The following is a 57,671-nucleotide window of genomic DNA, read 5'->3' on the forward strand; positions in this document are numbered from 1 at the left end:
AACCGAACCCGCGGGCGTGCAGGCGCGCGAGCGCTGGGAATCGTTGATGGCGCTGGTGCGCCTGACCGAAGAGTTGGTCGACCACGACGACGCTCTCGACCTGATCGGCCTGCTGCGCGAGTTGGCCGCGCGTGCCGAAGCCAGGCACCCACCGACCGTCCAGGGCGTAACCCTCGCCTCGTTGCACGCGGCCAAGGGGCTGGAGTGGGACGCGGTATTTCTCGTCGGTGTCGCCGACGGCACCCTGCCGATCGCGCATGTCCTCGGCGACGACGGTTCGGTCGCCGATCAGGCCGCGCTCGAAGAGGAACGGCGACTGCTCTATGTCGGGGTGACCAGGGCGCGCGAATATCTGCAGCTGTCCTGGGCGCTTTCGCGCGGCGAGCGCAGTCGACGTACCCGGCGGCGCTCGCGATTCCTCAACGGCCTGGTGCCCGACGACTCGCCCGCCTCGCGAATCGCCGCACCGGTCACCGATAGCGCGTCGAATGGTGTGCGCCCGACCTGCCGGGTATGTGCCAAACCGTTGATCGGCACCTACGCAACCATGCTCGGTCGCTGCCGCCGCTGTCCGGCCGAACTCGACGCCGAGCTACTTGCGGCGCTACAGGCGTGGCGCGAAGAGAAAGCGCAGGATCTGCGGGTGCGCGAGTTCGTCATCTTCACCGACACCACACTCACCGCGATCGCCGAGCAACTGCCCGCCGATGACAACGCCCTGGCCGCGATCCCGGGAATCGGGGCGAAGAAGCTCGAGCAATACGGTGCCGATGTGTTGTCGATAGTGGCATCACGGCTGCGGTCAAGCCCACAAAACCGCAGGTAGAAAATAGGTTGTCGCAATGAGCGGCAACACATATGGTGGGATTCACGCACCGGGAGGTCATCTCGGCGCGCAGAGTTACCGACACGAGTACAGGAGGGAGGCAGACCGATGAATGGCAATACGAACTTCAGCGCCAATGGCGTTGCGGTGAATGCTGCACCCGTCATGTCCGTCTCCCGGGGGATCCTCGCTGCTTTGCAGGGGATCGGTCTGTCCGGTGTCGGCGTATCCGGGGATCACGGCAAAGCCATGAGCATGCATTCCCCGATTTGCGTCGTCATTCAGGACAAGCCCAGCGCGGGCTGGCACCCGGCATTTGCCCACACGGCAGAAGTCGGCGTCTTCGCAGTTGAGGCCGGATATGCACCGGCAGATCTGCGGGCAGCACGCCTCCGCCGCACCGCACACCCAGCGACCGTGATCAGGATTCGACGCAGATGTCGAACTAGGTAGGGAACACTCCCCGACCTCCTGGCCACGGATCGCCCGAAGCGAAACCGTGGCCAGTATTTTTTACCGGCCCTTCAGCCACCACCGGCCTCGGTTTCGCGGAACGAACGAAACGTACCGCTGCAAACGAGCTGAAGGAGAACGACGTGTTCACCGCAGAGAGGCCACAAGCCGCTACTGACGTGACATGCCGAACCGTGGCACGGCCCACCCGCCCCCGGGAGGTCACAAAGGTCCTGCCTTGTCGAGCCGGAGATCCCGATCTGTGGTTCGCCGAGAGCCCGGTCCAGTTGGAGCAGGCCAAGGCGCTGTGCGCGTCTTGCCCCATCCGAAAGGGCTGCTTGACCGCGGCCATGGATCGGCGCGAGCCGTGGGGTGTCTGGGGCGGTGAGATCTTCGACCAGGGTGTCGTGATCGCCCGCAAGCGCCCGCGTGGACGTCCACGCAAGGTCGCGATCTCGGCATGAGATCAGTGATTCCCCTCCCTCCGGTCGCTGAGGCCTATCCGGATACGGCCGAAGCCGTTCCGTGCGGGGCCCAGGAACGAGAAAGCAAACAAGCCGCTCACCGTGAGATCCGGTGGGCGGCTCGTTTGCGTTCTGGGCCAATCGCTTTCGGCTTTTCAGCTCGCGGAGCGCTCCTCGCGGAAGCCCGGCATCCAGGCCCGCACCAATTGCATGAACGGCAGTTCCGCATCGAGCTGGGCCAGGATGCCGACCGAACCGCCGAGCACGCGGAAGATCATCACGTACTGCGCGGGCAGTTGCAGTGCCCGCGCGGTCTTCATATCCGGACTGCCGATATCGGAGGCCTTACCGGCCACCCGCTGCATCCACTTGCGGGTGAAGTGGAACGAATCGGTCTGGATCGGGTCGGTGAACGGCCGCAGGTAGTCGGCGATCTCCTTATCGGTAATGGTCCGGCCCGGAATCACCCAGCCGTTGTCGTACATGAGCTCGACCAGTTCATCGAAGCGTTCGTCGAGTTCGAGGGCCAGCATCCGGCCGAGGACCTCCGGGAAGCCGTCCGGCATGGGCGCGCAGGCGCCGAAATCGATGACGGCAAGTTTGCCGTCGGGCAGCATCATGAAGTTGCCGGGATGCGGATCGGCATGCAGCAGGCCGACGGTCTCCGGTGAGGAGAAGTGGAATTTGCCCATCAATCCGGCGACCCGATTGCGCAGCGCACGGGTGCCCTCCGGATCCTCGGCCCCCTGCTTGATGATCTGTGAGACCGGGGTGCCGTCCAGCCATTCGGTCACGATCACCTTCGGGGCGCTGGCCACCACCTTCGGCACCACGATCTCCGGATGTCCGTCGAAGGCCTTGGCGAAGGCGCGCTGATTGGCGGCCTCATTGCGGTAGTCGAGTTCCTCCTCGGTGCGCTCGGTGATCTCGGCGAGCAGCGGCTTCACATCCGCGCCCGGAATCACCGAGCTGATCAGACCGGTCATCCGCGACAGTGTCTTGAGGTCGGCGCGCAGCGCTTCGTCGGCGCCCGGATACTGCACCTTCACCGCCACGGCCCGGCCGTCCGACCACACCGCCCTGTGCACCTGGCCGATGCTCGCTGACGCGGCGGGGGTGTCCTCGAAGGATTTGAAACGCTGCCGCCACTGGGTGCCGAGCTGCTGGTCCAGGACCCGGTGCACGGTCGCGGCGGGCATCGGCGGCGCGGCCGCCTGCAATTTGGTGAGTGCCTCGCGATAGTGCTCGCCGAATTCCTCGGGTACCGCGGCCTCCATGACGCTCAGCGCCTGACCGAACTTCATCGCACCGCCCTTGAGCTCCCCGAGCACAGTGAACAACTGCTCGGCGGCCTTTTGATTCAACTGGGCGTTGATCTCCCCCTTATCGCCACCGGCGAGCTTCTTACCGAACCCGACGGCGGCTCGTCCGGCGATACCCAGCGGAATCTTGGCTAACTTGGCATTGCGGGACGAGCGACGGCGCACGATCTCAGACACGTAACCCATCATGGCGGACAGACCCGTGCGATCGCCACGACAATCTTGATGTCTTTGCTTGGTGAACTGTAAGAATCGACACTCTCATTGACCGGTACCAGCGAAAATACGGCGGCATCCGCACCCATCGTGCGGTGGCCACTCGCGGCGCGAGATCCGGTGCGTATCGAGTTCGAGTTCGATCGTGGTGTTCATGGTGTCGAGCTGACGCTCGGCGGAACAGTGCATGATCGCTTCGAGTTCGCCGAGCAGCAAAGCCGCCGTGGCCAGGATCCCGGCCGGTGAGGCGTGCCCGACCCGGCCGAGCAATTGGCTCGCCAGCTGCGGCCACTCCGGGTCGTACTCGCAGCGGGTCAGATCGAGGCAGCGCAGACAGCTTGTCAGACCGGGGAAGACCAGCGGCCCGACGATGCCCTTGTTGCCATCGCGAATCCGGACCTGCAGATGTGGGATCCCGTGCAGCACCAGTTCATTGGCCAGGCGCGGTTCGATGACGAGCGAATCGGCCAGTACCACGAGTTCACCGTGCCAATCCAGCACTGAACTGTCGGCGCGGTAGCCACGTGACCGGATCGGCCGCAGCCCGAGCCGCCGCAACCCGGCCGCGACCGCATCCGAGAGCGGCCCGAGTCCGTGCACCCGCACCGAACGCACCCGCCCAAGGCGTGGATCCGGGTGCAGCAGCAGCCCCGCTTCGTCGACGCGATTCAGCAGTTCGGCCGCGTCCTCGGGATCGATGCCACATTCCCCGGCCCGCCAGATGACCTGCGGGCGACTGTGCATGCCGTCCAGCAGTCGCAGGAATGCCAGCACGGTATCGGTATCCAACGCGGTCCGATCCAGTAGCAGCGCCCGCTCCGGATCCCACCCCAACTGCACGACCCCGGACGACCGCACCAATACCGTCACCCGCGGCGCCAGCATCGGCCCGCACATCCGCCTCGTCGTCATGGCAGCAGTATGCGGATCGGGTCATCGGCGAATCAGTGCGAAACCCGCGGTAGTCCACAGGAATTCGCGCTTATCAACAGGACACGTCTCAGGACGCGTCGGTGTCCTTGCCGAGATCCGGACCAGATTCGCCGTCGCCCTTGGCGGCCTCACGTTCGGCCTTTTCGCGTGCCTCGGTTTCGGCCAATTGGGCCAGCGGATCGTCGAAGGCATCCACGCCGCCGCCGATCACAGAATCGATGAAGCCCGCAGGGGAGTCCAGATCATTCGAGTGCGGCAGCAGGTCCGGATGCGCCCAGATAGCGTCGCGGGCGTCGATGCCCGCATCGGCGGTGAGCCGCCGCCACAGCGCCGCCGCCTCGCGCAGCTTGCGGGGCCGCAGCTCGAGTCCGACCAGCGTGGCGAAGGTCTGCTCCGCCGGACCGCCGGTAGCACGGCGGCGGATCAGCGTTTCGGCGAGCGCACCGGCACCAGGCAGTCGATCACCGATCGCCTCGGTGACCACGACCTGCACCCAGCCCTCGATCAGTGCCAGCAGCGTCTCCAGCCGCTCCAGGGCCTGCTTCTGTTCCGGGGTGGTCTGCGGTTCGAATGCGCCCTGGGACAGGATCTCCTCGAGTTTCGAGGGATCGGTCAGCGACATCGGGTCGATATTCTGGGCCGCCGACTCGAGTGCGGAGAAGTCCATCTTGATGCCGCGCGCATAGTCCTCGACCGCGCCGAGCACCTGCTGACGCAGCCACGGCACATGTCCGAACAGGCGCTGGTGGGCGGCCTCGCGGGCCGCGAGGAAGACCAGGATCTCACTCTCCGACTGCTCGAGTCCGGCGCTGAACTCCGAGATGGCCGCGGGCAACAGCGCGGCGGTGCCGGTCGGGCCGAGCGGCAGGCCGATATCGGTGGAGGTCAGCACCTCCTTGGCGAGTTGGCCGAGCGCCTGCCCGAGCTGTGAGCCGAAGGCGAGTCCGCCCATTTGCCCGAGCATGCCGACCATGGGACCGGCGAACTCGCGCGCCTCCTCCGGCAACTGTGCGGTCCACATGCCGGAGATCTGTTCGGCCACCGGATCACACAGCCGCTTCCAGGTCGGAAGTGTCTCCTCGATCCAATCGTTGGCGGTCCAGGCCGCGGTTCTGGTGGCGCCCGCGGGCAGCGTGGTCGCGCCGTCCAGCCACAGTTCGGCCAGATGCGCGGCATCGGCAATGGCCTTGACCGTGCTATCGGAGACCGGCGTCACACTCGCGCCGAGCTGCTGGCGGGCCAATCGCTTGGCCACGTCGTAGTTGACCGGACCGGATTGCGCCGTACCGGGCTGACCCATCCCACTGAGCATCTGGCCGAGCGAGGTGAGCATCTGACCGAGCTGGGCCGGATCGAAACCGCCCGCGCCTGCCCCGCCGAAGCCGAACGGATCGTTCGCCCCGGCACCGCTCGGCTCGTCGCCGCGCTTGCGGTCGTCGTCATCGCGGTTCGAGAATCCGAAGGGGAGGTCACTCATACTCCAAACCTTACGCGCGCGGTGTAGGGGGTCGATGTTCGCGCGGCGCGAAATCCGCCGCGCGCGTACGCCGGAAAATATGCGCCTCGCACGACCCGGCGCGGCGGCGATCATTACTGTGGTCCAGGTGAATCGTCGGATCCTGACCCTGGTGGCCGCCCTGATCCCGGTGCTCGTCCTCGGTGTGGTGGGCAGTCTGCTCACTGTGCCCTTCGTCGCACTCGGGCCGGGACCCACGTTCAATACCCTCGGCTCGGTGGATGGCAAGCAGGTCGTCGACGTTCGCGGCGCCGAACTGGACCCGGTGACCGGGCATCTGAATATGACGACCGTCTCGGTCCGCGACGGACTCAATATCTTCGAGGCGTTCGGGTTCTGGGTCAGCGGTGAGCACGGACTTGTCCCACGTGCCGAGGTATACCCACCCGGCGTCCCGCGCGAGGAGATCGATAAGTCCAATCAGCAGGACTTCAAGGATTCCGAGGGCAATGCCGAGGTGGCGGCGCTGCACCTGCTGAACCTGCCGACGGTGGTGCTGGTGCGCAAGATCTCCGACGACGGCCCGGCCAAGGAGACGCTGAAGGCGGGCGACGAACTGGTCAGCATCAACGGCGCACCGATGACCGCCCCCAAGGATGTCGTCGCCGCGGTGTCTTCGCAGGCGCCCGGCGCTCAGATCACCGTGACCTACCGGCGCGAGAACACCGAGAACACCGCGACCATCACCCTGGCCGCCCGCCCCGACGATGCGAACAAGGGGTATCTCGGCCTGACCCCGACCGAGGGTGCGCGCCCGCCCATGGAGGTCTCGTTCAATCTCGCCGATATCGGTGGGCCGTCGGCCGGTCTCATGTTCAGTCTCGCGCTGATCGACAAGCTCACGCCGGGTGAACTGGACGGTGGCAAATTCGTCGCGGGTACCGGAACCATCGATCAGGACGGCAAGGTCGGCCCGATCGGCGGCATCCAGTACAAGATGATGGCCGCACGCGACGCCGGTGCGGAGACCTTCCTGGTCCCGGCCGCGAATTGCAATGAGGCCAAACAGCGCACCCCGGAGGGCCTGCGCCTGGTGAAGGTCGAAAACCTCAGCGGCGCAGTGCAATCCCTCAACGACATCAACGCCGGTCGGGAGACCGTCTCCTGCGGCTGATCACTCCATCGTGTGGTGCAGTGCCTCGATGAGGTTCGGCGCCAGATTCGGATAGGTGCGCAGGTCGAGATCGCCGAAGTCGTCGACATCGTCCTCGGGCTTGACCTGCAGCAGGCACAGATCCGCGCCGGTGCGCAGTACCGCGGCGAACAGCCGAGCCGTGCGCCGTCCCGGATGCGTCTCGGCCGCGGCGCGTGCGGCGGCGTCGGCGGCCTCGTGATCGGCGAGCAGCGGGGTGAGCGCATCGTCGAGGGTGCTCTCGGCATCCGGCGGCAGCACGACGATCTCCTGGACGAGCACGCAGCCGCTCACCGCATCGGGCCAACTGGTGGTCGCGAGGAATTCGTCGAGCGCCATCGATCCGCCGGTGATGTCCTCCGGGAAAGACTCCTGCGCAATGGGAGTCAGCTCGCTGCCCTGATCGAGCTGATCGAGCAATCCGGGCTCGGCCGCGACCAGATCGACGGTCGGCACCAGCGCGAACATCTGCGGCGGTCTGCCCCAACCCTCGGCATCGACGAATTCCGCCACTTCACGGACGGAACGGGCGAGGACGAGTTCGGCGTGCAGGTCTGGGGTCACATCGATATCCAATCAAACACTCGGAATCGACAGGTCGCGGCGTGCGCAATCGCAGACCGATCGCAACCCACCGGTCTGTACCCTCTCAGATTCCGTAGAGTGGGCCGAAACGGTCCGCTTTGGACCACCTGCAACATCGGACTGCGGTGTCACGGCCGAGAACATCGGTCGTGCGCCGCCGGACCTTGGAGAGTGGCATCGTGGGCATGCGGCCCCCCACCGGCTTACCTTCGTTGTCCCGACGCAGCCGAGTGCTGCTGGTGGCGGCCATCATCCTGGCGGCGCTGCTGCTGCTGGGACCGCGGCTGACCGACACCTATACGAACTGGTTGTGGTTCGGCGAGGTCGGTTTCCGCAGCGTCTATCTCACCGTATTGCGCACGCGGATCCTGTTGTTCATCGTTGTCGCGCTGTTCGTCGGTCTCGTCGTGTGGTTGGCATTGCTGCTGGCTTACCGGACCAGGCCGGTATTCGTGCCGGTGGCGGGGCCGAACGATCCGATCGCGCGCTACCGCACCACCGTGATGAGTCGGCTCAAGCTGTTCGGCATCGGTATTCCGCTGGTGCTCGGCGTGCTCTCCGGTCTGGTGGCGCAGTCGAATTGGGTCACCGTGCAGCTGTTCCTCAATGGCGACTCGTTCGGCCAGAAGGATCCGCAGTTCGGTCTCGACGTCGGGTTCTACGCCTTCGACCTGCCGTTCTACCGGATGGTGCTGAACTGGCTGTTCGTCGCGGTGGTTATCGCATTCTTCGCCAGCCTGGTGACCCACTACGTCTTCGGCGGCCTGCGCCTGACCGGCAGGGAGGGCACGCTGACCAGGCCCGCGCGCATCCAGCTCGCGGTGATCGCCGGAATCTTCGTGTTGCTCAAGGCGGTTGCCTACTGGTTCGACCGCTACGAGCTGCTGTCGAGCAGTCGTAAGGAGCCGACCTTCACCGGTGGTTCCTACACCGATATCAACGCCGTACTGCCCGCGAAGCTGATCCTGCTGTCCATCGCGGTGATCTGCGCGATCGCCTTCTTCGCCGGTATCGTGCTGCGCGATCTGCGGGTGCCCGCGATGGCGGCCGCACTGCTCGTGCTCTCCTCGGTCCTGGTCGGCGCGGTATGGCCGCTGGTGGTCGAGCAGTTCTCGGTGCGCCCGAACGCCGCCGACAAAGAGAGCGAATACATCGAACGCAATATCGCCGCGACCAGGCAGGCGTTCGGCATCACCTCGGACAAGATCGAGTACAAGGACTACAAGGGCGACAGTTCGAAGAGCCCGCTGGAAGTTCCGGTCGATGCGGCGACGATCGGCAATGCCCGTCTGCTGGACCCGAATATCTTGTCGCCCACCTTCACTCAGCTCAAGCAGCTGAAGAACTTCTACGGCTTCCCGGAGTCGCTGGATATCGACCGCTACACGCTCAACGGCGATACCCAGGACTACATCGTGGCCGCCCGCGAACTGCACCCCTCGGCACTGAGCGGTAACCAGACCGACTGGATCAACAAGCACACCGTCTACACCCACGGCAACGGCTTCGTCGCGGCGCCCGCCAACCGGGTCAACCGGCCGCAGTACGAGGACCCCAACGCCAATACCGGCGGCAGCAGCGACAGCGGCTACCCCATCTTCCTGGTCAGCGACCTGTTCAACTCGACCGACCAGCAGCAGATCAAGGTAGAGCAGCCGCGCATCTACTACGGCGAGCTGATCTCGCAGTCCAATCCGGACTACGCGATCGTCGGTGCCGTGAACGGTTCGCAGCCGCGCGAATACGATTCCGACACAGCGCAATTCACCTATAGCGGCAAGGGTGGCGTGTCGATCGGGAACTGGTTCAACCGGTTGGCCTTCGCGGCCAAGTACACCGAGCGCAATCTGTTGTTCTCCTCGGCCATCGGGGACAACTCCAAGATCATCTTCAACCGCAGCCCGCGCGAGCGGGTGCAGAAGGTGGCACCCTGGCTGACCACCGATGGCAACGCCTATCCGGCGGTCGTCAACGGCCGGATCCAGTGGATCGTCGACGCGTACACCACGCTGGACGACTACCCGTACGCGCAGACCACCTCGTTGGAGGGCGCCGTCGAGGACAGCATCGATAAGAAGACCGGAAGGCTGTTGCCGCGCAAGGAGGTCAGCTACATCCGCAACTCGGTGAAGGCCACCGTCGACGCCTACGACGGCACGGTGACCCTCTATGAGGTGGACCCGACCGACCCGGTGCTGAAGGCCTGGCGCGGTGTGTTCCCGGGCGCGGTCAAGCCGCAGAGCGAGATCTCACCGGAACTGCGCGCGCACTTCCGCTATCCCGAGGATCTGTTCAAGGTGCAGCGCGAAATGCTGACCAAGTACCACGTGGACAATCCGCGAGAGTTCTTCACCAACAACGCTTTCTGGTCGGTGCCGAGCGATCCGACCACCGAGGGCGGCACCTTCAATCAGCCGCCGTACTACGTGCTGCTGGGCGATGCGTCGGCGAACAATAAGCCGGTATTCAATCTGACCAGTGCGATGGTCGGCTATAACCGGCAGTTCCTGTCCGCCTATATTTCGGTGCGCTCGGATCCGGACGGCTACGGCAAATTCACGATCTTGCAATTGCCGACCGATACGCAGACCCAGGGTCCGCAGCAAACGCAGAACAGTATGACGACGGCACCGGAAGTCTCCAGTCAGAAAACATTGCTGTCGAACTCGAACAAGATCAGATATGGCAATCTGCTGACCTTGCCGATCGCCGACGGCGGAATCCTTTATGTGGAGCCGTTTTACAACGAGCGAAATACCGGGGCGGGCAGCTCCACCTTCCCGCAGCTGCTGCGGGTGCTGGTGAGCTATCGCGATGTGGCGGGCAGTGTGAAGGTCGGCTTCGCCTCCACCCTTGCCGATGCGCTGAATCAGGTGCTGCCCGGAACGGGCTCGCTGGCCACGCCGTTCGGCGGTGATCCGGCGAGCAGGCCGAAACCGGGTACCACGCCACCGACCGATCACGGCGCCACGCCGCCGACGCAGGGCACGACACCGCCGACACAGGGCACCACACCGCCGCCCGCGACCGGGTCCGGCGCCAAGGATGCCGCGGCCGCCGAGCTGAGCAAGAAGATCGAGAATGTGCGAAATGCCATGAAGTCCGGCAACTTCCAGGACTTCGGCAAGGCGCTGGAGGAACTGGACGCCGCGGTGAAGGCGTATCAGGACGCCGGTCGCTGATCCGACGAGAACGGCCCCGTCACCCGGTTTCGGGTGGCGGGGCCGTTCTCGTCGACGTCGAACCGACATCGACCTCGGCGCCGTTGCCGAGGGACGTCGGATTCCTACGTCAGCGACCGAACGAGTCGATCAGTGCACCGTTCTGGTCCAGCAGCTGCTGGTACTGGCCCTCCAGGCCGTTCTGCTTGGCCAGCTGGTAGCCCGCGGACTTGGCCTGCTCGATGGCGGACTTGACACTGGAGACCGGGGCGGGGGCAGCCTCGGGGGCGGCGGGCTCCGGCTCGACAACGGCCGGGGCAGGGCTCGGCTCGGACTCACCGGCGCGCAGGTACTGACCGCAGACCGGCCAGGCGCCCGCACCCTGGGTGGCGAGCACATTCTCGGCCACCCGGATCTGCTCTTCCTTGCTGGCGCTATTGGCGGAACCGTGGCCACCGTTGGCCGCCCAGGTGCTCTGCGAGAACTGCAGACCGCCGTAGTAGCCATTGCCGGTGTTGATACCCCAGTTGCCACCGCTTTCGCACTGCGCGACGCCGTCCCAATTGTGGGCCGGGGCGGCGGCCGCGGTGCCGGTGGAAAGACCGAACGGGACGGCAACGATTGCGCCGGTGACAGCGGCATAGCCGAGGGCGCGGGTGCTGAGCTTTCGGTGCTTCGACATGTTGTATTCCCTCCCTGCGCCCACCGCCCCCGGTAATGCAAAATGCCGAGTCCCTGCCCCCAGGTGTGTCGGGGATCCTCGAACCGCGGGACAGGGTCGCCGGTGTTCGGCGGTTCGAGTTCGAGCCCATCACGTTTGATCCGGGCCGTGGCTCGACGGTAACGAAGAAATCTCGGCAGATCACATCTTGATAACTTCGCCATTGCGTGATGCGAATAACCTGTATATCGGTATTTGCGCAGGTCGCCAATGCCCCGAGAATGGATTCCGGACGGTCGGTTATAGCATCGTTATGTGTTCGGGATCACTATGAAATAGTGGCTCAGGTCACGTTTGAAGCCATTGAATGACCGGCCTGTTGCGTTCTGAACGGCTTTCGTCACTGGATTCGCTCGGGTGCGGTCGAGTGGCTTCGGTGCATGCCCGCCACCGTCTCCGAAGGCGTCTGTGTGCCAACTCACCCCACCTGGCGTCTCCCGGCGTCCGGCGCGCTGACCAGTGCAAACCACCTGGAAGATAAGCGATTTGCCTTCCGTGCGTAGACGTGTGTAATGTTGTGTTTACCGACGCGGGGTGGAGCAGCTCGGTAGCTCGCTGGGCTCATAACCCAGAGGTCGCAGGTTCAAATCCTGTCCCCGCTACTAGGGAAACGGCCCGGAACACAAATGTTCCGGGCCGTTTTTCATTGATGCTCGAAGCGCGCATCCGGTACTTCGGTGCCTCCCGATCTGGTGCCGCTAACTGGCGCAAGCGCCGACCCCGGCGGCGTCGAGGAGCGTGCGGGCGGTCGCGACAGCCAACCCGTGGAGATCTCGCGCTTGCACGACCAACCGCGCGCTGGCCCCGTCGAATACGAGGGTCAGCTCTCGGGCGAGCAGCTCCGGCGCGTTCGGCCTCGTACCGGAAGAACGAGGTCAGCCCGTCCTTTTGGCGGCGGGCAACCAGGCTCGCCGAGTACCGCGCGCTGCGGCGAACTTGTCGCACCGCAGCTTTCCCTTCTCAACGTATAACGCACCAGGGGACTTGCGACAAGACCCGGGTCGTGCCGCAGAATCGCTGGCCGAGGCCAGACCTGCGGAGATGGGAAGTAACCGAATGCATGTGACCGACACCGATGTGATCATCGTGGGTGCGGGCCCGACCGGGCTGATGCTGGCCGCCGAGTTGCGACTGGCCGGGATGTGGCCGCTGGTATTGGAGCGCAAGCCGCAGCCCCGAAATATCCCGAAAGCCGGTGGTATCGGCGGGCAGATCCTGGAAATTCTGCGCTATCGCGGCCTGCTGGAACGCTGCGAAGCGGCCACCACCGATCCGATTCCGGCTCCCCGCTTTCCGTTCGGCGGTGTGCACGTGGACTTGACGCAGCTGCCGGATCCGCCGCTGCACGCGCTGCCACTGGCACAGCATCGACTCGAGCGTGTGCTCGACGAACGGGTCCGCGAACTCGGGGCGGACATCCGTCGCGGACATGAGGTGGTCGGGGTGAGCCAGGACGACGCCACGGTGACCGCGCAGGTGCGCGGGCCGGACGGGTCGTACCAGGTGAGCGCCCGGTACCTGGTGGGCTGCGACGGCGGACGCAGCAGGATCCGCGATATGGCGGGCATCGCATTTCCCGGTACCACATATCCGGAGGTCAACCGGCTGGTTCAGGTCGCCGTGCACGATTCGGTGACCGTGCTCGACAACGGCGACCTCGAGGTGCCGGGATTCGGCAGGATCCGTGCGGGATTCACGCGAACAGAGCGCGGTATGTTCGCGAACGGGTCGACCACTCCCGGACTGCTCGGTCTTTTCACCGCCGAGGAGGAGTCCACCGAATACGACGACGACGAACCGATGACCCTGTCCGAGTTCCAGGACAGCGTCCGCCGCGTGCTCGGCGCGGATCTACCACTGGGAGAACCGATTCGGTTGTCGCGCTTCACCTTCAAGGATCGGTTGGCCGAACGGTACCGCGCCGGGCGGATTCTGCTGGCCGGTGATGCGGCCCACCTGTTCCCCGCCACGGGTGTGGCGATCAACGCGGGCATGCTCGACACGGTCAACCTGGCCTGGAAACTGGCCGCCGACATCGAGGGCTGGGCACCGCAGGGTCTGCTCGACACCTACCACGACGAACGTCACTTCGCTGGCGCGCGGACACTGCTGCACACTCGGGCGCAGGTGGCATTGCGTCGGGGGCAAGACCCGGCCGCCGAAGCACTTCGGACGGTCTTCCAGGAACTGCTCCTCGACGAGCAGCCATTGCGGCGCGTCGGCGCCCTCATCGCGGGCACCGACATCCGCTACCCGCTCCCCAACCCCAACGAACACGCCTTGACCGGCACCTTCGCGCCCGACCTCGCGCTGCGCACCGAGCGGGGCACAGCCAGTGTCGCGGAACTCATGCACACCGCACGACCCATCCTGCTCGTCCTCGCCGACCGACCGGAGCTGCGCGAGATCGCTCGAGACTGGCAGCATCGCATCGAAATCCACACTGCCGAAACCGATTACCGTCCAGCCGACGCCCTGCTGATTCGCCCCGACGCTCACCTCGCCTGGGCCGCAACCATCGACGAACCCATCGACACAGCCGTGCCCGCGCTGCGCGAAGCACTGTCCGCCTGGTTCGGCGCACCCATGAAAACGCCGGTCGATCAGCGCTGCTGATCGTTTCCGGCGAGGTGAATCGGCGCTGCTCCCGCCAGTGGGAGCAGCGCCGACGCGCACCTGAATCGCCGAACGCCAGCTCGCCGTATTCGACCACTTGGCGGGCCGTTACATGGGTGGTTGTTCGCGTATTCGGATCGGGTACGCGGACCGCTCTGTTCGTGAATTCTCTTGTGACACGCAGGGTCCGACACATCCTGAAGCGCGATATTCTGACAATGGGTTCTCGACCGTAAGTTGGTTCGGAGAAGGGGGGCTCGGGTGGCGCCGGTGGTGTGTGTGCACGGGATCGGGGCACAGGTTTCGGGTGCGGAGCTGATGCTGACGGAGTGGTTGCCCGCATTGAACAGCGGGTTGTCGCTGGCCGGTACGGCACCGTTGACGCGGGCTGAGGTGGCGGCGGGGTTCTACGGTGATCTGTTCCGGCCGCCGGGGCAGTTCTTGTCGGTGGGCGAGCCGTGGTTCGGGCCCGGGGATGTCGACCCGGAGTGGGAGCAGGAACTGCTGGTTCATTGGTGGCAGGCGGCGGCGGAGGTCGATGCGGCGGTACGAATGCCCGGGGACACCAGTTTGGCGCGGACTCCGGTGCCGGTGCAGGCCATCCTGCACCAGTTGTCGCGGTCGAAATTCTTCGCCGGACTGGCGGTGCGGGTGCTGATCCGGGATCTGAAGCAGGTGCGCCGGTACCTGTTCGAACCCCCACTGCGCGAACAGATCCGGGGCCGAGTGCGGGCGGTGATCACCGAGGATACCGCGGTGGTGGTGGCGCATTCGCTGGGTTCCGTGGTGGCCTACGAAACGCTGTGCTCATCGCCGGATCATTCGGTGCGTGCGCTGGTGACGATCGGTTCTCCGTTGGGTATCCCGAACCTGATCTTCGATCGTCTCGAACCGTGCCCGGTCGACGGTATCGCCTCGTGGCCAGGAGGCCCTGGGCTGGTGTGGACCAATATCTCCGACGGCGGCGATATCGTCGCGTTGGTGAAGCGGCTCGATGGTCGGTTCGGTGACGGGTTCGCACAACGCGTGTGGGATAGCTTGGTGCACAATGGCGTTCATGCTCATAGTGCCGTTCCATATCTGACCGACGCGCTGACCGGCCGGGCGATCGCGGACGGTCTACGTGCGCACTGACCACCGCAGGGACGGGGGACCGCGGCGGTTTCTGATCGCGACCGCGGTCGCCGCGCATACCCAGGGACCGGGCTGGGATCGGCCCGGGTTGGAAGACGCGCGGGCGCAGATGATCGCCTTGTTCACCGAACAATTCGGCTACACCCTGGTCGATACGCTCGGGATGAACCCCACCTCTACCCAGTTGCTGAAGGCTTTGCGGAATTTCTGCAAGTCACCGGATCGGCGCGGTGATGACGTGGTCGCACTGTATTTCACCGGCCACGGTGAACGCCTGGACGCCACCGGCGAGCATGTGCTCGTGACCTCGGATACCGACCCCGACGACATCGAGGCAGCGGTGCCTACCGCGGACCTGGCGCGGCAGATGCTGTTCGGCACCGCGGTACGGCGCCTGCTGCTGATGCTCGACACCTGTTTCTCCGGTCAGGGCGGTGCGGACTTCGCTGCGGCGGTGCTGACGCGGTTCACGAACCACTGGCGTGAGGACAGCGGAACCGGAGTTGTGGTGTTCAGTTCCGCCCAACCCTCGCAGTTGGCACAAGCCGGTGTCTTTCCACAGCTGTTCCAGACCGCGGTCAAGTCACTGGCGGTCGCGGGCTACGGGCACGAAACACTCCCACTCGACGCGCTGATCACCGCGATCGGCGAGGACCCCAATCGCACACCCGGTCAAGATATCGAATGGACCCAGGTGCGCGTTGGCGGGCAGATCCCACCTTTTCTCCCGAACCCACGTCGTGACCCGCAGTTGACCGCGGTCGACCTGGCCTTGCAGCAGGCCAGCGCATGGGAAACCCATGCCAAGCGCCGCGATATCGAATTCCGCACCCGACTGCTGGTACGCGCGATGGGCAACTATGACAACAAAGGCTGGTGGTTCTGCGGACGCCACGCCGCCCTCACCGACATCACCCGCTGGCTCGACAACCCCGACCCGGCTCTCCCGTTGCTGGCGGTCACCGGGGACCCTGGCTCGGGAAAGACGGCGGTGCTGGGGTTGATCACCACACTGACCCACCCCGACTACTGGCGCACCGTACCAATCCACGCACTCGGCCTTCCAGCGCACGCGATCCCACCGACAGGCGCGGTGGACGTGGCGATCTACGCCCAGAACCTCACCGTGGATGAAGTGCGCGACGGAATCGCCGCGGCCGCGCATCTCTCCTGCGCCACCGTCGGTGAACTCATCGAGGCATTGGCGGGGCGGGCGCGGGTATTGACGGTGCTCATCGATGCGGTCGACGAGGCCGCCGACTCCGACCGGTTGACGCGAAAGCTGTTGCGGCCGTTGATCGACCACGCCGGTGCTCATTTGCGCTTGCTGATCGGCACCCGGCCGTATCTGCTCGGCAACCTCGGTACCGGCCGAGACCGCGCGATCGATCTGGACGCCCCCCGTTACGCCGACCGCCCGGCATTGACCACATATACGGTGCGTGGCCTGCTGGAAGCCGACCCCGACACTGTCTACCCAAGCCAGGAACCGGAGGTGATCCATGCGGTCGCCGACGCGGTCGCCGAACAAGCCGATACCTCGTTCCTGGTCGCCCGCATTGTGGCGGCCACTCTGTCCGCGGATCCCGAGATTCCCGATCCGGCCGATCATGCCTGGCGGAGCAGCCTGCCCGCCGTTGCGGGCGATGCCATGCACCACGATCTGCGATCCCGCCTGCGTGAGGAGGCGGATCGTGCACGAGATCTATTGCGTCCCTTGGCCTTCGCGCAAGGGCAGGGTTTACCGTGGGAAGACCTGTGGGCGCCACTGGCTTCCCGCATCGCCGGGACGAGCTACAGCGATCATGATCTGATGTGGTTGCGCCGCCATGCCAGCTCCTACGTCGTCGAAGCCATCGAAGCCGGTCGTTCCGCCTACCGCCTGTACCACCAAGCCCTCGCTGAGCACCTCACCGACAACCTCGATCCTGACACCGTTCACGCCCGCTTCGTCGATGTCCTGTGCCACCGTGTCCCGATCACCGCCGATGGCCACCGGGACTGGTCACGGGCGCATCCCTATACCCTGCGTCACCTGGCCACTCATGCCGCACAGGCGGGACTGGTCGATGTGCTGATCACCGACATGGATTACCTCGTGCACGCTGAACCGGCCACCTTGTTGGCCGCCCTGCACACCGTAACCACCGACACCGCACGCCTCACCCGCGCCATTTACCGTTGCTCCGCCGCCCACCACCGCACGCTGTCCCCGGCTCGGCGCCGCCAGATCCTGGCCATCGACGCCGCCCGCTTCCATGCCACTGCCCAACAGCGCCAACTCAACCGCACGCTGACCTGGCCGTGCCGATGGGCCACCGGCAACCTCACCCACTCCGCCCTCCGCGCGACTATCACCGGCCATACGGACGTGGTGACCGCGGTGGCCTGCACGAGTATCGATGGCCACGCCGTCGCCGTCACCGGGGGCCGCGATAACGCGGTGCGGGTGTGGGATTTGGGCACCGGTATCGAGCGCACGGTCCTGACCGGACACACCGACTGGGTGAATGCGGTGGCCTGCACCAGCATTGACGGGTGCCCCGTCGTTGTCGCCACCAGTCACGACAACACAGCGCGCGTCTGGGATTTGAGCACAGGTGCCGAAGGAGCCGTGCTCAGCGGCCATACCAATTCGGTGACCGCCGTGGCCTGCGCGAATATCGAAGACCAACCCGTCGCAGTCACCACCAGTCACGACAACACGGTGCGGGTGTGGGATTTGAATACCGGTGCCGAGCGCTTTGTCCTCAGCGGCCATACCAATTCGGTGACTGCCGTGGCCTGCGCGAATATCGACGACCACGCCGTCGCCGTCACCGCAGGCCGGGACAGGACGGTGCGGGTGTGGGATTTGGACACGGGTGCCGAGCGCGCGGTCCTGACCGGTCACACCGACTGGGTGAGTGCGGTGGCTTGCACCAGTATCGACGGTCGCCCGGTGGCTATCACCACCGCCAATGACAACACCGTGCGGGTGTGGGATTTGCGTACCGGCGCCGAATACGCCGTTCTCACCGGACACACCAACTGGGCGAGTGCCGTTGTCTGTACCAGTGTCGACGGTCGCCCGGTGGCCGTCACCACCAGCTACGACTACTCGGTGCGGGTGTGGGATCTGGGTACCGGTACCGAGCGCACGGCACTGACCGGTCACACGAATTGGGTGAGTTCGGTGGCGTGCACCAGCATTGGCGGTCGCCCGGTGGCTGTCACCACCAGCTGGGACAAAACGGTGCGGGTCTGGGAGCTCGACGCCTCGCGATATGAGCGGCAGATAACCGGCCACACCAACTGGGTGGTCGGCGCGGCCATCGAATCCCTTTCAGGATCGACAGTCGCTGTCACGACCAGCCGCGACAGGACGGTACGGGTATGGGATTTGGGCACCGGGGTCGAGCGCGCAGTTCTCACCGGTCACGCCCACTGGGTGAGTGCCGTCGCGTGCAGCAGCGTCGATGGTTGCCCGGTGGCCGTTACTACGAGCCGTGACGACACGGTGCGCGTATGGGATTTGCGTACGGGTGTCGAGCGCGCGGTACTGATCGGTCACACCCACTGGGTGAGTGCGGTGGCGTGCACCAGTCTCGACGGTCGCCCGGTGGCCGTCACAACCAGCCGCGATAGGACAGCGCGGGTGTGGGATTTGCGTACCGGTGTCGAGCGCGCGGTCCTGATCGGCCATACCCATTCGGTGAGTGCGGTGGCGTGCACCAGCGTCCACGGTCACCCGGTGGCCGTCACCACAAGTCACGACAGGACGGTTGGGCTGTGGGATCTGGGCACTGGAGAACGGGTCGTGCTGACCGGACACACGCAGTCGGTAAATGCGGTGGCCTGCACCAGCATTGACGGTCAACCGTGCGCTGTCACTACCGGTCATGACCGGACGGTCCGGGTGTGGGATCTGGGCGCCGGTGTCGAGCGCGCGGTCTTGACCGGGCACACCCAGTCGGTGAGTGCGGTGGCCTGCACCAGCCTCGACGGTCGCCCGGTGGCCGTCACTGCGAGCCACGACAGCACAGTGCGGATATGGGACCTCACAACCATGTCCGCCACGACGGTCATCAACTGCCCGAGTCCGCAGCCGCTCGTCGCTGTGGGCCCGGATGCCGAAATTCTGCTCGGTCTGGGCAACGACGTCGCCGTTCTCTCCCGCCAGCCCTGACCTTCATCAGACCATGCCTGCGCGGCCGGATGTGTTGGCGCTGAAGGGGAAACGGCGTTCGAAGAGCCACATCGGATCCGGCGCCCGTTCCGGTACCGTAACGATATGTATGCGCTGGTAGTGAAGTTGTATCTCCACACCGCAGCTGATGCAGCCGCTTTCGATCGCCTTGTCGCCGACACCGTGGCGGCCATTGCCGAACACGAGCCGCACACAGTGCTGTACGTGGCACATACCGTCGAGGGCGAACCGCTGTCGCGTGTCATCTACGAGGTGTATCGCGACCGTGACGCATTCGAGGAACACCAGCGGCAGCCACATCTTCGGAATTTCCTGGAGCAGCGCAACAACTACGTCGCATCGGCCCGCGTCGAGTTCCTGGCACCGACGACGTCGAAGGGTTTGCCCGCTACGCCCTGAGTGCCGAGCCATACCACGCCATCGTCGGTCGATGGCAGCGACGCGCGGAATCCCAGCGGATCCCGCATTAGTGGCGCGCGTGCTCCAAGAGCGGAAATCCTTGGGCGCCTGTGGAACCGGCGTCGAGACGATCTCGGATGATGTCACCCGTTCCCTGGCCAAGTGGACGGTAGATGAACAATCGGTTTCTTAAAAGTGTTGCCACGCAACAATAGTTGCGTCATGCTGAGGGGTATGGCCAGACGGTCGAAGAGGCGGCCGGTCCGGCCGAGGTGGGGATCCGAGGATCCGAAGGGCTGCTGTCCGCGCCCTGTCATGTCCCATGCAATTCGTTGGCGGCGGCGCGTCGGCTGGGTGCTGGCCGTCACCTTCGTCCTATTTGTCTTTCCCGGGCTCGTCGGCGCGGTGGCCAATGCGCAATATCTGGCCGCGGCGACCGGCAGCGGTGTCTCCGAAATCGACGGCCTGAGCTGGATGCATATCCGAGACTCGTACGGGGTGCCGCTGGCGAACTACGCCTTCGCGACCGACCACGGCGGGGTGCTCGACCCGGGCTCGACCATCCTGTGGGCGATCCTCGGCTTCGAATTCATCGGCTATATCGCCATCGTGACGACCGCGATCTGGTTGATCGGCAATGCGCTGAGCTTCCAGTGGCTCAACATGTTCGGCTCGGCATTGACCGGCGTCGCGGACCGGCTGACCGGTCAGATCGCGACGCCGATGCTGCTGATCACCGCCGCGACGATCGGCGCGTTCTGCGTCGCCTGGTTCTGGTTGCGTGGCTATCACGCCAAGGCGGTGCTGCAGATCGCCACGATGCTCGGGGTCGCGGTGCTCGGGCCGGTATTCCTGGCCGAGCCGCTCGGCGATGTGCTGTCCTCGGACGGATTGCTCGCCAAGGGAAGGGATTTGGGACTCTCGGTGGCCGCCGGACTGAACGGCAACAACAACCCGAATCCGAACCAACTGGTGACGACCATGCAGCGCGACCTGGCGGACAACTTCGCCCGCCGTCCGGTGCAGGTATGGAATTTCGGGCATGTGGTCGACGAGCAACCGGCGTGTCGGTCGGTCTGGTCCGCGGGGATGACCGCGGGTGACGACGAACGGGTCCGCAAGGGCATGCAGGGCTGCGGTGATTCCGCTGCCTACGCCAAGGCCCAGAATCCGTCCATGGGGCAGGTCGGTACCGGGCTGATGCTGTTGATCTGCGGCGGCATCCTGTTGGTCTTCGCGGTGGTGCTCGGCATCAGGGTCATCAAGGCCGCGCTGGACACGATCTACCACGGTTTCATGTCGATATTCGGTTTCGCCGCAGGCGGATTCATCTACGGACCGACGCAGACCTTTCTGGTCCGCAATCTCGTCGACGGCATTGTCGCCGCTGGCCGGATGACCGCCTACACCATCTTCCTCGGCATCTACGTGCTGTTCATGGGCAATCTATTCGCGCAGGCGAAGGGGCAGACCATGGCGGTGATCGTCATCGCGGGCACCGTCGAGATCGTCGCCATCTCCCAGCTCAAACGCCTGAGCCGCAGCCTCAGCCGGGGCAATGACTGGATCGCCAACCGGTTCGCGCTCGCCGTGCAGGGGTCTGGTGCGCGCCCCGGCGGTGCAGGTGGCGGGGGATCGGCACTCGGCATGGGTGATGCTCGGGCCGGTGGTTCGCTGCACGGCGGGCTGATGTCCGGGATGGGCATGCTGAACACGATCAATTCCTCGCCCGCGACCGCGTGGCTCCTCGGGGCCACGGTGGGCCCGTTGAACCCGCTGTCGCGCAGGAAGAAGCGGATGGATCTCAACAACATCGCCGCCTCGCCGATGGCGCGGCAATTGCAGGAGTACAACCACGCTGCCCGCGGGAACTGGCGGGTCAAGGCCGCCGGGCGGTTGGACGGAATCGATGGCGGAATCAGGTCCGCTCTCGGTGTCCAAAATGTTCTGGATGGTCTGGGCGACAGCAAGGTCCCGGACTCGATGATCGCTCCGGTTATGCTGGCGATGGGTGCGACCGATCAGCAGGTCATCGATGCCCAGCGCGCGTTGGCCGTCCAGAAGGCCAGCATGAAAGACTACAACCCGAACGGCTTCGCGCCCCTACAGAAGGCGCTCGCCGCGGGGTACGCGGTGGAAAACCACCAAGACGCCGCTGCGCTCCCGGCATTCGCGGGGCAGGCCGTGGTCGCCGCGGACAACTTCGTGCGGCACTCCACCGCACCGATGAACCCGAACGTGGTAGATCACCAGTTCGCGCAGCGGGTCATGAACAGCAACGAACATCAGCTCAGAGCCATCACCCCGGACGAATGGCGCAACGTCGGGCGCGATACTCGCCAACACATCGGACGGCAACTGGCGCTCCAGCACCAGAATGCGGCCACGAACTACTACCACAATCAGAACGACGCGGGTCTTCTTCAAGAGTTGCAACGGTCGAACCGGCGTCTGGCCAACTTCAACAGCCTCGATCCGGATAGCGGACCCAACCCGTGGTCTTCGTAGGCGCGCGGGTGTGGTCCGGGCTCCGGATGCGGAACCTGATCTCATGGCAAGGGGACCCATTCGCATAGCTCCCGAAAACTGGTAGAAACCTGTGGGTTGAACGTGATTGCCCGTGGGCACTAGAACCAGACGGGCCGTCAGTTATGGTGACGGCCTATCGTTCGAGTACCCGAATGATCGCGAGGCTCACCGTGCGGGACAGCGCTCCCACTACCTATCAGGAACTGCGCGCCGTGCTACAGCAGCGCCTACCCGAACTGGCCGAGGGCCAACAGCGCATAGCCAGGCTGGTATTGGACGATCCGGAGGGAACCGCATTCCGCAGCATCGGCCAGAGCGCCGAACTCGCGGGTGTGCACCGTTCCTCGCTGGTGCGTTTCGCCACCATGCTCGGCCTACCCGGCTATCCCGGCCTGGTCGAGCTTTGCCGCAGACAACTCGCCGCCGAGGCGTATCTGGTGCGTAGACCCGCCGATGCGCCGCCGCCGAGCTCCAACGACGAATTCTTCACCGCGATAACCGAATACGACACGAACAATATGTCCCGGACCTTCGCCCGGATCGATCGCGGCGACTGGGACCGGGCGGTCGAGACCCTGGCGCATGCCTCGACCGTGCACGTCATCGGGCTGCGGCGCTGCCTCGCGATCGCTTATGCCGCCACCTACCAGCTGCAGATGGTGCGCCATCGGGTCCGCCAGCTCGGGGCGACCGCCCGGGTGCTGACCGACGAACTGCGCGATATCGAACCCGGCGACGCACTCGTCGCGGTGTCGATCCGGCGTTACAGCAGTGACACCGTGCGCGCGGTCGAGGCGGCGCGCCGCCGTGGCGCGACCACCATCGCCCTCACCGATGACGCGTCCTCGCCGCTGGCTCGCATCGCGGATGTCACCTTCTACGTCGGAACCGGTTCCCTCACCGTGCTGCGCTCACTCACCGCCTTCACCGGACTGGTCCACGCCCTGGTCACCGCCGTCGCGCTGCGCGTGGAATCAGTGGGCACCGATACCGACATTCTCGACGATCAATTGCTCGACTAGTCGCGCCGTTTGCCGGTGCCATCCTCGGGTACCGCTTGGATATGACGCCCAGTCATGATCTCCGGGAGCTCGGATTGCCCGAGCCGATCTCGGTGGCGCTGTTCGACCTCGACGGTGTGTTGACCGATACCGCGGCGGTGCATCGGCGGGCGTGGAAGGCGGTCTTCGACGAGTTTCTGGCTGGACGCAGCCCCGGCCCGTTCCACCCGTTCACCGAATCGGACTATCTGGGCTACGTGGACGGCCGCTCGCGGGCCGATGGTATTCGCGAGTTCTTGAAGTCGCGCGGGATCACGCTGCCGGAGGGGGAACCCGATGCGGCGGAGGGGGAGCCGACCGTGCATGGCCTCGGCAACCGGAAGAACCGGCTGCTCCTGTCGTTCCTCGAACGCGACGGTGTGCACGTCTATCCAGGATCGCTGGCTTATCTGCACGCGACGCGCGCGGCTGGGTTGCGAACGGGTGTGGTGACCGCGTCGGCGAATGCCCACGAGGTGTTGGCGGTCGCGGATCTGACCCGGTTCGTCGATGTGTGCATCGACGGAGTCGAAATCGCCAGTCGCGGCCTGCGCGGCAAACCGGCGCCGGACGCATTTCTAGCGGCTGCGCAGGCACTGGACGTCAAGCCGGAACAGGCCGCGGCCTTCGAGGACGCCATCGCGGGGGTGCGGGCCGGTCGGGCCGGTGAGTTCGGGTATGTGGTCGGCGTCGATCGAGTGCGCGACGGCACACAGGCCGAGGCATTGCGCCGGGCCGGGGCGGATGTGGTCGTCACCGATCTGTCCGAGCTCGGGCCACCACGATGACCACCGACTGCCGTGGCTTCGAGATCGCGCCATGGCACTTGCGTTGGTGCGGATTGGATCTCGAGGCATTGCACCGCACCGAGTCGATCTTCGCGCTCGCCAACGGACATCTCGGGCTGCGCGGTACTTTGGAGGAGGGGGAGCCGGTCGGCAAGCCGGGCACTTACCTCAACGGATTCTACGAGAAGCGCCAATTGCCTTATGCCGAAGCGGGATACGGCTATCCGGAGGAGGGCCAGACCGTCGTCAATGTGACCGACGGGAAGATCATTCGGCTGCTCGTCGAGGACGAGCCGATGGATATGCGTTACGGCAAGGCCGTCGAACACGAACGCGTGCTGGACTTCCGGTCTGGCACACTGCGGCGCAGCACGGTCTGGACTTCGCCGACGGGACGGTGCGTGCGCATCCGCTCGGAGCGACTGGTGTCCTTCACCGAACGCGCCCTGGCCGCGATCCGCTACGAGGTCGAACCGCTCGATGACGATCTAGAGCTGGTCATCCAATCGGACCTGCTCGCCAATGAACCGGCTCCGACCTCGCACGGCGATCCGCGGCTCGCCGCCGCATTGGACCGCCCTCTGGTCGCGGACTTCTGCGCTGCCCATGATTTCGCCGCTGTGCTCGCCCACCACACCAGGCGATCCGGGTTGCGCATGGCCGCGGCCATGGACCACGAACTCGAGGTCGACGCGACCCCGCGGTGCAGTATGCACACCGAGGAAGATCTGGCGCGCTTGACGATCGCGGTCGATGTCGCGAAGGGCGAGTGCGTGCGATTGACGAAGTATCTCGGCTACGGATGGTCGAGTCGGCGCTCGGTACCCGCGCTACGGGCCCAGGTGGATGCGGCATTGGCTGCCGGTCTGGAGACCGGTTGGGATACGTTGCTGGCCCGCCAGCGCTCCTATCTGGACAACTTCTGGTCCACCGCCGATATCGAGATCGACGGGGATCCGGAACTGCAGCAAGCCGTCCGATTCGCGCTGTTCCATGTCCTGCAGGCGGGTGCACGCGGTGAGACCCGCGCGATACCGTCCAAGGGGCTGACCGGGCCGGGCTATGACGGGCATTCATTCTGGGACACAGAGACTTTCGTATTGCCGGTGTTGACATACACGGTGCCGGTGGCCGCGGGCGATGCGCTGCGTTGGCGGCACGCCACCCTCGATGGGGCTCGTCGGCGCGCACGCGAACTCGGCCACACCGGAGCGATGTTCCCGTGGCGCTCCATCAATGGTGACGAGGGATCCGGCTATTGGCCGACCGGCACAGCTGCGGTGCACGTCAATGCCGATATCGCCGATGCGGTGGTCCGATATCTCGCCGCGACCGGCGATGAGCACTTCGAAAGAGGGTGCGGTGTAGAGCTTTTGGTGGAGACCGCGCGGTCGTGGGTGAGCCAGGGGCACTACGACACAGCGGGGAACTTCCGGATAGACGGCGTGACGGGTCCCGATGAATACTCCGCACTCGCCGATAACAACCTCTATACGAACCTGATGGCGCAGCGGAACCTGGACGAAGCCGCCGAAGCCTGTGTGCGCCAGCCGGATATCGCCGAGCAGTTGGCGGTCGATGCCGAGGAGATCCGCGGCTGGCGCGACCGCGCCAAATGCATGTTCCTGCCCTATAACGAGGAACTCGGGGTCCACGAGCAGTCCGAGGGCTTCACCGACCATGCCCGCTGGGACTTCGCCGCGACTCCGCGCGAAAAGTATCCGCTGATGCTGCATTACCCGTACTTCGATCTGTATCGCAGGCAGGTCGTCAAACAGGCCGACCTCACCTTGGCAATGTACTTGTGCCCCAAGGCTTTCACCCCGGAGCAGAAGGCGCGCAACTTCGATTATTACGAGGCTTTGACCGTTCGCGACTCCTCGCTGTCGGCCGCTGCCCAGTCCGTTATGGCCGCCGAGGTCGGCCACCTCTCGCTCGCCTTCGACTATTTCGCCGAAGCCGCACTGACCGACCTGCACGATCTGCACCACAATGTCGCCAACGGCCTACATATGGCCTCACTCGCCGGAGCGTGGCTCTGCTGCGTTTTCGGTTTCGGCGGCATGCGCGACCACGGTGGTGAATTGAGTTTCGCACCACGACTTCCCGCGAATATCGAACGCTTGGCCTTCCGAATCATCTGGCGCGGCAATGGCATAGCCGTCGAGATCAACGCCGATTCGGCGACTTATCGACTGCTGTCCGGAGATTCGTTCGTCCTGCGCCATCACGGCCGCGTCACAACGCTCGGCGATGTCGCCGTGACGCTGCCGATCCCGCGGCAATCCGATCGACCCGAGCCATCGCTACCCGAGGGGCGGGCGCCATCCCGGCGCGGGTAGCGGTACGAAGGAGCGGGCATGCCATCGTTCACCGAATCCGAGTACTGGTTGGGCAGACTGGTTTTCCAGCACGGCCTGGCCGTCATCTATCTGATCGCCTTCGTGGCGGCGGCGCGGCAATTCCGAGCGCTCATCGGTGCGAAGGGGATGTTGCCGGTGCCCCGATTCGTCGCGCGCGTCGAATTCCGCCGGGCTCCCAGCATCTTTCATTTCCACTATTCCGATCGGTTTTTCGCTGCGGTCGCCTGGTCCGGGGCGGCGCTGTCGGCCGCGGTGCTGGCCGGTGTGTTGCAGCTGGTGCCGCTGTGGGCGGCGATGCTGCTGTGGGCGGCGCTGTGGGCGCTGTACCTGTCCATCGTGAATGTCGGGCAGGCCTGGTACGCGTTCGGGTGGGAGTCGCTGCTGCTCGAGGCCGGATTTCTGGCGATTTTCCTCGGCAATGATCGGGTCGCGCCGCCGGTGCTGGTGTTGTGGTTGGCCCGGTGGCTGCTGTTCCGGGTCGAGTTCGGTGCCGGTCTGATCAAGATGCGCGGCGATTCCTGTTGGCGCGATCTGACCTGTCTGTACTACCACCACGAGACCCAGCCGATGCCCGGCCCGCTGAGCTGGTTCTTCCATCGCCTGCCCAAACCGCTGCATCGAGTCGAGGTGGCGGCCAATCATTTCGCCCAACTCGTCGTGCCCTGGGGGCTTTTCGCACCGCAGCCGGTGGCGAGCGTGGCCGCCGCGATCATTATCGTCACCCAGCTGTGGCTGGTGTTGTCCGGCAATTTCGCCTGGTTGAACTGGGTGACGATTGTATTGGCCACCACCGTGATCGATGTGTCCTCGGCGAAAGCGGTACTGCCCGTGCCGGATCCGCCGTCGATGCCCGCGGCGCCGCCGTGGTTCGCCGGTCTGGTGCTCGCGTGCACCGTCCTGGTGGTGTTGCTTAGCTACTGGCCCGCCCGCAATCTGGTCTCGCGCCAGCAGCGGATGAACGCGTCCTTCAACCCCTTGCACCTGGTCAATACCTACGGTGCGTTCGGCAGTATCGGCCGTACCCGCGAGGAGGTGGTGTTCGAGGGCACCGACGAGGCGGAGATCACCGACCGGACAGTGTGGCGGGAATACGAGTTCAAGGGCAAGCCGGGGGATCCGCGCCGGTGGCCGCGGCAATGGGCCCCGTACCACCTCAGGTTGGACTGGCTGATGTGGTTCGCCGCGATCTCCCCGTCCTACGCCCGCGGCTGGCTGCTCGGCTTCGTCGAACGACTGCTGCGCAACGATCCCGCGACGCTGCGACTATTGCGCCGCTGTCCCTTCCCGGACGCGCCACCGAGATATGTGCGGGCGCGAATCTACCTGTACCGATTCGCAACTCGCGCCGAACTGCGGCACGAGCACATACTGTGGCATCGCACCCTCCTCGGTGAGTATCTCCCGCCGATGGCCCTGAGTCAGTAGAAGCTGCGACCGGCGCGGCCGCCGGAGACCGACCAGACCTCGGTGATCAGCCCATCAGCGATGCGCAGGATATCGGTGCCGCTCACCGCGATCTGCTCGCCATCCGGTCCGGTGAACGTCGCGCCGTACGGACTTGCCACGAATCCCGTTCGCGTGTCATCCATTTCGACGATGCGCTCACCCTGGGGCACGAATCGGACCCCGGGTCGCTGTTCGTGGAATTCGGTGATCCTGGCGGCGAAGGTCTGCGGGTCGTGGACATCGTCGTACTGGCTCGCGCCCGGCTGGGCATAGCGAAGGGTGAATTCGGGGGCCATGATCTTGTCCGTCAGCGCCAGGTCGCCGTTCCACATCGCGGTCCATTCGTCGAACAGGGTGATGCCGAAGTCGCGCATCGTCACTCCTCAATAGTCTCATTGATACGGTCTCGATGGCATGAATTTATAGTCTCAGTGAGACGGTGTCAATGAGATGGAGGAGGCATGGCGGATCTCGGGCCGCAGGACCACATCGTGCTCGGGCTCATCGCCCGGCACGGACCGCTCACGCCCTATGAGCTGAAGGCTCGACTCGTGGAGAGCGTCGACTACTTCTGGCCGGTGCCGCATGCGCAGCTCTATCGAATTCCCGTGCGCCTGGCCGAGCAGGGGTTGCTCGATGAGGAGGCCGAGCAGGGTGGGCGGCGGCGCCGACTCTTCCATCTGACCGATGCGGGCCGGGCCGAACTGAAGCGCTGGCTCGCCGATCCGCAGAGCCCGCCCGCCGAGACCCGTGATCCGGCACAGCTCAAGCTCTTCTTCGCGGATCTGGGCGCTCCGGGTGATGTGGTCGCCCTGGCGAACACTGAGGCGGCGGAGCATCGTCGCCTACTAGAGCTGTATCGCTCGCTGTACGCCGATATCGATCCGAGCGACAAGGTGCGCGCGGTGTCCCGTGCGCGCATCCTGCGGCTCGGCATCCTGCACGAACAGGCCTATGTCGAGTTCTGGGAAGACCTCGCCGCCGACCCCGAATATCGGGACCGGCGGCGGAAGTAGTCAGCTGCGGCGGGCGCGTTTGACGAAGCGGACGCTGAGGGCGATCAGCGGGGCGAAGAAGATGATCGACAGGACCGGCGAGAGCCAGGCCATGGTGTGGACGGGGAGTTGGTAGGCCAGCACGACGCGGACCGTGGCTTCGGCGACGAGGCCGACGCCCCAGGCTATGGCCAGGGTGTTGAAGCCGCGCCGCTTTGCGGGATTCGCCCGGTACGACGCCTCGAATTCGGCGAGTTTGGTCGGTCCGGCCGCCGTGAGCGCCTTGCGCGCGGACAGGTAGGTCAGCGGTTTGCCGACCACGGTGCTGATCAGGAAGGCGATACCGACGATCGCGGTGCCCGCGGAATCCTTGACGATCATCATCCGGGGATCACCGCTGATCAGTGAACCGACGAGACCGAAGGCGAAGACCCCGAGCATGATCGCGGCGAACGGTTCGAGGCGCCGCGAACGGATGGTTTCGATGAGCAGCACCGCACCCGAGAACATGGTGCCCGCGAGCAGGCCGGTGAAATCGCTGTAGCCCAGCCCGGTCAGCAGGAAGTACGCGCCGATGGGCACCGCGATATCGCGGGCGATCGGGGCCAGTACGCGGATCGGGTTGAAGCGCGGCGCGGCGGTCGGGGTCGGTGCGGTGGTCGTCATTGCGGGTGCTCCTGGCTGGTGAAATCGGCTGTGCACGACACGAAATGACGTTACGGATCGGTGCCGGGCGACAGATCTGCCAACCATCACGGGTCCGGCATGACAACTGTCATGCCCGACGGAATTGTCGAATCGGCCTGCCTGCCAGCATGCGCACGAAGAGCGCGGCGAAACGCAAGTGGCCCAGTGCCGCCCGCCTCGTGAAGGCCACCGACCACACCGTTTTCGTGCCAGCCGCGGGCAATGGGCGATTATCGAACCGATCCGCCACCCAGTTCATGGTGGCCGGTGCGCCGATGAACAGCAGCGGCATATGCAGGCTGAGGCGGTCGCGCAGATAGCGCACATGCGCGCCGCGGACCGTATAGCGGGCAATGTGCTGGTCGATATCGTCGACGGCGATGAGCTCATCGTTGACGCCCTGGATGACGAGCATCGGCATGGCCGGCGCCTGCACACCCGGACGGATATCGGCCATGATCTGCTGCAGGTCGGGTTCGGCGAGCAGTTCGGCGAAGGTGCGGTGGCTGTAGTCGTCGACGTTCTTGCCCATCAACCGGAACAGCAGATGCAGTGTGGTCCGCGATTCGGCATCGGTGAGCAGATCGAGGAATTCGGTCTTCACATGGGCGCGCAGGATGCGATCGAGATCCGCGTATGCCCGGCGCAGTCCGGCCACGCACACCGTCGCGAAACCCGCGAAGAAGGTGCCGTTCAATCGTGCGAAGGCCGAACCGGGATCGCCGACCGGCGAGCCCGCGACCGCGCCGACGATATCGAGTTCCGGCGCGTATCCGGCAGCCAGTTCCGCGGTCCATGCCGTGGCGAGGCCGCCGCCCGAATAGCCCCACAGCGCAATGGGAGTCGCCTCGCTCAGGCCGAGTGGTACGAAGCGCAGGCTGGCGCGGATGGCGTCGAGGGATCGGTAGCCGGGTTCGCGCGGCACGCCGAAATGTCCGTCGAGCCCGCCGTGGTCGGGCACCGAGATCGCCCAGCCCCGGGCCAGCGCGTAGGTGATGACGGGCAGTTCGATCTGCGGAATCGAGCCGAGGGCCCGCGCGCCGCGCCGTAACGCGTAGGAGGGCAGACATTTAGAGCTCACGCCGTCGATGGCGCACTGGAACGAGACCAGCGGCCGCGGCTCGCGCGGGTCGGCGCCCCATGGCAGCAGTACGGTGGTCACCGCCGCCTCCGCGGTGCCGTGCAGGTTGCGGGTGCGGTACAGCAGCTGCCAGGCCGAAAACTTCAGCGGCACACGGCCGAACAGCGCGAGCTCGACCTCGCGTGTGCGCAGGATGGTGCCGGGGGCGAAGCGTGCGAAACCGGCGGGCGGCCGATAGAACCGATCCAGCTCCGGCTGTAGTGGCCGATCCGAGCGATATATTTCGGCAACCGGGTGCGCCGATTCCCTTCCGGCGTCGGCCTGCACGCTCATTCCTGTACATCCTTTCGAAGGCGCACCGGCACGGTGTTTTATTTGAAATGACGCCGGAATACCGATACTCAACGTAGCAATGTCGGGGTGCGAAAAAAATTGTCCCGAAACACAATTGAGTCGGGTGTTTTTCTCCGATCCGCGGTGTTGACGGTGACCGCCGTCACCCGGTAGCCCCATGGAATACGCAGGTGAGCAGGGTCATGCTGAGCCGGGTTGTCACTGCACGCGGACGAGAAGAATCCACGGAAATTTTGTCTTCGGAGACAAAAACCGAGCGGTTGCGAGATTTATCGGAAAATGGCTTCGTTGGGTAACGTGCACGCCATGCCCGTTGTCCTGCCCCCGCTGTCCGGAGACGCACCGATTATCGCCCGACTGGTTCGTCGGTTACCCGAAATCGCCGAACGCATGCTCGAGGCGGGCCTTGGCTCGACGCCCCCGGCCGCGGATCTGCCGGATGGGCATTTCACCGCCGAGGTGCTGCCCGCGATCGCGGGATGCGGGCAGGCATTTCTGCGCGCGATCCAGGAACAGCGGGTGTTCACCGGGAGCGAGGTGATCGAATTCGTCGGGCCGGTGGCCGAGCGGCATGCCGAGGACCGAATCCCGTTGGGGCTGTTGATGCATGCGGTACACGGTTCCGGTCAGGTGATCGTGCAGGAGGCGGCGGCGGTGGCCACGCCGGAGGATATGCCCGATCTGATCGCCTTCGGCGCCCGGCTGCTCGATCTGCTGCGCGATATCAATGTCGCCGTGGTTGAGGCGTATACCGATGTGGAGCAGTCGATCTACCACGCCGAACGCGAGGCGCGCCGGGCGCTGTGCTCGGCGCTGTTGCGTGGCCAGGCCGCGGAGGAACTGGCGGCACGCGCGGATGTTGTTCTCGCCGAACGCTATACGGTGCTCGCCATTCATATCCGCCCGGACGATCACCCCATCGTGGTCGCCGATCTGCTCACCCGGCGCCGCATCCGGGTGCTGCAGCGGGCATTGGACGGCATCGCCGGAACCAAGGCGTTGAGCACATTCGACGGCACGACCGGCATCGCGCTGCTGCCGAGCGGATCCGATTCCACGGAGTACCAGCGGCTGGCCGCCGAATTGACCGAACAGTTCGGCGTCGATGTCTTCCTCGCCGAACGTCGCGCGGTGCAGCGGGATCTGCTGCCGCACGCGGTGCAGGAGGCGACCGATCTGGCCGAATTGGCCCGGTTGCTCAATCGGCCCAGCGGACTGTACGACCTGGATGATCTGCTGCTCGAGTATCAGCTGACCCGGCCCGGTCCGGCTCGGGACCGGCTTGCCGATCGCATCGCTCCACTGCTGTTGCGTCCGCACCTGTTCGAGGCATTGGAGGCGCATCTGCGGCACGGGTCCGACCGCAAGGCGGCTGCGGCCGAGGTGCACGTGCACCCCAATACCTTCAGCTATCGACTCAAGCGGATCGCCGAACTCACCGGTATCGATCCGAGTGAGCCCAATGGATCGCGGCTGCTGGCGGCGGCGCTCACGGTGCATCGGTTCTATCCGGTGGGTGAGTCGGCGGAGGTTGTCGAGGTGGAGTGATCGGTGGCGGCCGACACACGTGCCGAGATGAACCGTGTACCGCACTGGACCGTGAGCTGAGGGTGGGCCGCAGCCGCCGCGGCCACGAACACCGGGAGTGCATCATGTCGACGATCAACGGGTTGCCCGCGCACATACTTCTGGTGCACCTCATCGTGGTCTTCGTACCGCTCACTGCGGCGCTGCTCATCTTGTCCGCGGTGTGGCCCGCGGCCCGTCGGCGGCTCATCTGGCCGGTCACTGGTTTGGCCGCCATCACTACGGCCCTGACACCGGTGACAACCGAGGCGGGGCAGTGGCTCCAGCACAAGCTCGGCGGATCCCCCGCCATCGATAAGCACGCCGACCTCGGCAACACGATGATCTACTTCGTAGTGCCGCTCTTGTTCGTCACGGCATTACTCATCGTCGTCCACTTGCGCGCTGAGCGCGGACGCCCGCTGGGACGCGCGGTCACCGTGCTGGCGGCCGTACTGGCCATCGCCGCAGGCACCGCGGCGACCACGCAGGTATATCGTGTCGGCGACTCCGGCTCCCGCGCCGTTTGGGGCGCCCAAGCGCTCTAGCGCCCCGAAGGCGAGTTTCCAGCAGTAGGCGGACTAGAACATGTTCTACCATGTGACGTGCGAGCTAGGAGGAACAGTCATGCCGCTGGATGCCACAGCCAAGGATCTGATCGCGGCCGTCCAGGCGTCACCGCGTGCGGTGGCGGAACACGACAAGGCGGCCTGGGTCGACCTGTTCGCCACCGGAGCCACCGTCAATGATCCGGTCGGTTCGCGCCCGCACGTCGGCCGCGCGGCGATCGAACGGTTCTACGACACCTTCATCGGCCCGAACACCATCGCCTTCCACATCGACCACGACTTCGTCGGCCCGTCGACCGTGGTCCGCGACCTGCTGATCCGCACCACCATGTCGACCGGCGCCACCGTCGCGGTACCCATGCACCTGCGCTACGACCTCGTCGAGGAGGACGGCGTCTGGAAGATCACCCGGCTGGCCGCTCATTGGGAATTGACCGCGATGGTCGTGCGGTTACTGCGCACCGGGCTGCCCGGACTCGGCGCGGCATTGAAATTGGGTCCGCAGCTGATCGCCAATCAGGGCTTCGACGGGATGCTCGGCATGATGCAGGCATTGCGCGGCATCGGCCGATCAGGCAAACGCGTTGCGGCCCAAGTATTCTCGGCCGCGGCCGCCACCGATATCTCGCGCGTTCGGCGCCTGCTCGGTGAGCGCGCGATTATCGAACTCCCGGCCGGAACCAGGATCTCGCTGGAGGAATTCACCAATCGGGCTCGAAATATGCAGTGGGACAAGCTGATCGCCGCAGGTCGAACGGTGAGCGCCAGCGTCCGCCTCGAAGCGGCCCAGGGTGTCGCCTTCGTCGACTTCGCCCCTGATGGTCGACGGATCACCGCCATCCGCATATTCATTCACTCGATCTAGCGGTGGTCCGCGACTTCGACAAGCCGCGGAACACGAAACTAAGCGGCGACCGATCCCTCATGCGCCGCGGCGGGGACGATCTGCGGTGCGGCCTCGGTCCAACCGGGCGGGCCGAAGATGTAGCCGAGGCGCCCGCGCCAGGTATTCGCATGGCGCACATCGCTGATCAGCGCCGCGAGTTCGTGGTAGTTGACCTTCAGCGGGTTATCCGTGCCGATGTTCTTGGTGAGGCCGTAGCGGATGGGTTCGCTCTCCGCGGCGAAGCTGCCGAAGAGCCGGTCCCAGATGATGAAGACGCCGCCGTAGTTCTTATCGATATAGGGCTGATTCGAACCGTGGTGGATGCGGTGGTGAGCCGGGGTGTTGAACAGGAACTCGATCGGGCGCGGCAGGGTCCGGATGCGCTGGGTGTGGATCGGGAACTGGTAGAGCAGCCCGATGGCCTGCAGCAGGAAGATCATCCACGCGGGCAGGCCGATCAAAGCCGCTGGCACCCAGGCGAATCCGCGCACGATGGTGGCCGCAGGATGCACCCAAGGCAGGCGGAGTGCGGTGGACAGATTGAAGTACTGACTGGAGTGGTGGACGCTGTGCGCGGTCCACAGCAGCCGGACCCGATGGTCGGCGCGGTGCGCCCAGTAGTAGCAGAAGTCGGTGACCACCAGCCCGAGCACCCACACCCACCATGCGGTCGGTGACAGGTGCAGCGGGGTGATCGCGGCCGCGACCACCACCGCCGAGAACGGAATCAGATACTGCAGCACCGGCTTCAGGAATCGGCCGAGCAGATAGGTGGTGATATTGGCGGCCATATCCCGTCCGGAATGACCGTTGGCCGGGCGGTCCGGATCGCGGCGATAGTCGATCCACTCCACGAACATGAGTACGGCGAACGCCGGTATGGCGTAGATGAATAACTGCGCACCGATCACGATGGCTCCTCCGCTCTGCTGCTTCACCGCTACGTTACGGGCGCTGGCCTGGGCAAACATCGCGCTGACGAGGGATTCGCGTTCCCCCGGACGGGGGATGCGGCGCGGCTGGCGCCCGGGCAGAGTCCGAGGAATACGGGGTGTCGCTGGGTAGGATCGCCCGCGGACGGCTCGACCCGGACGGCGCGAAGGTGGTGCGAACTGTTGGATGTGAGCAGATCGCTGGCCCGCCAATCGCTGGTGGTCGCGGTGGCGGCCGCGGCGGTCGATGCCGCGATGTTGACGTTGAACGGGGTCTTCGCGGTGGCCCCATGGCAGACCACCGCGGTGCTGATCGCCATCGTCGCGGCCGATCTCGCCCTGGCCGCGCCGCCGCGCACCGCGGGTGCGGTGGCGCTGATCCAGGTGGTGCTGCGTCTGGCCGAGGCGCTGATGCTGCACCGGCACGGCTTTGCCGCCCGCTTCGCCGATGTCGGATTCCTGGTGGCGGGATATCGGGCGGGCGCCTGGATGGTCGGTCCGCGGTCGGTGCTGACCGTCGTCACGATGAGCGCGGGCTTCGCGAGTGCGCATCTGCTGATCAGCAGCAATACCTCGCACGATTGGCGGCTGCTGCTGGCTTCGACGGTATCGGCCGGTGTGGTGCCGTGGCTGGTCGGCCGATATACGGCCGCGCGGGGCGCGTATATCGCGGATCTGCAACAGCAGGCCAAATTGCGCGAACAGGAGCAGCGGACCGCGCTCGCGCGCGCCGTCGCCGAGGAGCGCGCCGCCATTGCCAGGGATCTGCACGATGTGATCTCCCATCATGTCAGCGCCATCGGCATCCATGCCGGTGCGGCCAGAATCGCCATGGCCGACACCGGGAATGCCGCCGCCACCCGATCGCTGACCGCGGTGGAATCGAGCAGCCGGGCGGCGATGGTCGACCTGCGCCGCCAACTCGATCTGCTGCACGGGCGCGAGGAGGACGGCCAGCGGCAGCCCGGACTCGCCGATATCGAGGATCTACTGGAGCGAGTGCGCGCGGCCGGTCTGGCCGTCGAGTTCACCGTGCGCGGTGCGGCGGTGGAGCTGCCGGATTCGCTGAACCTGACGCTGTATCGCATCGCGCAGGAGATGCTGACCAATGCGCTGCGTCATGGCGACGGCACGCACGCGCGGCTGGTCGTGGACTATCAGCCGAACCGGGTGGTGCTGGAGTCGATCAATCCGCTAGCCGACACCGCCGACGTCGGCGATCCGGCTGAGCACCGAGGCCTCAGCGGCATTCGTCAACGTGCCGAATTGTTCGGCGGGGAACTGGGATTCGGTCCCGACGATGCGCAAACCCATTGGCATACCAGGGTTTCCCTGCCGATCGGAGGTTCGTGAGCACACCGATCCGGGTACTGATCGCCGACGACCACAGCATGTTCCGCTCCGGACTGCGCGCGGTGGTCGACAGTCAGACCGATCTCGAATGCGTCGCCGAGGTCGGCGACGGCCGCAGCGCCATCACCGAAACCGCCCGGCTGCGCCCGGATGTCGCGATTCTGGATGTCCGCATGCCGAAGCTGGACGGACTCGCGGCGACCGCGGCGGTTGTCGCGGCGGGCGGCACCCGTGTCCTGGTACTCACCACCTACGACAGCGATGCCAATCTCTATCGGGCCCTGCAGGCGGGGGCCAGTGGGTTTCTACTGAAAAGCCTGCCGCCAGAGGAACTGGTGGCCGCCATCCGAATCGCGGCCCGTGGCGACGCCCTGATCGACCCGTCGATGACCCGACGGTTGATATCCCGCTTCGCGGGCACACTTGCTCCACCGGACACCCCACCCGAGGTAGCGCAACTCACCGCCCGAGAACGAGAAGTGCTGCTGCTCTTGGCCGATGCACGCAGCAACGCCGAGATCGCCGCGGCACTGGGCGTCGGCGAAGAGACCGTCAAAACACACGTATCCCGAGTGCTCGCGAAACTGGGTGTGCGCGACCGCATCCACGCCGTCGTCTACGCACACAAGCACGGCCTCGTCCCCCCGCACCACTAGTGGGGGCTGTCGCACAACCAATCACTGCCTCGCACAAGCTATAGCCTCTGCGAGATGCTCATGGGCTAGCGACAAGTAGTTGGGGGCCGTTAGGGCACGAGGAGGTTGAGTAGGGGGGTTCGGCGGAGGAGTTCGGCGGGGCCGCCCGTGAGGCCTGTGGTGAGGCATACGCGTGCGGGTGGGTGGACTCCGGCGAGCAAGGTGTAGTCTGCGCCGCCCGCTCGGTCGAGGATTTCGTCCGGGACGAATCCGGCCAGCCGGGCGCTGCCGCCGAGCGCGAGGACGCCGAGGACGCACAGGATGTGTGCGTAGCTGTAGGACAGCGGCACCGGGAGCAGATGCAGTCCGTCACCGGCGAACATGCGCTGATAGCAGGACAGCACAGACCAGACCGAACTCCGTTGGGTCGCAACGAGGCTCGTGAGTCGGGCCCCGGTGTGTGCTGCGTACAGGATCCATGCCGGATCGTCGATGCCGTAGTCGTCGCGGGGGAGCGCGGTGGGTTCGGTGCTCGCCAGATCCTCGAAGCGCGTGCACCACCCCGGAATTGACGTCGTGCTGCCGTCCTCGGGGAGGACTACCGTCACGGGTGCCCTCTGCGCTCGCAGAAGTCCTTCGGATAGGGAGGTTACGAAGAGGGCGGACGGCTGGTGCTGCTCGATGAGCCGATGCAATTCGTCGTCGCCATGATTCGGGCTCACCGGAATGCCGAGGCAGCCCGCACGGTTCACCGCAATGGTTGTCTCGACCGACTCGACCCGATTGCCGAGACAGATCACAACACAATCGCCGGTGCGCAGACCCGCCGCGACGAAATGACCGGCTATTCGCGCGGTGCGGGCCTCCAGTGTGCGATAGTCCACGGCCCGTAATCGGTCCTCGAATGCGATCGCGGCACCGGATTGCAGTGCACGTTGGGTCAGCAACATCGGGACCGGGCGAAGTAGTCGATTCCGAAACATTTTCACCTCATCGCGGTATTGCTTTGGTATTACACCACCGATTAATTGCTCTATATCGCTTACCTTTTGGATACGAGTGGGTGCGGTATCGCCAATAGCAGGATCCTGTCAGGTCAGCGCAGGAACCACTCTCGGATGACGAGCGCGGGTCTGCGGTTGATGTAGATGCGATAGCACCGAGCGCAGACCGCATCGTCGGTGCGGCCGTAGAACAACAGCTGCCGATACGACTCCGACGAGGTGGTCTGCAGCGCGCCGCCGATACCGGCCGCTTCGGTCGCCAAGGCGGCCGAGAACGCCGCGGGCAAGCGCCCGAGCGCGATCAGGGATTCGGCTCTGGCATACCGGGTTCCGGTGCGCGCACCGACCAGATCGACCTTTCGTACCAGCACTTTTTCCGCTGGCGGCACATCGAGCCAGCCGTCGTGGTCGGCGGCGGCTGTGCTCTTGCGCTGCGCGGTGCAGCGCGCCTCGACGGGCTCGAGCACATGCGCCTCCAGCGTGCGGGTCACCGTGCCGTCGGTGAGCAGGACGCTGCGGTGATAGGAGCTCAGCGTCGCCGCGGAGATATCGTGCCAACCGGGCGGACGTGCGGCCGGTGCGTGAAAGTGCCTGCGCACCAGCACGTCGGCCGCGAAATCGGTCAGCACGGCGGTGCCGCACGCTCGGACCGGCATGGAACACCCGCCGGTGTATGTTTATGTCTCATGCTGTGAGTTTGGCGAAAGACGGGTGGCGCAGAAACCCCTAAAGCTTCCCCTATTACGAACTCCTCGCCTATTCCCGATGCCTTGACAGCAATCTCGCGGTGCGGTTTCCTTGGGTATCTGAATGGTGCAGCGACAGTAGATGATCTGCTACTCAGATGCGTGTTCAGTTGCGACAGAGCTGCCGCGACGTTGCCATGCAATTCGCCTGCGATTCTGGGACAAAGTATGGGAAAACTCGATCCGCCTGCGCGCAACCACCCCTCGGCACCCACCTGGAAGAACCCCGTTGCCACCAAACCGATTCCGGTTGTGCTGGGCGCGACCGGCCTGTCAGCGGCATTGGCGGACGATAGATACACCGAAGAAGGTCTCGAGGCCACCGATCGGGTGGACGCGCGAGAGGTGTTGCGCGCGGACGTCAGTCGGCATGCGGTCAGCGATATCGGCGAAGCGGTCGTGCACCGGCTGCGCCGAGGTGGGGTGGAGCAGGCGCGGGTCGGCGAGGCCATTGCCGTACTCGGCGCGGCGAGTACCACCGAAACGATCGCCGTTGTGCTGCAGCAGGATCCGAATGCCGTGGACCGGATCCTCGTGCAGCTGACCGCGAGCGCGATCGTGGAGGCGGGGCGGTTCCGGCATCGGGAGGTAGGCCGGTGCATCCTGCGTGGCATGCGAGTCGATGCCCGCAGACTGCTGCACCATCGGGCCGCCGCCGCCCTGCACGACCGGGATGCGCCCGCCGCGATCGTGGCCGAACATCTGGTGCGGTCGGGCGAGACCCGCTACCCGTGGGCGGCCGCGATCCTGCGCACCGCCGCGGACGAGGCACTGGCACTGGATGAGATCGACCGCGCGGTGGAGTGTTTGGAGTTGGCCTACCGCACCGCCATCGGCGCGGCCGAGCGGGCCGAGATCGCGGCCGTACTCGCCTCGATCGAATGGCGGATCAACCCCTCCACGGCCACCAGGAATTTCGCCAGGCTGCATGCCGCCGTGCGGGCGGGCACCCTGTCCGCGCCCGCACTGCACGCCGCGGTGCGATATCTGCTGTGGCACGGGCGGATGGACGATGCGCGCGCGGCATGGCGGCTACTGGAACGAGATGCGCGACCGGCACTGCCGGATGCGGCGGCACCTGATCACGACGAACTCACCTTCCTGCGCTCCTGGATCGCCTACACCTATCCCGAAGTCCCACTACACCAACAGGTCCCGGTCGCGAAGCGGCCGCGAACCGCCAACGAAGGAACGCCCTCGCTGCACCTGGTAGCCGCGAATCTGCTGTCTGCCATCGCCGCCGATGCGGGTCGTGCGGCAACGGTGCCGGTGGCACATCAGATCCTGTCCCGGCACCGGCTGGACTCCGGCACCGTCGAGGCGCTCACCACCGCATTGGAGGGCCTCATCTATGCCGACAAATTGGAAGTGGCGACCGCGTGGTGCGATGCCCTGCTCGCCGAGTCGGTGGCCCGCTCCTCGCCGACCTGGCAGGCGATTTTCGCCGGTCTACGGGCCGAGATCGCGCTGCGTCAAGGCAGGCTGGACGATGCCGCCGGATATGCCGTGCAGGCGCTGAATCAGGTGCCGGCGGGCAATCTGGGCACGGTTGTCGGTCGGCCGCTGTGGTGTTATGTCCGCGCGCTTACCGCGGCTGGGCGGTATACCGAGGCGCAGGCGCAGCTGGATCGCGAGGTTCCGTTGAGCCTGTTCGACTCTCGGCTCGCACTGCCCTATCTGCACGCGCGGGGCCACCTCGCTTTGGCAACCGCGCGCGTCGCGGACGCACTGGTCGACTTCCAGCTCTGCGGTTCCCTGATGCGGCGCTGGAAAATGGATCTGCCTGCCCTGGTGCCGTGGCGCAACGATCTCGCGCTCGGCTATCTGATGGCCGGTGATCACCATCGGGCGCGGGGTTTCGCCGAACGTCATCTGGTTCGGCTCGGCGATGCGCGCAGGCACGGCACCGGCGCGGTGTCGCTGCGGTTGATCGCCGCCACGGTCGACCCGTCCGACCGCATCGCACTGCTGCGCCAAGCCGAGACGATCGCGCGACGCAGCGATGACCGGCTCGAATTGGCGACGGTGCTCGCGGATCTCGGCCGCACCCACGAAATGCTCGGCGAGGTGGACCGTTCCAGATCACTGCGGCGTTCGGCGCTGCGCCTGGCGGTGCACTGTGGCGCGGAGCCGCTGGTGCGGCGGCTGTCCGGTGACCAGACCGAGGCCGTCCAGCCGGTGCGCGCAACCGCCGCGCTGGATATCGGATCATTGAGCTCGGCGGAGCACCGGGTCGCGGAGATGGCGGCGAAAGGGCTGCGGAACAGGGAGATCGCCGAGGAATTGGAGATCACTACCAGCACCGTCGAACAGCATCTGACGCGGGTGTACCGGAAGTTGAAGGTGCGCAGGCGCACCGAACTGCGCTTTATGCTGAGCACCAAGTGCTGAACTGATCGGGAGATTATCGCGGATGACCGAATCCACCGTGCACGAGCGCTGGCTGCAGCGCCTACGGCCGCACCCGCGCCCGGTGGCGCGCATGATCTGTTTCGCGCACGCCGGTGGTTCGGCGAGTTCGTTCGCCACGCTGGCCCGAGCCGTCGACGGACCACTCGAAGTGTTCGCGGTGCAGAGTCCCGGGCGGCAGGACCGGCGCACGGAACCGTGTCTGGAGACGGTGGCCGAGTTGGCGGCGGGCGCGCTGCCTGCCGTGCTGGAGCACCGCGAGCTGCCGATCGCGCTGTTCGGACACAGTCTCGGTGCCGTGGTCGCCTTCGAGGTCGCGCGGCTCATGGAGGCCGAAGGTGTCGTGCCGCGGCATCTTTTCGTATCGGGGCGGCGCGCGCCGTCGGCGATGCGCTACGAATCGGTGCACCGGCGATCGGATGCCGGAATCATCACCGAACTGCGGCTGCTCGGTGGGCCGGGAGTCGAAATGCTCGATGATCCCGAGATCGCCGCGGCATTCCTGCCCGCGATTCGCAGCGACTATCGGGCCGTGGAGACCTATCGGCCCGAGCCGGACGCGCGGGTGCGGTGCCCGGTGACGGTGCTGGTCGGCGACCGCGATCCGCGGGTCAGCCGGGCCGAGGCCGAGGCCTGGCAGTCGCATGCCTCAGGCGCCTTCGAACTGCGGGAATTCCCCGGTGGGCACTTCTATCTGTGGGATCGGCTCGCGGATGTCGTCGCGGCCGTTCAGCGGGAACTGGTGGTCTGAGCGTCGTCGCTGGTGGCGTCTCGGATCGCGCGGATGAGTTCCTGATGCGGATCGGTGCCGGGTAGCACGGCGGCGACGAAGGCATCGGGCCGCAGCAGCACCGCGGTGGCTCCGTCGATTCCGTAGGCCGCGAGCACCTTGCCGGACGGGTCCGCGAGGATGCTGTCGGCGTGCTCGCGATCGCGGGACACGGCCACGGCCGAGAGCGGTGTGGTATCCATCATGCGCACGTAGCCGACGGCGTCGCGCCAGGTCGATTCGTTCTGCGCGTCGAAGAGCAGCACGTACTCCGCACCGGACAGTTGGAATATCCGGGCTGTCTCCTGTTCGCTTGCCGCCGAAGATGATTCGGGCTGTCGCAAGGTACTGCCCGCCAGCGCCTTATCGATGGCCCGATCGATGCGTCGGTGCATGGGCAGCGCGAGCAGCGCGCCGAGCGGCATCAAGGCGAGCGAGACGCCGAGCCAGAGCACGAATGCCGTCGAAGTCGCCGCCCGCACGACCGCGCCCCGACGAGAGGCCGCGCGGATCAGCCTGCCCCAGCGCCGGAAGATTCGACCGGCCAAGAGGTCGGCGCCCGCGATCGGGTAGGCGACCTCGGTACCGGAAACGTCGGGATCACCTGCGGCCCAAGCGGTTCCACAGTTGCGGATCCGGTCCAGCTCGCGCTGATCGACGCCCGCTCTGCCGAAAACGCCATGGGCTTCACGTTTTCCGCCCAGTAGCCACCGCAAGGTGGTCACCAGTGTGACGAACTGAGGTCGCGTATCGGTCGCGACGACAGCGCCCAGATGCGTGGCTCCCAGCGCACGCAGCCGCCGATCCACCTCCACCGCGGCCGAATACCACATATTCCGGCAGGCGATCACCGACAGCACCTCGCGATCGGCGAACACCTCGGGATGGGCATTGAGCAAGGTGCGCATCGGCAGCGATGGTGCGAGGAACCACACCTGATAGGCCAGGATGACCAGCTCATCCGGCTCCGAGCTCGGCCACGGCGCCGAGGTGTCGAGCTCGATCGCGGCCTGTTCGTCGACGCTGTCGGGGAAGACGCCGAAGAACTTGCCGATCGGCCAGGGAAACGGATACGGCCGCGCCGGTGTCACCGGAACATGCCGGATATGCCAGCCCGCCGCAACCAATGGTTCGGTGAATGCCCGTACGGTGTCGGTCAATTGGCCGGTCTGCGAATACGAGAATATGACGGCTCGCTTCGAAGATTGTGTGCCCATGGTGTTGCCCACTTTCGTCGGGCGAAATTCGAAAAGATAGCGATGCCGGAAACTGTATCGGTGCGCGCGGGCGTCGGTCAAGACGTCGAATCCGCCGCTAGGGGTTGCCGAATAGGGGTTGACGCAATCGAATTGTACTGTCGGACAACATATTTCGAAGCGATCATCTTGACGGTCGCAGGGGCCGATGTAAGACTTGGTCGAGGTTGTTCACCCGGCTTCGGGGCACGCCCAGCGCAGTAGATTGGGGTAGCGCATGTCGATAGTAGACGAAATCCAGCGGGACATATTCGACTATCTGGATTCGCATTACGGTATCGAGCGGGACGAAATCAAGAGTCATTCGGCGTTGAACGAACTCGGTGTAGATTCGCTCGGTCTGCTCGCCATTGCCGATATTGTCCGGAAGAAGTACGACATCGTCCTGGACGACGAGCGGATCGCCTCGGTGCGAACCTTCCAGGACTTCACCGACCTGCTGGAGCGCAAGGTGGCCGGGCGGGAGAGTGCGAGCCGATGACTGCCTATATCACCGCGACGGGCCGTTTTCTGCCCGGCGACCCGGTGCCCAATGACGAAATCGAGGACTACATCGGCAAGGCCGGTCTGGCCTCCGCGGATCTGCGCGAGATGATCCTGGGCAATAGCGGTATCAAGACCCGCCATTACGCGATCGATAAGAATCAGCGGACGGTCATGTCGAATGCGGCGATGGCCGCCGCGGCCGTGCGCGTCGCGGTGGAACGTGCGGGTCTGGGCCCCGATGAGGTCGAAATGCTCGCCGCCGCGACCACCATGCCGGATCTGCTCGGTCCGGGCCACGCCAGCATGATTCACGGCGAACTCGGCTACGCGCCGATGGAAGTCATGACCGCACACGGGATCTGCAGTTCCGGAATGATGGCCCTCAAGGATGCCTATCTGCAGGTCGCCATCGGCGAGAAGAGCAATGCCGTCGCGGTAGCCAGCGAATTCGCCTCGCGCGGATTCAAGAGTTCGCGATACGCCGAGATGAAATCGGTCATCGAGGAGGGCACGCTCCCCATGGAGACCGCATTTCTGCGGTACATGCTCTCCGATGGTGCGGGGGCGGCGGTGCTGCGGTCCGAGCCGGAGCCGGGCAAGATCAGTCTGCGCATCGACTGGATCTCGCTGACCTCCTACGCCAATACCGAACAGGCGTGCATGTTCCTGGGCAGCAATGACAATGCCTGCACCAAGACGTGGGGCGACTATCCGACGACCACCGAAGCCGCACACGACGGTGCGCTGGCGATTCGACAGAAATTATCGTTGCTGCCGCATCTGGTCGAGGTCGGCATCCAGGAGTACCAGCGGCTCGTCGACGCGGGCAAATTCGATCCCGAGAAGGTCACCTGGTATCCCGTGCACTACTCGAGTGAGCGGATGAAAGAGCTGATGATCGGTGAATTCAAGCGCCGCGATATCACTCGGGGCGAGATGGTGAACTGGTACAGCAATCTGACCAGGGTCGGCAATATCGGCAGCGCCAGCATCTACATCATTCTCGACGAGATGTTGTCCGAGGGCCTGATCGAGGAGGGCGACACCCTGGTGTGCATGGTGCCCGAATCCGGCCGCTTCATCATCTCGTTCATGCATCTCACGGCGGTGGCAGCGGGCGGGGTCTGAGGTCGCGCCATGGCTGAGGAACAGCAGCTGCGCGAATACCTGCGGACCGCGGCCCGCGAATTGCAGCGCGTCCGAGACCGATTGCGGCAGTTGGAGGCTCGCGCCAATGAGCCGGTGGCAATCGTATCGATGGGTTGCCGCTATCCGGGTGGAGTCGGCTCGCCGGACGCGCTCTGGGAGATGGTCGCCGCCGGTCGGGATGTGGTCTCCGGGTGGCCCACCGATCGCGGGTGGGATTTCGATGGGGTCACCGATCCCGATCCCACCCGGACACGGATGGCCCAGCACGGCGGATTCATCGATGGCGCAGGCGATTTCGATGCGCGTTTCTTCGGCATCAGTCCACGGGAGGCATTGGCGATCGATCCGCAGCAGCGGCAACTGCTGGAGGTGGCGTGGGAGACATTCGAGCGGGCGGGCATGGACCCGACCGGCCTGCGCGGCAGTCGAACGGGCGTATTCGTCGGTCTGATCGGGCAGTCCTACGGCACGGTCGACGGTGCGTATCGAGCGTTGACGACCGAGCAGGTCAGCGGTCTGTCCGGGTTCTTGTTGACCGGTAAGGCGGCGGGTGCGGGTTCCGGGCGGATCTCGTATGTGTTCGGGCTGGAGGGTCCGGCCATGACGGTGGACACCGCGTGCTCGTCGTCGTTGGTGGCTTTGCATCAGGCGATATCGTCGGTGCGGTCGGGGGAGTCGACGCTCGCGCTGGTCGGCGGGGTCACCGTGATGGCGACGCCCGATATGTTCGCCTCGTCGAGTGAGCGTGGTACGGCCTCCGATGGACGCTGTCGCTCCTATGCCGCTGCCGCCGATGGGACAGTGTGGTCCGAGGGCGTGGGAATGCTGCTGCTGGAACGTCTTTCGGACGCACAGCGCAACGGGCATCCGGTGCTCGCGGTGTTGCGCGGTTCGGCGGTGAATCAGGACGGTGCGTCCAATGGCTTCACCGCGCCGAACGGTTCGGCGCAGCGGCGGGTGATCCGCGATGCGCTGGCCGATGCTCAGTTGTCCGCCGCTGAGGTGGATGTGATCGAGGGGCACGGTACGGCGACGGTGCTCGGCGATCCCATCGAGGTGCAAGCACTGCTGGCCACCTACGGGCAGGATCGGGATCGGCCCGCGCTGCTCGGATCGATCAAATCCAATATGGGCCACTGTCTGGCCGCCGCCGGGGTGGCCGGGGTGATCAAGATGGTGATGGCGATGCGACACGGTGTGGTGCCGCCGACTTTGCATGTAGACGAGCCGACCCCGCATGTCGAATGGGGGACCGGACAATTGGAGCTGGTCACGCAGGCGCGTCCGTGGCCGGAGACCGGGCGACCTCGGCGGGCGTGCGTCTCGTCGTTCGGCATTACCGGCACCAATTCCCATGTGGTGCTGGAACACGCTCCGGCGGTGGTTCCCGAGCCCGAGTCGACAATCGCGCCACCGGCATTGGCCTGGGTGGTTTCCGCGCGGTCGGCGCGGGCACTGACGAGTCAGGCGGAACGGCTCGCCGGATACCTCCGCGAGCATCCGGGGCTGGATCCGGTGGATGTCGGCCACTCCCTGGTGGTTGCGCGTGCCCGGCTGTCGCACCGGGCGGTGCTGATCGGGCGTAAACAGGACGATTTGCTGTCCGGTCTGGAATCCCTTGCGGCCGGGCAGGATTCGACGACGGTGGTGCGAGCGATGGCATCGCCGGTGGCCAAGACGGTAATGCTGTTTCCGGACAGCGGGCTTCTCGGTGCCGGGCGTGGTCTGTATACCGACTTCCCGGTCTTCCGTGCCGTTTTCGACGAAGTCGGCGCCGCTTTCCCGGAGCATCCGCTGCATGAACTTGTTGCGAGTGAGGCCGATACGGCCGCGCGGTTATACGATCTCCCAGAATTCGCGCGAGCCGCACTATTCGGCATCGAGGTCGGGTTATATGGGTTGATGGCGTCGTTCGGGGTGCGGCCGGATTATCTGGTCGGGCAGGGCATCGGCGAGGTCGCGGCCGGATACGCGGCCGGAGTGTACTCGCTGGCCTCGGCCGCGGAATTGATCAGGGCCGCAGGCGAACCGGCCGCGGTCGCACGGCTATGCGCGAGCTTCGGCGATCCGAAGGTGGCGATCGTCTCCGGTCGCACCGGGGAACCAGTTGATCGGGACGAGCTGCGCGCGGCCGAATATTGGACGCAAGACTCCGCACAGCCGTCGGACGCCATTCGGTGGACGGCCGCGCGCGGCGGATCGATTGTCATCGAATTGGGTTCGGGCACATGGACGCAGTGGGTGCGCGAGACCGTTGCGGAGGTTAGCGATGTGGTGGTCACAGCGGCGCTCGACGCCGCGGGATACGGTCCATCGGATGAGGCGATGGCATTCGTGACGGCACTGGCTCGGGCACATGCCGCAGGCACCACGGTGGACTGGTCCGCGTTGTACACAACAACGCGAGCGCGGCGAATCGACCTGCCCACCTATGCCTTTCAGCACCGAACCTACTGGCTGGGTAGGTGAGGCGTGGGGGATGGTGGACATATCGCGGTGGTCGGGGCGGGCATTTCGGGCCTGGCCGCGGCCCATCGCCTGCGGCAGGCGGGCCACCGGGTCGAACTGATCGAACGTGAGTCCCAGCCCGGCGGCCGGTGCGGCGTCGGGCTGCTGGGTGATCGCCCCATCATGGCGGGTGGTCGGCTGATCGGCCGTAAGTACACCGCGCTGCGCGAATTCCTCGACGAAGTGGGCCCCTTCGCCTTGGAGCCGTATCCATTGCGCATGTCCCGGATCGTGGCCGGTGAGCTGTTCACCATCGATCACCAGGACCGTCCCACCGGCCTGCGTCACCTGATCGATGCGGGCACTCCCGCCCCCGATGTCGCGAAATTCTCCTACCTCGCCAGTCGCGCACTCACCGCCGACGGTCTGCTGGAGCCGGGCTACTACACCAAACTCGCCGCACACAGCGACCACAAACCGCTCAGCGAGCACTTCGGCCCGGCACTGACCGCAATTCTCTTGCGGCCCATGACGGTATGGACACACGGCGCGGAACCGGAAGAGGTCTATCTCGGTGCGTTCGGCGCTACCCTGGCGAATGTGCTCGACGACTTCGATCGGCTCACCGACGGTATCCAACCGGTATTCGAGGCGTTGTCCCGACAGTTCGTCGTGCGTACTCGCGCCACTGCGGATCGTCTGCTGGTCCGCAGCGGCCGGGTCCGCGGACTCGCCATCGCCGAAAATGGTTCCGGGCCAAGGGAAGAACTCTTCGACGCGGTATTGCTGGCAACCCCCGCACCCGCGGCCGCGGATCTCGTCATCGACGAATTCCCGACGGTCGGAAAGCTGCTCGCGCAGATCAGATATCTCCCCGCCGCGGTCGCGGTGGTGGCATACGACCGCGATATCTTCGCACCCGATGTCTGGGGTATCACCTTCGACGACGGTCCTTGCCGCGCGGTGGGCCCGGAGAGCCCCAGTCGCCGCGATACCGTCCGCTATATCTTCACCGGACGTGATGCGCGGCCGCTGCCATCGGCCAAAACCTTCGAATCCTGGCTGGCCCGAGCCGAACGCACCGTCATCGAGCACTGCGCTGCCAGCGGCGCCATCCGACGAGATCGGGTAACCCGCACATGGGATGCCGCCTATTGTGCTTACCTGCCCGACCACGGTGATTTCACCGCCAAACTCCGGCACGAGATCGCCAGCCGCACCGGTCTCGCGGTAGCGGGGGACTATCTACTCGGCACGTCGCTGGAAGCGTGCTTCCGCGCTGGCACCGCGGCAGCCGATGATCTCCTTGCTCGACTCGCCTGAACACGCCATTGCGCGTGGTCAACTCGGGCACCGGTTCGCGCGATAATCTCCAGTGAAGCCCCGGACCATCCCCTTCGGCCCGGGGCTTCGCCGAGCATCGGGACTTATCACGTGGCACTGTGGCATCCGTGTCTGAATCGCCGAATCTGACCGGCCAGGGCCGAGTCGCCTCGGTAATGCGTTTTTCGACCGAGCTCATCGCCTGGGTGGTGACGCCATGGGCGCTGGCCGGGCATTCGGTTGTGCTGGCCGTGGTGTCGGTGGTGGTACTGATCGGACTGCCCACCGTGTTCGCCACGCCCGGCGACAAGAAACAGGTACTGGTCGCCGTGCCGGGGTGGGGCACCATCGCGCTGATAGTGCTGCAACTTGTCGCGGCGGTCATCGGCTCCTGGGTGGCCTGGCCGGTGTGGCTCGCCGTTCTCGTCAGTGTGCTGGCGGTGCTCACGGTGCTGGCGGAGCTGCCCCGTTGGCGTTGGCTGTGGCGTGCCGGGGTCTAGTCATCCGGTGATGGTGGCGCGGATGAAATTGTGGTCGGACAGGCCGTCGACCACCACGACCGCCACATCCCGCACGGTCGAACCGCGCACGATCACATGGTCGATGAACTGCGATTTGGTGCCCGATGTGCGCGGACGGGTCGGGGCGGAGGCGGATGGCAGCTCGGCGACGGTGAAGTCGGGGCCGAATGCGGATGCCACGGTGGCGCGGTCGATATTGAAGTCACCGAGTAGCACCGTCGCGCGGTCCGGTGGTGCGAGTTCGGCAAGTCGGGTCAGCTGGTGGGTGCGGCGCGGATCACCGGTCACGTGAGTTGCCACGACGACAATGCCTGCCGTCTCGACGGCGAGAGCGCCATTGCCTGGATCGTTTTCGAAGGATTCGGCCGCGATTTCTCGGCCCGGTTCGTCGAGGACGAGGACGAGATGTTCGGTGGGATCTCGCAGCGGGGTGGTGCCGTTGCGCGGTCGCGGCACACGCGGATAGCGCAGGGCATGAATATCCTTGTCGGACAGTGCCGATCGCAGACTCGCCAGTTGGTCGCCGCTGACCTCCTGTAGTGCGATGACCTGTTCGGGTCGTCCGGCGATCCAGGCGGTCACCGCGGCAATGCGCGCCGCCTCATCGGGCCAGCGGATCGCGATATCGGAGCGCCAATTCTCCGCGTGCACCCGATGCAGGACATTCCAACTGGCCACGGTGATCACAGCTCACGATGCTAGTGCTCATCGGCCGGGAAATTTGCCAACGAATTCCGCCATGGGCACCTGCAATCGTTGCCATCGCTCGGCGGACATGTGCGGCGGTGCGTCCAGATCGACCACCAGTGCGGTGGCGACCGTCTGGGGTTCGGTGTATTTGAGCAGTCCCTCGGGACCGTGTCGGCGGCCGAGTCCGGAGCTGCCCATACCGCCCATCGGCGCACCGGGACTTGCCGCGGCGACCGCGTAGCACTCGTCGACATTCACCGCACCCGAGCGCAGCCGGACCGCGATGGCCTCACCCTCGGCCGGGGTCGCGGCCCACACGCTCGCGCTCAGGCCGTATTCGGTGTCATTGGCGAGTCTGATCGCCTGGTCCGTATCGGCGACCGGATAGATGGCCACCAATGGTCCGAAGGTTTCCTCGCGGGCGCAATCCATTTCGCGAGTTACACCGGTCAGAACTGTCGGCTCGAAGAACAGGGGGCCGAGGTCCGGGCGTGGTTTGCCGCCGGTAATAACCTTCGCGCCCTTGGATTTCGCGTCGGCGAGATGTTTCGCGACGGTGGCGAGTTGCTCGGCGGAGCTGAGACTGCCCATGGCGGCGGCGAAGTCGTATCCGGGACCGAGCGGCATCGCCTCGATCGCCGCGACGAACTTCGCAGTGAACTCGTCGGCGATCGATTGCTCGACGTAGACGCGTTCGATGGAAAGGCAGAGCTGGCCCGCATTCGAGAAGCATGCGCGCAGTGCGGCTCTGGCGACCTTGTCGACATCGACACCGGCGGTGACGATCATCGGATTCTTACCGCCCAGCTCGGCGGAGCAGCCGATCAGCCGGTCGGCGCATTGCCGGGCCAGCACCCGTCCGGTGGCGGAGGAACCGGTGAACATGAGGAAGTCGCAGTTCTCGACAATGGCGCCGCCGACGGTCGAGCCCGAACCGGGGACCACGGCGAGCAGGTCGCGGGGAAGTCCGGCCTCGTATAGCAATTCGGCGTTGGCCAAGGCCGAAAATGGAGTTCGGGACGCGGGTTTCAACACCACCGCATTACCTGCCAACAGTGCCGGAATCGAATCACCGATGGCCAGGAACATCGGATAATTCCATGGTGCGATGACGCCGACAACGCCTTTCGGCTGCGCGTGCACGCGCACCCTGGTCAGGCCGGGCAGTGGTCCGGGAACTCGCCGCGGTTTCAATAACTCCGGTGCCAGCCGCGCGTAATACCGGGTTCCGGCGAGGATGCCGAGGACTTCCTCCTGTGCGGTCCAGCGCGCTTTTCCGGTTTCGGCCTGGATGATATCCAGCAGTAGGTCGCGGTTTTCGAGTACCAGCGCGCGATAGCGTTTGATGACCGCGACTCGATCGTGAACCGGTAGAGCCGCCCAATGGCACTGTGCTACTGCGGCTTTGGTAAATGCGAGGTGGACGTCGGCCGCATCGGCCAGCGGCACCCGCCCGAGTGGATGTCCGGTGAAAACCTCGTCGATCGTGGTGGTCGGGCAGCCGACGTGGTCGGCGACCGAGGCGAGTCGACTCACACGCTGGAAAACACTGGATTCCGGAACCGGCATTGTCGTACTCCTGCCACATAGGTGTCCTCGAATATGCAAACTACAGCGGAAATCGAGGAATCGGGCTCGGCGATGGCCCACCGATTACCGCACGGTGGACGGGCGCAGACCGGTGGCTATTTAGGCTCGGAAAGTCGGCGAAAGTCGAAGGTTTCCGGTGGAGCGCAACCACATTCGAGGAGTCGGAATGTCACAGTCGAATGGCGACAGCAACGCGGTGCTCGAACGCGATGAGCTCGGCCGTCGCTCACCCGAGGAGCAGCGGCGGCTGCTGCGTGAGCTGGTGGTGCAGCAGGTGACGGATGTGCTCGGTGGGATCGCGCCCGAGGTCATCGACGTGTCGGCCTCGTTCCGGGATCTGGGATTCGACTCCCGCTCCGCGGTCGAGTTGCGCGACCGGTTGCGCAGGGCCAGCGGTGTGGAGCTGACGGCGGCGGTCGCCTTCGACTATCCGACCATCGACCGGCTCGCCGAACTGCTGCGCACCAGACTGATCGGCGCGCAGGGCGCGCCCGCGGGCAATGGCTACGGCACACCGGCGACCGACCCCGAGGAGCCGATCGCCATTGTCGGCATGGCCTGTCGCTACCCGGGCGGCATCGCCTCGCCGACGGACATGTGGCGGATGCTGATGGCGGCTCGCGAGGTGACCTCGGAATTCCCGCCGGAACGCGGCTGGGACGATTTCTACGATCCGGAGCCGGGTGCCGAGGGCAAGACCTACGTCCGCTCCGGTGGATTCCTCGACGGCGCGGCGGCATTCGACGCGGGCTTCTTCGGCATCTCACCGCGCGAGGCCCTGGCCACCGATCCGCAGCAGCGCCTGCTGCTCGAGGTTTCGTGGGAAGCCCTAGAGCACGCGCGTATCGACCCGAGTTCCATGCACGGCAGTCGCACCGGCGTGTACGCGGGCATGTTCTACAACGATTACGCCGATGACACCGCGCCCGCCGAGCTTGCCGGTTATCTGATGACCGGCATGACGGGAAGCGTTGCGTCCGGGCGTATTTCATATGCGCTCGGTCTGGAGGGGCCCGCGCTGACCGTCGATACGGCATGCTCGTCGTCGCTGGTGACGGTGCACCTGGCCGCGCAGGCACTGCGTCGGGGTGAGTGCGATACCGCGCTGGCCGGTGGCGTCACGGTGATGGCGAAGGCCGCGCCGTTCATCTCCTTCAGCATGCAGCGCGGGCTCGCGCCGGACGGTCGGTGCAAATCCTATGGTGAGGGCGCCGATGGCACCGTATGGTCGGAGGGCGTCGGGGTGCTGGTGCTGGAGCGGCTGTCGCGGGCCCGCGCGCAGGGCCGTCGGATTCTGGCATTGGTGCGTGGTTCGGCGGTGAATCAGGACGGCGCGTCGAATGGATTGGCCGCGCCGAATGGTCCGGCCCAGCAGCGCGTGATCCGGGACGCGCTGGCCGATGCCGGGATCACCGCCGCGGAGGTGGACATGGTCGAAGGCCACGGCACCGGAACGGTATTGGGCGATCCCATCGAGGTGCAGGCGCTGCTGTCCACCTACGGCCGGACCCGGCCCGATCCGGAGCGGCCACTGTGGCTCGGTTCGATCAAATCTAATATGGGGCACACCCAGGCCGCCGCCGGTGTGGCAGGCATCGTCAAGACCGTGCTGTCCATGCGGCACGAAATGCTGCCGCGCACACTGAATTCCGAGCAGCCGACCGAACATGTGGATTGGACCGAGGGCAATGTGCGGCTGCTCGCCGAACCGCAACCGTGGCCGCGTCGGGCGACCCCACGGCGGGCCGGGATTTCCTCATTCGGCATCAGCGGCACCAATGCTCATCTGATCATCGAGGAACCGCCTGTCGATGAGCCGAAGAGCCGAGCACGGATCGCGCCACCGGTGACGCCGTGGGTCCTGTCCGGACGCACCGATGCGGCGGTGCCCGCGATGGCGCAGCGGTTGTCCGAATTCCTGAAGGAGTTTCCGGACAGTGATCCGACCGATATCGGCTACTCGCTGACCGCGACCCGATCCGAATTCGAACATCGTGCGGTACTTCTCGGCGCCGATAGGGACGAGCTGGCCGTCGCACTGGAAACTCTGACCGCACAGCAGGATTCGCCGAATGTGGTGCGCGGTGTCGCCGGGCGCGATGTTCGGACCGCGGTAATGTTCCCCGGGCAGGGTGCGCAGCGCGCGGGTATGGGCACCCGGCTATATCAGGCCTATCCGCTGTTCGCCGAAATCTTCGACGAGGTGTGCGCACAGGTCGACGCCGCGAACCCGGCGTGGACCGTCGGGTTGCGCAGCGTGATCTTCGCCGAGCCCGGCACCCCGGAGGCGGCTTTGCTGGACCGCACCGAATACACCCAGCCCGCACTGTTCGCGATCGAGGTGGCGCTGTTCCGGCTGCTGCAGTCCTGGGGCGTGAACCCCGACTATCTGGTCGGCCACTCCATCGGCGAGATATCGGCCGCTTTTGTTGCCGGGGTGTGGTCGCTGTCGGATGCGTGCGCGCTCGTCGCCGCCCGTGGACGGCTGATGCAGGCGCTGCCCGAGGGCGGCACCATGGTTTCGGTCACCGCCGACGAGCACGAGGTGGCCGAGCTCGTCGGCGATCGAGCGGATCGGGTGGGCATCGCGGCGGTGAATGGGCCGCGTTCACTGGTGCTTTCCGGTGACGAGGACGCCGTCGACGAGATCGCGGCACTGCTCTCCGAGCGTGGCCGCAAGACCAAGCCCCTGGTGGTGAGCCACGCCTTCCATTCGCCGCGCATGGAACCCATGCTCGCCGATTTCGAAAAGATCTGTGCCGGACTGACTTATCACAAGGCGACCATCCCGATCATCTCCACGGTGACCGGCGAACCGGCGACCGATGAGGAATTGCGTTCCCCGGCCTACTGGGTCGGTCAAGTCCGTCGACCGGTGCGCTTCATGGCGGCGGCCCAGCGATTGATCGGCGAACGAGTCGGCGTCGCATGGGAGGCCGGACCTGGCGCGGCGCTGACCACGCTCGTCGTGCAAACGGCCGCCACCGCTGAGCAGCCGGTGCCGACCACTAAAGCGGTGCTGCGCTCGCCCGGTGCGGATGGTGAAGTCTCCGGACTCGTCGCGGCGCTGGCCGCCGGATATTGCGCTGGCGCACAGGTGAATTGGTCGGAGTTGTTCGCTGGAAGCGGTGCTACGGCTGTAGACCTGCCGACCTATCCGTTCCAATGGCAGCAGTTCTGGTTGCAATCCGCGGGTGTCGCGGATGTGCGACAGTCCGGACTCGAGGATGCCGGACACCCACTGCTCGGCGCGGTGGTGCGGCTGCCGGAATCCGATGAAATCGTCTGCACTGGACGGCTTTCCCTGCGCAGCCATCCCTGGCTGGCCGACCACGACATCGCGGGCACTGTGTTGTTGCCGGGTACGGCCTTTGTCGAAATGGCGCTGCACGTGGGCGCTTTGGTGGACTGCACGCGACTTGCCGAATTGGTGCTACAGGCACCCCTGCCCTTGCCCGCGACCGGTGGAATCGAGCTGCGTGTCGTCGCGGGCGCACCACAGGACAACGGTGGCCGGGCACTGACCATGTACTCCCGTCCACAGGACGACGGGCAGCCGGAGTGGACCTGCCATGCCGTCGGCGTTATTGAACCGGCCGACGAATCCCCAACGGCGAGCCCAGATTTCGCGGCCTGGCCACCGCCCGGTGCGGAGCCCATCGAACTCGATGGCGGCTACCGTGATCTGGCCGACGCCGGGTACCGCTACGGCCCGCTGTTCCGTGGGCTGACCGCGCTGTGGCGGCGCGGCGAGGAATTGTTCGGCGAGGTGGATCTGCCCGAGCAGGCACGGTCCTCGGCCGAACGATTCGGTATCCACCCCGCGCTGCTGGATGCGGCGCTGCACGCTCTTGCCCTCGGCGGCGCCACGACCGACGACGGCGAGGTTTCCGTACCGTTCTCCTGGGAGGGTGTATCGCTGCACGCGGTGGGCGCGTCCTCGCTGCGGGTGCGACTGACCGCACCCGCACCGGACCGGATCTCGCTCACTGTGGCCGATGCGGGTGGTGGTCCCGTCGCCGAGGTGGCGGCACTGGCATTGCGTGCCCTGCCGCGCGAGGCCCTGATTGTCAAGTCGTCCACTAGTGCGGACCTGCTCGGCACGACATGGATTACCGTGCCGCAGCCGGAGACCGCGCCGGTCGACCAGCCGTGGGCGCGGCTGCGGGAGAGCAAGGACACCGTGGCGGTCGAGCAGCTGTCGGTGGGGCTGAGCGACGGCCAGGGAATCGTGGCGGTCGAACAATCATCGGTGCGGCTGGGGGACAGTTGGGAGTCCGTGGCGATCGAGCAGCCGTCGCCGCGACTGGGGGCGAGTCAGGAGACCGTGACGGTAGCCGGGCAACGGGTCGTGGTCTTGTCCGCCCTGACCACCGAATCGACCGGTACCACACCGGAATCCGTGCGCGCATGGGTTACCGATCTGATGATGACCGTGCAGCAACTGATCACCGCCGAGGAGGCAGCCGAACGGATCCTCGTGGTGGTCACCCGCAATGCGGTGGCCGTGCACGGCGCGGAGGACGCGGATCTGACGGGCGCGGCGGCGTGGGGCCTATTGCGCAGCGCTCAGAACGAGAATCCCGGCCGGATCCTGCTGGTCGATGTCGACGACTGGGGGAATTATCGAGCAGCCGTGGAACAGGCCGTAACGGTGGCGACCGAACCACAACTCGCCCTGCGGCGCGGCGCACTGCACGCGGTTCGGGTGACCCGCTCCGCCGCGGATATCGTCGAGCCGAGAACACCCTTGGACGCCGGTGACTGGCGTCTGCTGCCACTGGGCAAGGGCACGCTCACCGGTGACAACCTCACGCTCACACCGGACCCCGACGCGACGGCACCGCTGGCGCCGGGCCAGGTCCGCGTCGCCGTGCGGGCGGCGGGTGTGAACTTCCGTGACGTGCTGATCGTGCTTGGCATGTATCCGGACCCGGATGCGCCCATCGGCGGCGAGGGCGCCGGGATTGTCCTCGAAGTCGCCTCGGACGTCACCGATTTCGTGCCCGGCGATCGCGTCTTCGGGTTCCTGCCGGTGGTCGGTTCCACCGCCGTCGTCGATCGGCGACTGGTGGTCCCGATGCCGTGCGGCTGGTCCTTCGCACAGGCCGCCGCCGCACCTGTGGTCTTCGCGACCGCGTATTTCGGCCTGGTCGATCTGGCCGGACTCCAGCCCGGCGAGACCCTGCTGCTGCACGCCGCGACGGGCGGCGTCGGCATGGCCGCGGTGCAGTTGGCCAGACATCTCGGCGCGGAACTCTACGTCACCGCAAGTAAGCCGAAGTGGGATGTGTTGCGCGGCATGGGCTTCGATGACGATCACATCGGCGACACCCGCACCCTCGACTTCGAACGGCGATTCCTCGACGCCACCGCGGGCCGCGGCGTCGATGTCGTGCTGGACTCGCTGGCCAATGAATTCGTCGACGCCTCGCTGCGCCTGCTGCCGCGCGGTGGCCGCTTCATCGAAATGGGCATGACCGATCGACGCGAACCGGACAAGGTCGCGGCTGAACATCCCGGCGTCTACTACCGCGCCTTCCACCTCATGGAGGCGGGCCCCGACCGGCTCCAAGAGATCATGACCGAACTGCTGCGCCTCTTCGGTTGCGGTGTGCTGCAACCGATTCGGGTGACAGCATGGGATGTGCGTGAAGCACCGGAGGTATTCCGGTTCATGAGCCAGGCCCGGCATATCGGCAAGAACGTCCTGACGGTGCCGCCGCGGTGGAATCCGAAGGGGACGGTCCTGGTGACCGGCGGCACCGGCGGGCTCGGCGCCGTGGTCGCCCGACATCTGGTCGGCGAACGCGGTGTGCGCAGACTGTTATTGGCCAGCCGACGCGGTCCCGCCGCCGAGGGGGCCACGGAACTGGCCGCCGAACTGACCGCGCACGGTGCCGATGTCGATATCGTCGCCGCCGATGTGGCCGATCCGGCCGCGATATCCGCACTGCTGGCGGCGATTCCAGTGCGACATCCGCTGACGGCGGTGGTGCACACCGCCGGTGTGATCGATGACGGCATGTTCGACTCCATGACCGCCGAGCAAGTCGCGACGGTCTTCGGCCCCAAAGTCGATGCCGCACACCACCTGCACGAGGCGACCAAGGACCTCGACCTGGCCGCGTTCGTGGTGTACTCGTCCATCGCGGGTGTACTCGGCGGACCGGGGCAGGCCAATTACGCGGCGGCGAATGCCTATCTGGACGCGCTGGCCCGCCGCCGTCACCTCGCCGGGCTGCCCGGCACCGCCCTGGCCTGGGGCGCTTGGCGCAGTGCCAGCGGAATGACAGCTCGACTGGGCGATCAGGATTGGGCGCGGATGCGTCGCGAAGGCATGCTGCCCATCGACGATGAGCACGGTATGGCGCTGTTCGACGCCGCGC

General features: G+C 65.7%; 41 protein-coding genes, 1 tRNA gene and 1 pseudogene (2 of these 43 cut by a window edge). 29 read left to right on the forward strand and 14 right to left on the reverse strand.

The genetic code is table 11. The features are described 5' to 3' along the window. The 3 genes from NA5_RS10260 to NA5_RS10265 form a co-directional block, all read left to right on the forward strand. A protein-coding gene (locus tag NA5_RS10260) for an ATP-dependent DNA helicase UvrD2 (protein ID WP_169811278.1) crosses the window boundary here: on the forward strand, window positions 1–826 show its 3' portion. The gene continues 1,349 nt to the left of window position 1, outside the view; only the last 826 of its 2,175 coding nucleotides appear in the window; its start codon lies off the left edge, out of view; it ends in the stop codon at window positions 824–826. 108 nt (window positions 827–934) lie between these two features. Then, window positions 935–1,279, forward strand: coding sequence for a hypothetical protein (locus NA5_RS40255; RefSeq protein ID WP_157110319.1), 345 nt, complete (start codon window positions 935–937; stop codon window positions 1,277–1,279). Between the two features lie 143 nt (window positions 1,280–1,422). Continuing rightward, window positions 1,423–1,743 carry a WhiB family transcriptional regulator gene (locus NA5_RS10265; protein WP_084484010.1) on the forward strand — a complete coding sequence of 107 codons (321 nt, stop codon included), beginning with the start codon at window positions 1,423–1,425 and terminating at the stop codon, window positions 1,741–1,743. Window positions 1,744–1,898: 155 nt separating this feature from the next. Here NA5_RS10265 and NA5_RS10270 read toward each other — a convergent pair whose 3' ends face one another. The 3 genes from NA5_RS10270 to NA5_RS10280 form a co-directional block, all read right to left on the reverse strand. Then, window positions 1,899–3,251 (reverse strand): ABC1 kinase family protein, encoded by a 1,353-nt coding sequence (locus tag NA5_RS10270; RefSeq protein ID WP_371856390.1) that lies wholly within the window; start codon window positions 3,249–3,251, stop codon window positions 1,899–1,901. 75 nt (window positions 3,252–3,326) lie between these two features. Next, on the reverse strand, window positions 3,327–4,193 hold the full coding sequence (locus NA5_RS10275) for a hypothetical protein (RefSeq protein ID WP_062984424.1): 867 nt from the start codon (window positions 4,191–4,193) through the stop codon (window positions 3,327–3,329). Window positions 4,194–4,281: 88 nt separating this feature from the next. After that, entirely contained in the window at window positions 4,282–5,691 is a 1,410-nt protein-coding gene (locus NA5_RS10280) for a zinc-dependent metalloprotease (RefSeq protein WP_062984425.1), read from the reverse strand. A gap of 127 nt (window positions 5,692–5,818) precedes the next feature. Between NA5_RS10280 and NA5_RS10285 the strand changes: the two genes are divergently transcribed. Further along, window positions 5,819–6,844, forward strand: a complete 1,026-nt coding sequence (locus NA5_RS10285; protein WP_218020075.1) for a YlbL family protein — start codon at window positions 5,819–5,821, stop codon at window positions 6,842–6,844. Here NA5_RS10285 and NA5_RS10290 read toward each other — a convergent pair whose 3' ends face one another. Beyond that, window positions 6,845–7,426 carry a PPA1309 family protein gene (locus tag NA5_RS10290; protein WP_062984518.1) on the reverse strand — a complete coding sequence of 194 codons (582 nt, stop codon included), beginning with the start codon at window positions 7,424–7,426 and terminating at the stop codon, window positions 6,845–6,847. 200 nt (window positions 7,427–7,626) lie between these two features. Here NA5_RS10290 and NA5_RS10295 point away from each other — a divergent pair, with 200 nt between their 5' ends. Continuing rightward, a complete protein-coding gene (locus NA5_RS10295; protein ID WP_062984520.1) occupies window positions 7,627–10,629 on the forward strand; it encodes a UPF0182 family protein in 3,003 nt (1,000 codons plus the stop codon). A gap of 109 nt (window positions 10,630–10,738) precedes the next feature. Here the strand turns inward: NA5_RS10295 and NA5_RS10300 are convergent, their stop codons facing one another. Continuing rightward, a complete protein-coding gene (locus NA5_RS10300; protein ID WP_062984427.1) occupies window positions 10,739–11,290 on the reverse strand; it encodes a transglycosylase family protein in 552 nt (183 codons plus the stop codon). 567 nt (window positions 11,291–11,857) lie between these two features. Here NA5_RS10300 and NA5_RS10305 point away from each other — a divergent pair. From NA5_RS10305 to NA5_RS10350, 10 genes are all read left to right on the forward strand, one after another. Continuing rightward, window positions 11,858–11,931: transfer RNA gene (locus NA5_RS10305), tRNA-Met, on the forward strand. Between the two features lie 439 nt (window positions 11,932–12,370). Beyond that, complete coding sequence (locus tag NA5_RS10310; RefSeq protein WP_245672181.1) at window positions 12,371–13,945, forward strand: FAD-dependent monooxygenase; 1,575 nt, start codon at window positions 12,371–12,373, stop codon at window positions 13,943–13,945. Window positions 13,946–14,206: 261 nt separating this feature from the next. After that, window positions 14,207–15,079: a hypothetical protein gene (locus tag NA5_RS10315; protein ID WP_174555221.1), complete on the forward strand. Its 873-nt coding sequence runs from the start codon at window positions 14,207–14,209 to the stop codon at window positions 15,077–15,079. Further along, window positions 15,069–19,247 (forward strand): caspase family protein, encoded by a 4,179-nt coding sequence (locus NA5_RS10320; protein ID WP_157110320.1) that lies wholly within the window; start codon window positions 15,069–15,071, stop codon window positions 19,245–19,247. The genes NA5_RS10315 and NA5_RS10320 overlap by 11 nt, the downstream gene beginning before the upstream one ends. Window positions 19,248–19,352: 105 nt before the next feature. After that, a complete protein-coding gene (locus NA5_RS10325; protein ID WP_062984429.1) occupies window positions 19,353–19,667 on the forward strand; it encodes a putative quinol monooxygenase in 315 nt (104 codons plus the stop codon). A gap of 315 nt (window positions 19,668–19,982) precedes the next feature. Then, complete coding sequence (locus NA5_RS10330; protein WP_062984431.1) at window positions 19,983–22,175, forward strand: hypothetical protein; 2,193 nt, start codon at window positions 19,983–19,985, stop codon at window positions 22,173–22,175. A 173-nt stretch (window positions 22,176–22,348) separates the two neighbouring features. After that, entirely contained in the window at window positions 22,349–23,218 is an 870-nt protein-coding gene (locus NA5_RS10335; protein WP_062984433.1) for a MurR/RpiR family transcriptional regulator, read from the forward strand. A 41-nt stretch (window positions 23,219–23,259) separates the two neighbouring features. Beyond that, the gene (locus tag NA5_RS10340) at window positions 23,260–24,024 is read left to right on the forward strand and encodes an HAD family hydrolase (protein ID WP_062984436.1); all 765 of its coding nucleotides are present in this window, start codon (window positions 23,260–23,262) and stop codon (window positions 24,022–24,024) included. Continuing rightward, on the forward strand, window positions 24,021–26,366 hold the full coding sequence (locus NA5_RS10345; protein WP_062984438.1) for a glycoside hydrolase family 65 protein: 2,346 nt from the start codon (window positions 24,021–24,023) through the stop codon (window positions 26,364–26,366). Before NA5_RS10340 ends, NA5_RS10345 begins: the two co-directional genes overlap by 4 nt. A gap of 18 nt (window positions 26,367–26,384) precedes the next feature. Next, entirely contained in the window at window positions 26,385–27,812 is a 1,428-nt protein-coding gene (locus NA5_RS10350) for a lipase maturation factor family protein (RefSeq protein WP_062984440.1), read from the forward strand. On the opposite strand, the gene NA5_RS10355 is transcribed toward NA5_RS10350, so the two are convergent. After that, window positions 27,806–28,207, reverse strand: coding sequence for a nuclear transport factor 2 family protein (locus tag NA5_RS10355; protein WP_062984442.1), 402 nt, complete (start codon window positions 28,205–28,207; stop codon window positions 27,806–27,808). The two genes, NA5_RS10350 and NA5_RS10355, sit on opposite strands and share 7 nt — an antisense overlap. 87 nt (window positions 28,208–28,294) lie before the next feature. Between NA5_RS10355 and NA5_RS10360 the strand changes: the two genes are divergently transcribed. Then, entirely contained in the window at window positions 28,295–28,849 is a 555-nt protein-coding gene (locus NA5_RS10360) for a PadR family transcriptional regulator (RefSeq protein ID WP_062984444.1), read from the forward strand. On the opposite strand, the gene NA5_RS10365 is transcribed toward NA5_RS10360, so the two are convergent. Together NA5_RS10365 and NA5_RS10370 are read right to left on the reverse strand one after the other, a co-directional pair. Further along, a complete protein-coding gene (locus NA5_RS10365) occupies window positions 28,850–29,494 on the reverse strand; it encodes a VC0807 family protein (RefSeq protein WP_062984446.1) in 645 nt (214 codons plus the stop codon). It abuts the gene before it with no gap. A 109-nt stretch (window positions 29,495–29,603) separates the two neighbouring features. Beyond that, window positions 29,604–30,929, reverse strand: coding sequence for a lipase family protein (locus NA5_RS10370; protein ID WP_062984448.1), 1,326 nt, complete (start codon window positions 30,927–30,929; stop codon window positions 29,604–29,606). 327 nt (window positions 30,930–31,256) lie between these two features. On the opposite strand from NA5_RS10370, the gene NA5_RS10375 reads away from it, so the two are divergent. From NA5_RS10375 to NA5_RS10385, 3 genes are all read left to right on the forward strand, one after another. Further along, window positions 31,257–32,498 (forward strand): PucR family transcriptional regulator, encoded by a 1,242-nt coding sequence (locus NA5_RS10375; RefSeq protein ID WP_062984452.1) that lies wholly within the window; start codon window positions 31,257–31,259, stop codon window positions 32,496–32,498. Window positions 32,499–32,602: 104 nt separating this feature from the next. Further along, entirely contained in the window at window positions 32,603–33,064 is a 462-nt protein-coding gene (locus NA5_RS10380; RefSeq protein ID WP_062984529.1) for a DUF2231 domain-containing protein, read from the forward strand. A gap of 79 nt (window positions 33,065–33,143) precedes the next feature. Further along, window positions 33,144–33,950 carry a nuclear transport factor 2 family protein gene (locus NA5_RS10385; RefSeq protein ID WP_062984454.1) on the forward strand — a complete coding sequence of 269 codons (807 nt, stop codon included), beginning with the start codon at window positions 33,144–33,146 and terminating at the stop codon, window positions 33,948–33,950. A 38-nt stretch (window positions 33,951–33,988) separates the two neighbouring features. Here the strand turns inward: NA5_RS10385 and NA5_RS10390 are convergent, their stop codons facing one another. Next, entirely contained in the window at window positions 33,989–34,882 is an 894-nt protein-coding gene (locus tag NA5_RS10390) for a sterol desaturase family protein (RefSeq protein WP_062984531.1), read from the reverse strand. Window positions 34,883–35,092: 210 nt separating this feature from the next. Here NA5_RS10390 and NA5_RS10395 point away from each other — a divergent pair, with 210 nt between their 5' ends. Further along, the gene (locus NA5_RS10395; RefSeq protein WP_245672184.1) at window positions 35,093–36,256 is read left to right on the forward strand and encodes a sensor histidine kinase; all 1,164 of its coding nucleotides are present in this window, start codon (window positions 35,093–35,095) and stop codon (window positions 36,254–36,256) included. Then, on the forward strand, window positions 36,253–36,912 hold the full coding sequence (locus tag NA5_RS10400; protein ID WP_084484013.1) for a response regulator: 660 nt from the start codon (window positions 36,253–36,255) through the stop codon (window positions 36,910–36,912). Before NA5_RS10395 ends, NA5_RS10400 begins: the two co-directional genes overlap by 4 nt. Window positions 36,913–37,001: 89 nt before the next feature. Here the strand turns inward: NA5_RS10400 and NA5_RS10405 are convergent, their stop codons facing one another. Together NA5_RS10405 and NA5_RS10410 are read right to left on the reverse strand one after the other, a co-directional pair. Next, window positions 37,002–37,841 carry an AMP-binding protein gene (locus NA5_RS10405; protein WP_062984458.1) on the reverse strand — a complete coding sequence of 280 codons (840 nt, stop codon included), beginning with the start codon at window positions 37,839–37,841 and terminating at the stop codon, window positions 37,002–37,004. 146 nt (window positions 37,842–37,987) lie between these two features. Beyond that, a complete protein-coding gene (locus NA5_RS10410; protein ID WP_062984460.1) occupies window positions 37,988–38,551 on the reverse strand; it encodes a chorismate--pyruvate lyase family protein in 564 nt (187 codons plus the stop codon). A gap of 258 nt (window positions 38,552–38,809) precedes the next feature. Between NA5_RS10410 and NA5_RS10415 the strand changes: the two genes are divergently transcribed. Both NA5_RS10415 and NA5_RS10420 read left to right on the forward strand, forming a co-directional pair. Continuing rightward, entirely contained in the window at window positions 38,810–41,032 is a 2,223-nt protein-coding gene (locus tag NA5_RS10415) for a helix-turn-helix transcriptional regulator (RefSeq protein WP_062984463.1), read from the forward strand. A gap of 22 nt (window positions 41,033–41,054) precedes the next feature. Next, window positions 41,055–41,801, forward strand: coding sequence for a thioesterase II family protein (locus NA5_RS10420; RefSeq protein ID WP_062984465.1), 747 nt, complete (start codon window positions 41,055–41,057; stop codon window positions 41,799–41,801). Here the strand turns inward: NA5_RS10420 and NA5_RS10425 are convergent. Continuing rightward, window positions 41,780–42,979, reverse strand: a complete 1,200-nt coding sequence (locus NA5_RS10425; protein WP_157110322.1) for a hypothetical protein — start codon at window positions 42,977–42,979, stop codon at window positions 41,780–41,782. The two genes, NA5_RS10420 and NA5_RS10425, sit on opposite strands and share 22 nt — an antisense overlap. A 313-nt stretch (window positions 42,980–43,292) precedes the next feature. On the opposite strand from NA5_RS10425, the gene NA5_RS10430 reads away from it, so the two are divergent. The 5 genes from NA5_RS10430 to NA5_RS10450 all read left to right on the forward strand — a co-directional run bounded on the left by NA5_RS10430 (window position 43,293) and on the right by NA5_RS10450 (window position 48,981). Next, window positions 43,293–43,556: an acyl carrier protein gene (locus NA5_RS10430; protein ID WP_062984469.1), complete on the forward strand. Its 264-nt coding sequence runs from the start codon at window positions 43,293–43,295 to the stop codon at window positions 43,554–43,556. Continuing rightward, a complete protein-coding gene (locus NA5_RS10435) occupies window positions 43,553–44,689 on the forward strand; it encodes a StlD/DarB family beta-ketosynthase (protein ID WP_062984471.1) in 1,137 nt (378 codons plus the stop codon). Before NA5_RS10430 ends, NA5_RS10435 begins: the two co-directional genes overlap by 4 nt. 9 nt (window positions 44,690–44,698) lie before the next feature. After that, window positions 44,699–47,179: a type I polyketide synthase gene (locus tag NA5_RS10440; protein WP_062984473.1), complete on the forward strand. Its 2,481-nt coding sequence runs from the start codon at window positions 44,699–44,701 to the stop codon at window positions 47,177–47,179. A gap of 3 nt (window positions 47,180–47,182) precedes the next feature. After that, on the forward strand, window positions 47,183–48,481 hold the full coding sequence (locus NA5_RS10445) for a protoporphyrinogen/coproporphyrinogen oxidase (RefSeq protein WP_062984475.1): 1,299 nt from the start codon (window positions 47,183–47,185) through the stop codon (window positions 48,479–48,481). 128 nt (window positions 48,482–48,609) lie between these two features. Beyond that, window positions 48,610–48,981 carry a hypothetical protein gene (locus tag NA5_RS10450; protein WP_245672182.1) on the forward strand — a complete coding sequence of 124 codons (372 nt, stop codon included), beginning with the start codon at window positions 48,610–48,612 and terminating at the stop codon, window positions 48,979–48,981. Here NA5_RS10450 and NA5_RS10455 read toward each other — a convergent pair whose 3' ends face one another. Both NA5_RS10455 and NA5_RS10460 read right to left on the reverse strand, forming a co-directional pair. Beyond that, complete coding sequence (locus tag NA5_RS10455) at window positions 48,982–49,689, reverse strand: endonuclease/exonuclease/phosphatase family protein (RefSeq protein WP_062984476.1); 708 nt, start codon at window positions 49,687–49,689, stop codon at window positions 48,982–48,984. It lies immediately after the preceding gene. An 18-nt stretch (window positions 49,690–49,707) separates the two neighbouring features. Then, a complete protein-coding gene (locus NA5_RS10460) occupies window positions 49,708–51,261 on the reverse strand; it encodes a succinic semialdehyde dehydrogenase (protein WP_062984477.1) in 1,554 nt (517 codons plus the stop codon). A 259-nt stretch (window positions 51,262–51,520) separates the two neighbouring features. On the opposite strand from NA5_RS10460, the pseudogene NA5_RS10465 reads away from it, so the two are divergent. Then, window positions 51,521–57,671 (forward strand): annotated as a pseudogene (locus NA5_RS10465) (SDR family NAD(P)-dependent oxidoreductase); its annotated part runs 641 nt beyond the window's last position; the annotation flags it as partial.

This window comes from Nocardia anaemiae NBRC 100462, from assembly GCF_001612725.1.
GTDB lineage: Bacteria > Actinomycetota > Actinomycetes > Mycobacteriales > Mycobacteriaceae > Nocardia > Nocardia anaemiae.

Bases quoted from the DNA above. Each gene is read 5' to 3' on its own strand.
- NA5_RS10280 (WP_062984425.1), bottom strand. From the start codon at position 5,691: ATGAGTGACCTCCCCTTCGGATTCTCGAACCGCGATGACGACGACCGC.
- NA5_RS10360 (WP_062984444.1), top strand. From the start codon at position 28,295: ATGGCGGATCTCGGGCCGCAGGACCACATCGTGCTCGGGCTCATCGCC.
- NA5_RS10310 (WP_245672181.1), top strand. From the start codon at position 12,371: ATGGGAAGTAACCGAATGCATGTGACCGACACCGATGTGATCATCGTG.
- NA5_RS10375 (WP_062984452.1), top strand. From the start codon at position 31,257: ATGCCCGTTGTCCTGCCCCCGCTGTCCGGAGACGCACCGATTATCGCC.
- NA5_RS10335 (WP_062984433.1), top strand. From the start codon at position 22,349: ATGATCGCGAGGCTCACCGTGCGGGACAGCGCTCCCACTACCTATCAG.
- NA5_RS10410 (WP_062984460.1), bottom strand. From the start codon at position 38,551: ATGCCGGTCCGAGCGTGCGGCACCGCCGTGCTGACCGATTTCGCGGCC.
- NA5_RS40255 (WP_157110319.1), top strand. From the start codon at position 935: ATGAATGGCAATACGAACTTCAGCGCCAATGGCGTTGCGGTGAATGCT.
- NA5_RS10340 (WP_062984436.1), top strand. From the start codon at position 23,260: ATGACGCCCAGTCATGATCTCCGGGAGCTCGGATTGCCCGAGCCGATC.
- NA5_RS10370 (WP_062984448.1), bottom strand. From the start codon at position 30,929: ATGAGCGTGCAGGCCGACGCCGGAAGGGAATCGGCGCACCCGGTTGCC.
- NA5_RS10325 (WP_062984429.1), top strand. From the start codon at position 19,353: ATGTATGCGCTGGTAGTGAAGTTGTATCTCCACACCGCAGCTGATGCA.
- NA5_RS10440 (WP_062984473.1), top strand. From the start codon at position 44,699: ATGGCTGAGGAACAGCAGCTGCGCGAATACCTGCGGACCGCGGCCCGC.
- NA5_RS10420 (WP_062984465.1), top strand. From the start codon at position 41,055: ATGACCGAATCCACCGTGCACGAGCGCTGGCTGCAGCGCCTACGGCCG.
- NA5_RS10435 (WP_062984471.1), top strand. From the start codon at position 43,553: ATGACTGCCTATATCACCGCGACGGGCCGTTTTCTGCCCGGCGACCCG.
- NA5_RS10405 (WP_062984458.1), bottom strand. From the start codon at position 37,841: ATGTTGCTGACCCAACGTGCACTGCAATCCGGTGCCGCGATCGCATTC.
- NA5_RS10270 (WP_371856390.1), bottom strand. From the start codon at position 3,251: ATGGGTTACGTGTCTGAGATCGTGCGCCGTCGCTCGTCCCGCAATGCC.
- NA5_RS10415 (WP_062984463.1), top strand. From the start codon at position 38,810: ATGGGAAAACTCGATCCGCCTGCGCGCAACCACCCCTCGGCACCCACC.
- NA5_RS10275 (WP_062984424.1), bottom strand. From the start codon at position 4,193: ATGACGACGAGGCGGATGTGCGGGCCGATGCTGGCGCCGCGGGTGACG.
- NA5_RS10380 (WP_062984529.1), top strand. From the start codon at position 32,603: ATGTCGACGATCAACGGGTTGCCCGCGCACATACTTCTGGTGCACCTC.
- NA5_RS10300 (WP_062984427.1), bottom strand. From the start codon at position 11,290: ATGTCGAAGCACCGAAAGCTCAGCACCCGCGCCCTCGGCTATGCCGCT.
- NA5_RS10430 (WP_062984469.1), top strand. From the start codon at position 43,293: ATGTCGATAGTAGACGAAATCCAGCGGGACATATTCGACTATCTGGAT.
- NA5_RS10355 (WP_062984442.1), bottom strand. From the start codon at position 28,207: ATGCGCGACTTCGGCATCACCCTGTTCGACGAATGGACCGCGATGTGG.
- NA5_RS10385 (WP_062984454.1), top strand. From the start codon at position 33,144: ATGCCGCTGGATGCCACAGCCAAGGATCTGATCGCGGCCGTCCAGGCG.
- NA5_RS10460 (WP_062984477.1), bottom strand. From the start codon at position 51,261: ATGCCGGTTCCGGAATCCAGTGTTTTCCAGCGTGTGAGTCGACTCGCC.
- NA5_RS10345 (WP_062984438.1), top strand. From the start codon at position 24,021: ATGACCACCGACTGCCGTGGCTTCGAGATCGCGCCATGGCACTTGCGT.
- NA5_RS10330 (WP_062984431.1), top strand. From the start codon at position 19,983: ATGTCCCATGCAATTCGTTGGCGGCGGCGCGTCGGCTGGGTGCTGGCC.
- NA5_RS10365 (WP_062984446.1), bottom strand. From the start codon at position 29,494: ATGACGACCACCGCACCGACCCCGACCGCCGCGCCGCGCTTCAACCCG.
- NA5_RS10350 (WP_062984440.1), top strand. From the start codon at position 26,385: ATGCCATCGTTCACCGAATCCGAGTACTGGTTGGGCAGACTGGTTTTC.